Annotated in this window: 51 protein-coding genes and 1 tRNA gene (2 of these 52 running past the window's edge); 17 read left to right on the top strand and 35 right to left on the bottom strand. The window is 58.1% G+C overall.

Going from position 1 to position 57,671, the window contains the following annotated elements; all coding sequences use genetic code 11:
- From trkA to dusB, 6 genes are all read right to left on the bottom strand, one after another.
- On the bottom strand, positions 1-1,067 hold the 5' portion of the coding sequence (trkA, locus tag IG617_RS06580) for a Trk system potassium transporter TrkA (protein ID WP_153769147.1). 310 nt of this gene lie to the left of the window's left edge; 1,067 of the gene's 1,377 nt are visible here — the first part of the coding sequence; it begins with the start codon at positions 1,065-1,067; its stop codon lies off the left edge, out of view.
- A gap of 53 nt (positions 1,068-1,120) precedes the next feature.
- Positions 1,121-2,488 carry a nitrogen assimilation response regulator NtrX gene (gene ntrX / locus IG617_RS06575; protein WP_192108405.1) on the bottom strand — a complete coding sequence of 456 codons (1,368 nt, stop codon included), beginning with the start codon at positions 2,486-2,488 and terminating at the stop codon, positions 1,121-1,123.
- The gene (locus tag IG617_RS06570; RefSeq protein ID WP_209008294.1) at positions 2,478-4,727 is read right to left on the bottom strand and encodes a sensor histidine kinase NtrY-like; all 2,250 of its coding nucleotides are present in this window, start codon (positions 4,725-4,727) and stop codon (positions 2,478-2,480) included. The genes ntrX and IG617_RS06570 overlap by 11 nt, the downstream gene beginning before the upstream one ends.
- A gap of 185 nt (positions 4,728-4,912) precedes the next feature.
- Complete coding sequence (ntrC, locus tag IG617_RS06565) at positions 4,913-6,352, bottom strand: nitrogen regulation protein NR(I) (protein WP_153769145.1); 1,440 nt, start codon at positions 6,350-6,352, stop codon at positions 4,913-4,915.
- Between the two features lie 2 nt (positions 6,353-6,354).
- A complete protein-coding gene (locus IG617_RS06560) occupies positions 6,355-7,494 on the bottom strand; it encodes a two-component system sensor histidine kinase NtrB (protein ID WP_192108404.1) in 1,140 nt (379 codons plus the stop codon).
- The gene (gene dusB / locus IG617_RS06555) at positions 7,491-8,489 is read right to left on the bottom strand and encodes a tRNA dihydrouridine synthase DusB (RefSeq protein WP_254170452.1); all 999 of its coding nucleotides are present in this window, start codon (positions 8,487-8,489) and stop codon (positions 7,491-7,493) included. The genes IG617_RS06560 and dusB overlap by 4 nt, the downstream gene beginning before the upstream one ends.
- A 197-nt stretch (positions 8,490-8,686) precedes the next feature.
- On the opposite strand from dusB, the gene IG617_RS06550 reads away from it, so the two are divergent.
- The 5 genes from IG617_RS06550 (at position 8,687) to IG617_RS06530 (ending at position 12,236) form a co-directional block, all read left to right on the top strand.
- Positions 8,687-9,937 carry a bifunctional 2-C-methyl-D-erythritol 4-phosphate cytidylyltransferase/2-C-methyl-D-erythritol 2,4-cyclodiphosphate synthase gene (locus IG617_RS06550; protein ID WP_192108402.1) on the top strand — a complete coding sequence of 417 codons (1,251 nt, stop codon included), beginning with the start codon at positions 8,687-8,689 and terminating at the stop codon, positions 9,935-9,937.
- Positions 9,938-9,951: 14 nt separating this feature from the next.
- Positions 9,952-10,461 carry a CinA family protein gene (locus IG617_RS06545; RefSeq protein WP_192108401.1) on the top strand — a complete coding sequence of 170 codons (510 nt, stop codon included), beginning with the start codon at positions 9,952-9,954 and terminating at the stop codon, positions 10,459-10,461.
- A gap of 87 nt (positions 10,462-10,548) precedes the next feature.
- Positions 10,549-11,013 (top strand): hypothetical protein, encoded by a 465-nt coding sequence (locus tag IG617_RS06540; protein WP_192108400.1) that lies wholly within the window; start codon positions 10,549-10,551, stop codon positions 11,011-11,013.
- Positions 11,014-11,194: 181 nt separating this feature from the next.
- Positions 11,195-11,656 (top strand): hypothetical protein, encoded by a 462-nt coding sequence (locus IG617_RS06535; RefSeq protein ID WP_209008293.1) that lies wholly within the window; start codon positions 11,195-11,197, stop codon positions 11,654-11,656.
- A 142-nt stretch (positions 11,657-11,798) separates the two neighbouring features.
- A complete protein-coding gene (locus tag IG617_RS06530) occupies positions 11,799-12,236 on the top strand; it encodes a hypothetical protein (protein ID WP_192108399.1) in 438 nt (145 codons plus the stop codon).
- Between the two features lie 20 nt (positions 12,237-12,256).
- On the opposite strand, the gene IG617_RS06525 is transcribed toward IG617_RS06530, so the two are convergent.
- The 11 genes from IG617_RS06525 to IG617_RS06475 form a co-directional block, all read right to left on the bottom strand.
- Positions 12,257-12,709: a type II toxin-antitoxin system RatA family toxin gene (locus IG617_RS06525; protein ID WP_192108398.1), complete on the bottom strand. Its 453-nt coding sequence runs from the start codon at positions 12,707-12,709 to the stop codon at positions 12,257-12,259.
- 18 nt (positions 12,710-12,727) lie between these two features.
- Complete coding sequence (gene lipA, locus IG617_RS06520; protein WP_192108397.1) at positions 12,728-13,702, bottom strand: lipoyl synthase; 975 nt, start codon at positions 13,700-13,702, stop codon at positions 12,728-12,730.
- Between the two features lie 54 nt (positions 13,703-13,756).
- Positions 13,757-14,191 carry an acyl-CoA thioesterase gene (locus IG617_RS06515; RefSeq protein ID WP_192108396.1) on the bottom strand — a complete coding sequence of 145 codons (435 nt, stop codon included), beginning with the start codon at positions 14,189-14,191 and terminating at the stop codon, positions 13,757-13,759.
- Positions 14,192-14,230: 39 nt separating this feature from the next.
- Positions 14,231-14,470, bottom strand: coding sequence for a GlsB/YeaQ/YmgE family stress response membrane protein (locus IG617_RS06510; protein ID WP_153769136.1), 240 nt, complete (start codon positions 14,468-14,470; stop codon positions 14,231-14,233).
- Positions 14,471-14,519: 49 nt separating this feature from the next.
- Entirely contained in the window at positions 14,520-14,768 is a 249-nt protein-coding gene (locus IG617_RS06505) for a GlsB/YeaQ/YmgE family stress response membrane protein (protein ID WP_153769135.1), read from the bottom strand.
- 113 nt (positions 14,769-14,881) lie between these two features.
- Positions 14,882-16,330 (bottom strand): dihydrolipoyl dehydrogenase, encoded by a 1,449-nt coding sequence (gene lpdA, locus IG617_RS06500; protein ID WP_192108395.1) that lies wholly within the window; start codon positions 16,328-16,330, stop codon positions 14,882-14,884.
- Between the two features lie 69 nt (positions 16,331-16,399).
- Complete coding sequence (locus IG617_RS06495; protein ID WP_192108394.1) at positions 16,400-17,719, bottom strand: pyruvate dehydrogenase complex dihydrolipoamide acetyltransferase; 1,320 nt, start codon at positions 17,717-17,719, stop codon at positions 16,400-16,402.
- Positions 17,720-17,734: 15 nt separating this feature from the next.
- The gene (locus IG617_RS06490) at positions 17,735-19,114 is read right to left on the bottom strand and encodes a pyruvate dehydrogenase complex E1 component subunit beta (RefSeq protein ID WP_192108393.1); all 1,380 of its coding nucleotides are present in this window, start codon (positions 19,112-19,114) and stop codon (positions 17,735-17,737) included.
- 14 nt (positions 19,115-19,128) lie between these two features.
- Positions 19,129-20,181 (bottom strand): pyruvate dehydrogenase (acetyl-transferring) E1 component subunit alpha, encoded by a 1,053-nt coding sequence (gene pdhA, locus IG617_RS06485; protein WP_192108392.1) that lies wholly within the window; start codon positions 20,179-20,181, stop codon positions 19,129-19,131.
- Positions 20,182-20,354: 173 nt separating this feature from the next.
- Positions 20,355-20,696 (bottom strand): septum formation initiator family protein, encoded by a 342-nt coding sequence (locus IG617_RS06480; protein ID WP_192108391.1) that lies wholly within the window; start codon positions 20,694-20,696, stop codon positions 20,355-20,357.
- 136 nt (positions 20,697-20,832) lie between these two features.
- Positions 20,833-21,708: a LysR family transcriptional regulator gene (locus IG617_RS06475; RefSeq protein WP_192108390.1), complete on the bottom strand. Its 876-nt coding sequence runs from the start codon at positions 21,706-21,708 to the stop codon at positions 20,833-20,835.
- Between the two features lie 89 nt (positions 21,709-21,797).
- On the opposite strand from IG617_RS06475, the gene IG617_RS06470 reads away from it, so the two are divergent.
- Positions 21,798-21,950, top strand: a complete 153-nt coding sequence (locus tag IG617_RS06470; protein ID WP_192108389.1) for a hypothetical protein — start codon at positions 21,798-21,800, stop codon at positions 21,948-21,950.
- Positions 21,951-21,989: 39 nt separating this feature from the next.
- Here the strand turns inward: IG617_RS06470 and mfd are convergent, their stop codons facing one another.
- Both mfd and IG617_RS06460 read right to left on the bottom strand, forming a co-directional pair.
- Positions 21,990-25,481: a transcription-repair coupling factor gene (gene mfd, locus IG617_RS06465; RefSeq protein WP_209008292.1), complete on the bottom strand. Its 3,492-nt coding sequence runs from the start codon at positions 25,479-25,481 to the stop codon at positions 21,990-21,992.
- 45 nt (positions 25,482-25,526) lie between these two features.
- A complete protein-coding gene (locus IG617_RS06460; RefSeq protein ID WP_192108387.1) occupies positions 25,527-25,859 on the bottom strand; it encodes an FAD assembly factor SdhE in 333 nt (110 codons plus the stop codon).
- Positions 25,860-26,049: 190 nt separating this feature from the next.
- On the opposite strand from IG617_RS06460, the gene recG reads away from it, so the two are divergent.
- Positions 26,050-28,152: an ATP-dependent DNA helicase RecG gene (recG, locus tag IG617_RS06455; protein WP_192108385.1), complete on the top strand. Its 2,103-nt coding sequence runs from the start codon at positions 26,050-26,052 to the stop codon at positions 28,150-28,152.
- Between the two features lie 12 nt (positions 28,153-28,164).
- Here the strand turns inward: recG and IG617_RS06450 are convergent, their stop codons facing one another.
- Entirely contained in the window at positions 28,165-28,887 is a 723-nt protein-coding gene (locus tag IG617_RS06450) for a DUF502 domain-containing protein (RefSeq protein WP_192108383.1), read from the bottom strand.
- A 60-nt stretch (positions 28,888-28,947) separates the two neighbouring features.
- Between IG617_RS06450 and IG617_RS06445 the strand changes: the two genes are divergently transcribed.
- The gene (locus tag IG617_RS06445; RefSeq protein ID WP_192108381.1) at positions 28,948-29,409 is read left to right on the top strand and encodes a YbaN family protein; all 462 of its coding nucleotides are present in this window, start codon (positions 28,948-28,950) and stop codon (positions 29,407-29,409) included.
- An 84-nt stretch (positions 29,410-29,493) separates the two neighbouring features.
- Here IG617_RS06445 and glmS read toward each other — a convergent pair whose 3' ends face one another.
- Together glmS and glmU are read right to left on the bottom strand one after the other, a co-directional pair.
- Positions 29,494-31,320, bottom strand: coding sequence for a glutamine--fructose-6-phosphate transaminase (isomerizing) (gene glmS / locus IG617_RS06440; protein WP_192108379.1), 1,827 nt, complete (start codon positions 31,318-31,320; stop codon positions 29,494-29,496).
- A gap of 150 nt (positions 31,321-31,470) precedes the next feature.
- Entirely contained in the window at positions 31,471-32,826 is a 1,356-nt protein-coding gene (glmU, locus tag IG617_RS06435) for a bifunctional UDP-N-acetylglucosamine diphosphorylase/glucosamine-1-phosphate N-acetyltransferase GlmU (RefSeq protein WP_192108377.1), read from the bottom strand.
- Positions 32,827-33,034: 208 nt separating this feature from the next.
- Between glmU and IG617_RS06430 the strand changes: the two genes are divergently transcribed.
- Positions 33,035-34,174: a hypothetical protein gene (locus IG617_RS06430; RefSeq protein WP_192108375.1), complete on the top strand. Its 1,140-nt coding sequence runs from the start codon at positions 33,035-33,037 to the stop codon at positions 34,172-34,174.
- Positions 34,175-34,308: 134 nt separating this feature from the next.
- Here IG617_RS06430 and IG617_RS06425 read toward each other — a convergent pair whose 3' ends face one another.
- From IG617_RS06425 to IG617_RS06405, 5 genes are all read right to left on the bottom strand, one after another.
- Complete coding sequence (locus IG617_RS06425; protein WP_192108373.1) at positions 34,309-35,046, bottom strand: cytochrome c biogenesis CcdA family protein; 738 nt, start codon at positions 35,044-35,046, stop codon at positions 34,309-34,311.
- Positions 35,047-35,207: 161 nt separating this feature from the next.
- Positions 35,208-35,636, bottom strand: coding sequence for a universal stress protein (locus tag IG617_RS06420; RefSeq protein ID WP_192108371.1), 429 nt, complete (start codon positions 35,634-35,636; stop codon positions 35,208-35,210).
- Positions 35,637-35,648: 12 nt separating this feature from the next.
- Complete coding sequence (locus tag IG617_RS06415; RefSeq protein ID WP_192108369.1) at positions 35,649-38,279, bottom strand: TRAP transporter permease; 2,631 nt, start codon at positions 38,277-38,279, stop codon at positions 35,649-35,651.
- Positions 38,280-38,378: 99 nt separating this feature from the next.
- The gene (locus tag IG617_RS06410; RefSeq protein ID WP_192108367.1) at positions 38,379-39,341 is read right to left on the bottom strand and encodes a TAXI family TRAP transporter solute-binding subunit; all 963 of its coding nucleotides are present in this window, start codon (positions 39,339-39,341) and stop codon (positions 38,379-38,381) included.
- 174 nt (positions 39,342-39,515) lie between these two features.
- Positions 39,516-39,776 carry a hypothetical protein gene (locus tag IG617_RS06405; protein WP_209008291.1) on the bottom strand — a complete coding sequence of 87 codons (261 nt, stop codon included), beginning with the start codon at positions 39,774-39,776 and terminating at the stop codon, positions 39,516-39,518.
- Between the two features lie 435 nt (positions 39,777-40,211).
- Here IG617_RS06405 and IG617_RS06400 point away from each other — a divergent pair.
- The 3 genes from IG617_RS06400 to IG617_RS06390 all read left to right on the top strand — a co-directional run bounded on the left by IG617_RS06400 (position 40,212) and on the right by IG617_RS06390 (position 41,300).
- Positions 40,212-40,287, top strand: a tRNA-Lys gene (locus IG617_RS06400).
- Positions 40,288-40,545: 258 nt separating this feature from the next.
- A complete protein-coding gene (locus IG617_RS06395; RefSeq protein WP_192108363.1) occupies positions 40,546-40,977 on the top strand; it encodes a hypothetical protein in 432 nt (143 codons plus the stop codon).
- Positions 40,978-41,045: 68 nt separating this feature from the next.
- On the top strand, positions 41,046-41,300 hold the full coding sequence (locus tag IG617_RS06390; RefSeq protein ID WP_192108361.1) for a hypothetical protein: 255 nt from the start codon (positions 41,046-41,048) through the stop codon (positions 41,298-41,300).
- Between the two features lie 438 nt (positions 41,301-41,738).
- Here IG617_RS06390 and IG617_RS06385 read toward each other — a convergent pair whose 3' ends face one another.
- The 7 genes from IG617_RS06385 to tpiA form a co-directional block, all read right to left on the bottom strand.
- Complete coding sequence (locus IG617_RS06385; protein WP_192108359.1) at positions 41,739-42,467, bottom strand: hypothetical protein; 729 nt, start codon at positions 42,465-42,467, stop codon at positions 41,739-41,741.
- A gap of 175 nt (positions 42,468-42,642) precedes the next feature.
- Positions 42,643-45,816 carry an efflux RND transporter permease subunit gene (locus IG617_RS06380; RefSeq protein ID WP_192108357.1) on the bottom strand — a complete coding sequence of 1,058 codons (3,174 nt, stop codon included), beginning with the start codon at positions 45,814-45,816 and terminating at the stop codon, positions 42,643-42,645.
- Positions 45,817-45,821: 5 nt separating this feature from the next.
- Complete coding sequence (locus tag IG617_RS06375; protein WP_192108355.1) at positions 45,822-46,973, bottom strand: efflux RND transporter periplasmic adaptor subunit; 1,152 nt, start codon at positions 46,971-46,973, stop codon at positions 45,822-45,824.
- A gap of 171 nt (positions 46,974-47,144) precedes the next feature.
- Positions 47,145-47,969 carry a VOC family protein gene (locus IG617_RS06370; protein WP_192108353.1) on the bottom strand — a complete coding sequence of 275 codons (825 nt, stop codon included), beginning with the start codon at positions 47,967-47,969 and terminating at the stop codon, positions 47,145-47,147.
- A gap of 29 nt (positions 47,970-47,998) precedes the next feature.
- Positions 47,999-49,627, bottom strand: a complete 1,629-nt coding sequence (locus IG617_RS06365; protein WP_192108351.1) for a CTP synthase — start codon at positions 49,625-49,627, stop codon at positions 47,999-48,001.
- A gap of 135 nt (positions 49,628-49,762) precedes the next feature.
- A complete protein-coding gene (secG, locus tag IG617_RS06360) occupies positions 49,763-50,140 on the bottom strand; it encodes a preprotein translocase subunit SecG (protein WP_153769110.1) in 378 nt (125 codons plus the stop codon).
- Positions 50,141-50,242: 102 nt separating this feature from the next.
- The gene (tpiA, locus tag IG617_RS06355) at positions 50,243-51,001 is read right to left on the bottom strand and encodes a triose-phosphate isomerase (RefSeq protein WP_192108349.1); all 759 of its coding nucleotides are present in this window, start codon (positions 50,999-51,001) and stop codon (positions 50,243-50,245) included.
- 229 nt (positions 51,002-51,230) lie between these two features.
- Between tpiA and IG617_RS06350 the strand changes: the two genes are divergently transcribed.
- The 5 genes from IG617_RS06350 to IG617_RS06330 all read left to right on the top strand — a co-directional run bounded on the left by IG617_RS06350 (position 51,231) and on the right by IG617_RS06330 (position 56,767).
- Positions 51,231-53,123: a SurA N-terminal domain-containing protein gene (locus IG617_RS06350; RefSeq protein ID WP_192108347.1), complete on the top strand. Its 1,893-nt coding sequence runs from the start codon at positions 51,231-51,233 to the stop codon at positions 53,121-53,123.
- A 59-nt stretch (positions 53,124-53,182) separates the two neighbouring features.
- Entirely contained in the window at positions 53,183-54,196 is a 1,014-nt protein-coding gene (gene trpD / locus IG617_RS06345) for an anthranilate phosphoribosyltransferase (protein ID WP_192108345.1), read from the top strand.
- Between the two features lie 5 nt (positions 54,197-54,201).
- Positions 54,202-55,020, top strand: a complete 819-nt coding sequence (gene trpC, locus IG617_RS06340; RefSeq protein ID WP_192108343.1) for an indole-3-glycerol phosphate synthase TrpC — start codon at positions 54,202-54,204, stop codon at positions 55,018-55,020.
- A 63-nt stretch (positions 55,021-55,083) separates the two neighbouring features.
- A complete protein-coding gene (gene moaC, locus IG617_RS06335; RefSeq protein WP_254170474.1) occupies positions 55,084-55,539 on the top strand; it encodes a cyclic pyranopterin monophosphate synthase MoaC in 456 nt (151 codons plus the stop codon).
- A gap of 31 nt (positions 55,540-55,570) precedes the next feature.
- Positions 55,571-56,767, top strand: coding sequence for a molybdopterin molybdotransferase MoeA (locus IG617_RS06330; RefSeq protein WP_192108525.1), 1,197 nt, complete (start codon positions 55,571-55,573; stop codon positions 56,765-56,767).
- Between the two features lie 12 nt (positions 56,768-56,779).
- On the opposite strand, the gene argE is transcribed toward IG617_RS06330, so the two are convergent.
- On the bottom strand, positions 56,780-57,671 hold the 3' portion of the coding sequence (gene argE / locus IG617_RS06325) for an acetylornithine deacetylase (protein ID WP_338109947.1). It continues 272 nt past the right edge of the window; 892 of the gene's 1,164 nt are visible here — the last part of the coding sequence; its start codon lies beyond the right edge, outside the window; its stop codon occupies positions 56,780-56,782.

The following is a 57,671-nucleotide window of genomic DNA, read 5'->3' as shown; positions in this document are numbered from 1 at the left end:
GCACGTGGATTGATGAAGGCGTCAATTCCGAGAGCTTGAGCAAAGGCCGGATAGCTTGGATTGTTCAGAAGCGACAGATTCCGCCGACAACCCAGCTTTTTGGCCATAACCGACGATAGGATGTTGACCTCATCCTCATTCGTCAGCGCCACCATCGTATCGGCTGCGCCCACATCTGCCTCATCAAGGATGCCCTGATCGAGCGCACTTCCGTGCAGGATGACCGACCGTTTCAGTTCATCGGCGATGCCCACTGCCCGCTCCCGCGACGCCTCGATCAGCTTGATCCGCGTGTTGCTCTGGCGTTTTTCAAGCGCCCGGGCCACGTAAAGTCCTATGTTGCCGCCGCCAGCAATGACGACGCGGCTCGCTTCTGGCTCTTCATGCCCGAAAATACCGAGCGTTCTGCGGACCTGGTCCCGTCGCGCCACGACATAGGCCAGGTCTCCGACGAGCAGGGAATCTGAACTCTTGGGAACGAAGAGCTTGTTGTTCCGATAAACGCCAACGACAACGGCACCGAGGTCCGGAAAGAGTTCGGTCAGCTGCCGCAGCGGTGTGTCGATAACCGGACAATCCTCTTCACACATGATGCCGACCGTTACGATCTGGTCATCCGCAAAACGCACGGTCTCCACCGCGCCGGGCAAGGCAAGCCGCCGCAGGACCATTTCACCGACTTCAATCTCAGGAGAGATGATCACGTCGATCGGCATGTTTTCACGGGAAAACAGGTTTTGCCAGCGACCCTGCAGATAGCTCTGCGCACGGATACGCGCAACTTTTGTCGGGACATTGAACAGGGAATGCGCTACCTGGCAGGCGACCATATTGACTTCGTCATAGAGCGTCACCGCAATGATCATGTCGGCTTCTTCGGCGCCAGCCTGGGCCAGCACATCGGGATGAGCGCCATGCCCCACAAACCCGCGGACATCCAGCTGATCGCCAATTGCATTGATCAGCTTGGGCGAAGAATCGATGACCGAGACGTCGTTCTGTTCGGCAGCGAGGCGCTCTGCAATGCCGTAACCGACCTGGCCAGCTCCACAAATGACGACTTTCATGATGGTCTTCCCATACGCGCGTGTTAAACGCCTCAAATACCAGAGACTGATGACTAGGACAGCCCCAGGGTTTTCAGTTTTCGGTGCAGCGCAGACCGTTCCATTCCGACAAACTCTGCCGTTCGCGAAATATTGCCGTCAAAACGCTTGATCTGGGCCTGCAAATAGTCCCGTTCGAAAATTTCGCGCGCTTCACGAAGTGGCACCGACATAAGATGCTCTCCCCCGCCTGTGGTCGGCAGGTTTGGCAGGGTCGCACCGACTTCTGCCGGCAGAAGATCTGCCGTGATCACACTGTCCGGCTCGCCCCTGGCGAGAATCAACAAGCGCTCAACGTTGTTCTTGAGCTGACGCACGTTTCCCGGCCAGTCGTGCGTTTGAAGCACGGCCATGGCGTCGTCACCGATCGGTCGCAGCGGAATGCCGGACGCGGTCGAGATCTGCTCCATGAAATGCGCCACGAGCACTGGAACATCTTCCCGCCGTTCAGCCAGTCCCGGCACGCGCAAGGGCACCACGCCGAGCCTGTGATAAAGATCCTGACGGAAGAGCCCTGCCGAAATGTGTTCCTCGAGGTTCTTGGCCGTCGAGGACAGGATCCGGATATCAACCTGGACCTTGGTCGCCCCGCCGACCCGTGTGAAACTCTGATCGACCAGCACCCTTAGAATTTTGCTCTGGGTCTCGGCCGGCATGTCACCAACCTCATCGAGGTAAAGCGTACCGCCATGCGCCTCCTCCATCGCACCGACCTTGCGAAGGCTGCCGCTTCCGTCCTCAATGCCGAAAAGCTCTTCTTCCATGCGCTCGGGAGTGATCGTTGCCGCGTTCAAGACGACAAACGGGCTCTTTGCGCGTGGTGAAAGATCATGGATCATCCGGGCGGTCAGCTCTTTGCCTGATCCGGACGGCCCAGTGATCATGATGCGGCTGTTGGTTCCAGCGACTTTCTGGATCGTCTGACGCAACTGGTTTGCTGCACTTGAATCGCCAATGATTCCAGTCGCTTCACCGCTGCGTTGGCGAAGTTCCCTGACCTCACGCTTCAGACTTGAGGCCTCAAGGGCACGGTCAACGATATGAATCAGCCGATCGGTCTTGAAGGGCTTTTCAATATAGTCATAGGCGCCGCGCTTGATCGCCGAAACCGCCGTCTCGATGTTGCCATGACCGGAAATGATGACGACAGGCAAGTCCGGGTCTGTCTGCTTGATCACATCCAGCACGCCCAATCCGTCAAGGCGGCTTCCCTGCAGCCAAATGTCCAGCACCACAAGTGAAGGACGGCGATCCTTGATCGCTGCGATCGCGCTATCACTGTCGCGCGCCGTTCGGGTGCCATAACCCTCATCATCGAGGATACCGGCAATCAACTCGCGAATGTCGGTTTCGTCATCAACTACAAGAATGTCATACGCCATTTTCGGTCACTGTCTTTTCGTTCTTGTCGTCTTCGGCATCCGTCGAACTGACCGCCAAGGTCAGACGAACAAGCGTGCCGCTCTCTCCCAGACCTGCATCCGGCGCATCCAGCAGTTCGATGCTCCCTCCGTGGTCTTCAAGTATCTTTCGCACGATGGCAAGACCAAGACCGGTCCCCTTTTCGCGCGTCGTCATATAAGGCTCCAGCAGTCTCTGCCGGTTTTCCTCGGGCAGCCCGACGCCGTTGTCAGCAACGTCGATCACGACCCGGTCGGAGACTTCCGACAGCGAGACACTGATACGGCCCGCGGCAAGGTCGTCGCCCTCGCGTCCTTCAATGGCCTCGGCCGCATTCTTGATCACATTGGTCAAGGCCTGACCAATGAGCCTTGCGTCGAACGTCGCAACGACAGGCGTTTCCGGCAAGTTGGTGCTGATCTCGATATCAGGGTTGCCAACCGTTTGCATGAATGCAGCTTCGCGAACGATGTTGCGGATGTCTGCTTCATTTTTGGTTGGCTTGCGCATGCGGGCAAATGACGAGAATTCGTCGACCATCTGCCCGATGTCACCCACCTGGCGAATGATTGTGTCGATACACTGATCGAAGACCGTGCGATCGTCCTCAATCTTTTTGCCATACCTGCGCCGGATGCGCTCCGCCGAAAGCTGAATCGGCGTGAGCGGGTTCTTGATCTCATGAGCGATACGCCTTGCCACGTCGGCCCATGCGGAGTTGCGCTGCGCGGAAACCAGATCCGTAATATCGTCGATGCTTACCACATAGCCGTGCTCGCGGCGCGTGGATTGCTCACTGGTCAGACGTACGTTCAAGGTCCTCTGACGGCCACCCAGAGCCACCTCGATCTGAGTCTCCTGGAAGCGTTCGCTGTCCTTTTCGAAGGCCTGTGAGAGGAAATCGCCCAACTCCGGAATGATCTCGCGGAGCGGCTTGCCGAGCAGATTGACCTCATCGACCTGAAGCAACGCCTGTGCCGACATGTTGACGAGCATCACGGCTCCATCCTCGTCAATGCCAAGAACGCCTGTCGAAACACCCGATAGCACCGCCTCATTGAAGCGCCTGCGCCGATCGATCTGCTCATTGGCTGCAAGCAGTGCGTCGCGCTGACCAAGAAGCTGGCCCGTCATCTTGTTGAAGGTGGATCCCAGATTGGCCAGATCACCCTCAGACTTGGAGGTTTCAACCTTAACCGCCAGATTGCCTTTTGAGACTTCGTCCGCGGCGGAGATCAGGGTTCTGATGGGAGACACCAACCTGTTGGCAAATCCGAACCCGATCCAGATTGCTGACAGCAAGAGGATGAGTGCAACGCCGAGATAGACCAGCGCAAATGCGACCTGGACGCCGAACCGGCTGTTTTCGAGCTCGCTGTATTCCAGAGCCCCCTCCTCGGCCAGTCGCTGGTATTCGACCACGCGCGGGTCCATGGCCCTGATGGCATAGAGGTAGAAGTCCTCATAAGCCGACAGGCGCATGACGCCGCCAACAAGGTTCGACTTTCCAGGAGCGATCAGAATCGGCTCTCCCTGCCGCGCTTTGGCAAAGCTGTCCTCCGGCGGCAGCAGCACATTTACCCGCGGATCCAGGACAATGCGGGTTACGACAGTTCCGTCCGACGTCATGATGAAGGCTGCCAACAGGCCCCGAACGGAGGCCTGTGCGCTGAAGAATCCGTCAAACCGGGTTGGCTCAAAGTCATAAACCGCCTTGGCCCGGTCCACATCATTGGCCATTGCTATCAGGTCGCCACGGAGCACCCGCGCGTGCTCCTGAAGATAAGCCTGAGCGACGGTCAACGCGTTGTCGATGATTTGCCGCGTGCGGTCCTCAAACCAGCGATCAAGCCCACGATCGAGCGTGAAGGTCGCCAGAATTGCCATCAAGATTGCCGGCACCGCAGCAACCACACTGAACAGCGTGACGATCCGAACATGCAGCCTTGCGGCCGCGCGCCCGCGACGGCGCGCATGCAGGAGCTTGGTGATTTCCCAAAGGATAGCCGCAATCAGACAGCTGGCCAGGACGCCGTTTACGGCCATCGCGATCAGCACCACCTGTTGCGTCGGGGCAACTGAGGTCAGCCCAGTCAGAATCACGAAGGTGACGGCGATGGACAACAGGGCGACCAACATGATCGCGAGACCGAGGCGCCTGCCCAGTTTTCTCTTGGAAGACTGCGGCTCCGCAGTGCCCTGAGCAAGTCCCAGTATCATGTCACCTCGACGTCTTTCGCGATGAGGGCCAGATGCTGGAAACGCATGACCCAGTTCAGAACTGCGGCACACTTACCACAGAATGTTGCGAAATTGCGACAATGACAAGGATGCGGAAAGCTGTCTACAGGCAACGCGATGGATCGCGCCGCCTGTAGGCTACGGAAACACTGAAACCACTGGCTCTAGCGGGCTGACCGCATCACTTGAATGTCCAGGTCACGTATCTTCTTGCGCAAGGTATTGCGGTTCACCCCAAGAAGCTCGGCCGCCTTGATCTGATTGCCTCGCGTCGCCGCCAAGGCTGCGCTGATCAATGGGTATTCCACCTCGCGCAGAATGCGGTGATAGAGCCCGGGAGGAGGAAGCGCATCCCCATAGTTGTCGAAGTAGCCGCCAAGGTATCGCTCGACCGATGCGCCAAGATTGATGCTTTCAGCGCTTTCTTCTTCAAGCGGGGAAACGGCCGGCTGGCTCAGCTCTTGCTCGAGCATTGCCTCGCCGATCACGTCTTGCGGATATAGAGCCGCGAGCCGCCGAACCAGGTTCTCGAGTTCACGGACGTTACCCGGCCAACGATAGCGACGCAGAAGGTTGAGCGCCGGCTGATCGATCTGCTTCGCCGGTAACCCTTCTTTTTCCGCGATGGAGAAAAAGTGTCGGACGAGATCTGGAATATCTTCGACGCGTTCACGCAGCGGCGGCAACCGGATCGGAACGACATTCAGGCGGAAATAGAGATCTTCTCGAAAGAGGCCTTGGTTGATCAGCTGTCGCAGATCCTTGTTTGTCGCGGCAACGATGCGCACGTCCGTCTTGATCGGCGTACGCCCTCCAACGGTCGTGTATTCGCCCTGCTGAAGAACGCGCAACAAACGCGTCTGCGCCTCCATGGGCATATCGCCGATTTCGTCCAGAAACAGCGTACCGCCGTCAGCCTGCTCGAAGCGGCCGGAGCTGCGATGCTGTGCGCCAGTGAAGGCGCCCTTCTCATGTCCGAACAGTTCCGCCTCGATCAGATCGCGCGGAATGGCGGCCATATTGATCGCAACGAAGGGACCGTTGCGCCGCTTGCCATAGTCGTGAAGCGCACGTGCAACGAGCTCTTTGCCGGTGCCCGACTCGCCGTTGATCATCACGGTCAGATCAGTCTGCATCAACCGCGCGAGCACACGATAGATTTCCTGCATCGCAGGAGACCGTCCGACCAGCGGCATGCCTTCGCCCATGTCGTCGATCTCGACCGGGCGACGGACCTTCGGTTCCTCGAGAGCACGGCTGACGATGCTTGTCAGCTCCTTGAGGTCGAACGGCTTGGGAAGATACTCATAAGCGCCCTTCTCCGACGCCCTGATGGCCGTCATGAAGGTGTTCTGCGCGCTCATGACCAGCACCGGGAGATCCGGACGAAGCTTCTTGATCCGTGGCAACACGTCGAAGATGTTTTCGTCGGGCATCACGACATCGGTAATCACGAGATCCCCGTCGCCGGAGCTGACCCACCGCCAGAGCGTGGTCGCATTCGATGTCAGACGAACGGTATAGCCCGCTCGGGAAAGGGCCTGGTTGAGGACGGTACGGATAGCCGCATCGTCATCGGCTACAAGGATGGTGCCTGTCGGCATGATCATTCGGTCCTGTCGCTGGAGGGAGCCTCAGGTTCAACAAAAGCCGGCATCAAGATCCGGAAGATGGTTTTGCGTGGCTGGCTGTCGCATTCAATAACCCCGCCGTGATCACCGATGATCTTGGCGACGAGCGCCAGACCGAGACCAGACCCGTTGGTCTTGGTGGTGATGAAGGGTTCGAACAGATGAGGCAGCAGGTCTTCTGGAACGCCCGGACCATTGTCCTGAACACAGAATTCCAAAGGCAGTGAAACGCGCTCGGCCGTTCCGGGCACCGACAGTCGGATGCCGGGACGAAACGCCGTTGTGATCCGAATTTCGCCATCTGGATCGTCACCGATCGCCTCACTCGCATTCTTGATCAGGTTGAGGAAGACCTGAATCAACTGATCGCGGTTGGCGAAAACCGGCGGAAGAGAGGGATCATAGGCTTCCAGGATGCGCTTGCTCCGCGCAAAACCGCTATCGGCCAGGCGTTTGACGTGATCAAGCACCACATGGATGTTCACCGGCTCGCGCTCTATCGGGCGCTCGTCAGAGAAGACTTCCATGCGATCGACCAGCTTTACGATCCGGTCGGTCTCATCGGTAATCAGCCGGGTCAACGCCCGGTCCTCATTCGGAACCGATTGTTCAAGCAGCTGCGCAGCACCCCGGATCCCCGACAGCGGATTCTTGATCTCATGTGCCAGCATGGACGCGAGGCCGGTCACCGTGCGGGCCGCACCGCGCGAGGTCAGCTGACGGTCGATCTTCTCCGCCATGGAGCGTTCCTGGAACATCAACACCACAGCGCCGGGACGCTCGGCCACGGGAGCTGCGTTGATGTCGACGATCTTCGGCGCGCCGATACGCGGTGAGCCGATATCAACCTTGTATTCGTTCACGGCAGCGCCGCGGTCGCGCACCTGGTCGATCAGGGTCAGCAGCGGACTTCCAAAGGGCACGAAGTAGTCGATGGGATGGCGCCGCAAGTAAGAGACGCTGGATCGCATGAAGATTTCCGCCGCCATGTTGGCGGACTCGATTACACCATCAGGCGCAACAAGCAGCACCGGGTGTGGAAGCGAATCCAGGATCGTCGGGCCATCGCTGGCCAGCGCGGCCATACGTCCTTTTGAAAGGGACTCAGGCGTCATGCAGCACTCCGTTCGGAAGAAGACAACCATCCATCAACGAGGCGGATTACCTCCGCAGGCTCGTTGGAGGTCATAAGGGTTTTACGCAAGGCGCCGGGCAGCTCGCAGCCGAGGCCGGAATTGTCGAGATACCAGCCAAGATGTTTTCGGGCAATTCGGACACCGGGCATGGTGCCGTAATGCATTATAATCGCGTCATAATGCTCAAGAACCAGATCACGAATCTCTGGGCCGCATGGAGCTGCACGTTTCTCGCCAGTGGCAAGATAGTGACCGATATGGCCAGGCAGCCAAGGCCTGCCATAAGACCCGCGCCCAACCATCACGCCATCGGCGCCCGACGCCTCAAGCATTCTCAGAGCATCATCGAAATCACAGCAATCGCCGTTCGCGATCACGGGGATCTCGACCGCATCAACCACGTCACGGATGGCATTCCAATTGGCACGCCCCTTGTAGAACTGGCTGCGCGTCCGCCCGTGAACCGTCAGCAACATGATGCCTGCGGCCTCGGCACGACGCGCCAGCGTCGGTGCGTTGATGGATGTCTCATCCCAACCAAGCCGCATCTTGAGCGTCACAGGAATATCAACGGCATCAACCGTGGCCTCGATCAGGGTCAAAGCGTGGTCAAGATCACGCATCAAGGCAGAGCCGGAATAGCCGGATGTCACCTTCTTGGCCGGGCAGCCCATGTTGATATCAATGACATCAGCACCGGCATCAGCAATGACCTTGGCGGCTTCGCCCATCCACTTTGCTTCGCGCCCAGCCAGCTGTACAACGTGGAGCCCGTCATCGTGAGCCTCGGCACGCATCTGGGTTTCAGCGTCGCCCTTGACGAAAGATTCGCTGGCTACCATTTCGCTGACGACCATTCCGGCGCCAAACCGGGCAGCGATCCGGCGAAACGGCAAATCGCTGACACCGGACATGGGTGCGAGCACGGCCCGGTTCTTCAGGCTGTGACGACCAATGCGAATCGGATCCGACATCAAAGGGGGCTGCAATCTGCTCATAACCTGTGCACACTCAACATTGCCTATATCGTAGCCATATTTTGCGGTGCGGCAAGAGGCAATTACGCATAATATGATGGTTTGGTTTGCAATTTCTTTTGCATGGTCACATCAAAGAGCCCCTGCACTAAGAGTTTGCAGGGAAAATGAGAACACACAGGATCGGGACCCTGATGACCAAACAAGTGGCAGCAATCATCGTGGCGGGTGGAAGAGGCTCTCGTTTGGCCAGCTCCGATGATGACCGCCCGAAGCAATACAGGACCCTCGCCGGCCGTCCAGTCCTCACATATACGCTTGAGCAATTTCTCGACCACCCTGCGATCAGCAAGGTGCTTGTGGTACGCCACGCGGACGACCTGCAACTCTATGACAACGCAATTGCGGATTTGAAAGTGCCGGCGACAGATAGGTTGCTGACCTCGGTAGAAGGTGGCGCGACAAGACAGGCCTCTGTCTACGCGGGGCTGAACGCCCTTCAGTATTCAGAATGCGGAGTCGTCCTGATTCACGACGCAGCACGCCCTTTCGTGACACATGACGCCATCACTGCAGTCATCGAACGCCTGCAGCAAGGCGCCAAGGCGGTTCTGTCGGCGATACCCGTCGTGGATACCCTGAAGCGCGCAAATGCAGACACCCATTCGCTCTCGACGGTCGATAGGAAAGGGTTGTGGGCCGCACAGACGCCACAGGGGTTCGACCTCAAGACGATTTGGGAGGCTCACCAGCAGGCCCTGCAAAGCGGCCGAACGGACTCTACGGACGACACCGCCGTAGCAGAGTGGGCCGGACATCAGATCGAGCTTGCCGATGGCAATGCCGACAATTTCAAGATAACCAGTCCGGCAGACTTGGAACGCGCGAGAAAGATCATGGAAATGACAAACCAGATAGAGCCCCCCCGTCCCCTCGCCGGCTCCCACGCTCTCGCGGGTCTGGGCGACGTCCGCATGGGCACTGGCTATGATGTCCATGCCTTCGACACCGGAGATGCGGTCATCTTGGGCGGAATTTCAATTCCGCACGACCGGAAGCTGAAGGGCCATTCGGATGCGGATGTGGTTTTGCACGCCATCACCGACGCAGTGCTCGGCGCCATCGGTGACGGTGATATCGGCACGCATTTTCCGCCGTCAGATCCAAAATGGAAGGGCGCTGCCTCCGATCAGTTTCTTCACGACGCCATTCGACGGGTTGAGGACAAGGGCGGGCGGATTGCCCACATTGATGCCACGATCATTTGTGAACTGCCGAAAATTGGTCCCCATCGCGAGCGCATGCGGCAAGCCATTGCCGACATCTGTGCGTTGCCGGTTTCGAGAGTCTCTGTCAAGGCGACGACCTCGGAGCGACTCGGCTTCACCGGTCGCAAGGAAGGCATCGCCTCTATCGCCGCCGTGACCGTTCGCCTGCCGTTCTAAGGAGATGATGTGCAATGACACCATGGATCGACCTGCTGCCGAAAGCGGAAAGCATCATCGCCGACGCACGGCGAAAGGGCCTCATCATCGCCACAGCAGAATCCTGCACCGGAGGTCTGATCGCGGGACTGCTCACAGAGGTGCCAGGCTCCTCAGCCGTCATTGATCGCGGCTTTGTAACCTACTCCAACGAGGCCAAACAGGAGATGCTTGGTGTGCCGTTTGAAACGTTGGAAGCCGTTGGCGCGGTTTCGCGTGAGACGGCGATCGCAATGGCAGACGGTGCGCTTAAAAACTCACGCGCAGACCTAGCTGTATCCGTAACTGGAATCGCAGGACCAGGCGGTGGCAGTGTACAAAAGCCGGTCGGAACGGTCCATTTCGCGCTTGCAGCCAAAAACCGAAAGACCGAACATCTGGCGACGCAGTTCGGCGACCTTGGCCGAGACGAAGTTCGGCTGCAGGCTGTTGTAAAAGCGCTCGAACTTATTTCAAATTCAATCAATTCCCCTAGCGAAATCTAATAGCTTGAACGCTAACACTGTCGGAAATGACGGTGGGAAAACAGTGGGCGAAGACCATCCACAGTCGCAAAATCTGGATGATCTTCAATGCTCAAGCAACTACTCGCCGTCCTTGCCTTTTTCATGGTCGCACAGACCTTTGGCACAAAACACGCGATTGCCAGTGGCATTCCTTCCTCAGGTGACTTTTACCTGATCGCACGGGACCGTGTCGGCGATTTTGCTGGCAGCCACAAGGTTTTCAAACGTACGGCAGCGGGTCTCCACAAGGTCTCTTATTGCAAGCGCGACTACTGGGTGCGCGCGCATACGGTCGCCTGGACACTGGTTGAAGTAGAAAACAACCGGGCGGTCCGGCTCGAGTTCAATTTCGGAAAGGGTTGGCGGCCGATCTGCGACCACCCCGAACAGCAGGTCACGCTGAGTGACATTGGCCTCGCCGGCGATCCGCGGGAAATCCTGGCAAAGCCCGAGCGCCCTTCCGGCTCTCTCAGCCTCTTCGGCGCCATCAGCAAATCACTGCGGGAAGAGACCGAAACCTACGCTCCTTAAGAGAGCTTTTGGCTGCAAAGACCCATCTGCTACCGCGATAGCCACCCGATTACATAAAATTCGATCAATTATCTGAGCGATATTTAGACGCCTGGCCCAATAAGGTTGACGCTAGGGCGTTTTGGCGAACGCGACGTTCCGCCAATTCTCGCCACTCGAAAAAAGAACAGGTAGACGCACAATGAAGAAAATGGGTCTGGCAGCACTCGGCTGGTGCTTTCTTGCTAGCGCAACAGCTTCTGCAGCAATCATGATCCCGGGTGACTTCTACCTGATCTCTCGTGGAGATGACGGCCTTTTTGCAGGAAGTCACAAGATCTTCCAGCGCGAGTCGAGCGGTCTCCGGCGTGTCTCCTATTGCGGCCGTGACTACTGGGTCCGTCCCGTCACAGTCGCCTGGACGCAGGTCGAAGTTGAAAATCGCAAGGAAGTGCGCGTCGAATTCAATATGGGCAAGGGCTGGCGGCCGATCTGCGAAAAGCCCGAACAGCAGGTCACGTTGAAAGATCTGGGCGTCACACAGGACGCAAGGGTTGTCCTGAGCACGAATGGTCAGGATCTGGACGGGGTCAATCGCTTCAGCGCGATCAGCGAGTCGTTCCAGAAAGGCAACAAAACCAAAAAGGCCTCATACCACGACTAGGTGGATGAGGGCGCTGCGCAAGTGAGGGGCATATAGCGGGTGACGTGGGTAGTCGAGACAAGGTTCACGCCACCCTGAGGGAGTTGAATGGTCGTCCGTTCCAAAGGCTATCCCGCCTGCGGTCTATACAGAGACGAGTGCCATGAAAAAAGAACTCGCACTATTATTTGCCGCAGTAAGCCTGTCCAGTCCTGTTCAGGCCCAGATGCCTGTCTCCGCGGGTGACTACTACATTCGCTCCCAGCAGCCTTCCGGAACCTTCTTCGGCTACCATCAGGTGATGACCGAGCCAAAGACCGGCTATGTCCGGGCAATTTACTGCAACACAATCTTCTGGGTGCGGAAATCGACCGTCCTCTGGACCGAGAACGAGGCGAAGGCCGGGCGACACCTTTTCATCGAGATGAACCTGAATGGCGACCGCAAGCTGATTTGCGCTGACCCGGATGAGCAGGTGCGTCTCGAAGATCTCGGAATGAAGGAAGCTGAAGTCCGACGCTTTCGCAACAGCAATGGCCAACTCGATCAGAAAAAGAGCCGCATGAACGTGCTCAGCGAAGCCTTCAAGCAACGTAAGTGAGGTCTATCCGCCGCTGACGATCAGACGCCGTAGACGGCATCCGCACGCTCTTCGAACGCAGTCGAGAACTTCCTGAACGCACGATCAAACATCGCGCCCATAAGCGACCCAAGCGTGCGGCTCTTGAATTCATAGTCGATAAAGAACCCGACATCGCACGAGCCGTCGCCCGCGTCGGTGAATGTCCAGCGGTTTTCCAGGTGCTGGAAGGGACCATCCAGATATTGAACCAGGATTGTGTTCTCTTCCGGAAGCATCTCGACGCGGCTGGTAAAGGTCTCCTTGAAGACCTTGTAGGCGACGGTCATGTCCGCCACGAGCACTTCCCTGCCCTCACCCAGATCCTTGCGCCCACGCACTTGGAGAGCTTGGCAGAGCGGAACGAATTGGGGGTACTTCTCGACATCAGCCACCAGTGCGAACATGTCCCGCGCTGAATGACTGACCCGATGGGTTGAAGAAAAACTAGGCATGTCTCGCGCTACCGGGCGTCAATGGCCAAGTTTTGCCACACGAGCGGCCTTGAGATCGGCAAAATCCTCGCCGGCATGGTGGGAGGACCGCGTCAGCGGGCTGGCTGAAACCTTCAGGAAACCCTTGGCATATGCAATTCTCTCATAGCCCTTGAATTCCTCTGGCGTCACGAAGGACAAGACCGGATGGTGTTTCTTCGACGGCTGGAGGTATTGGCCAACAGTCAGGAAATCCACATCAGCGACCCGCAGATCATCCATCAGCTGCAGCACTTCGTTCCGTTCTTCTCCGAGCCCAACCATGATCCCGGACTTGGTGAACATTGCAGGATCCAGTTCCTTGACCTTTTGTAAAAGGCGAATGGAATGGAAGTAGCGTGCGCCAGGACGGACCTTCAGATACTTCGACGGCACCGTCTCCATATTGTGGTTGAAGACATCCGGTCTTGCTTCAACGACGGTCTCGATCGCACCATCCTTGCGAAGAAAGTCTGGCGTCAGCACTTCAACCGTCGTCTTTGGCGACTGGACGCGAATGGCCTTGATGACATCGGCAAAATGCCCGGCACCACCATCGTCCAGGTCGTCACGGTCGACCGAGGTGATCACCACATGCTCAAGCCCCATGCGCGCAACCGCATCGCCGATTGACGCAGGCTCCTTGGGGTCGACGGCACCCGGCATGCCGGTCCGCACGTTGCAGAAGGCACAGGCGCGTGTGCAGGTATCACCCAGGATCATGAAACTGGCGTGTTTCTTCGACCAGCACTCGCCGATATTCGGACACCCGGCTTCTTCGCAGACCGTCACCAGACCATTCTTGCGAACCAGGTCCTGCGTTTCGCGGTAGACCGGCGAAGTCGGAGCCTTGACGCGAATCCACTTCGGTTTCCGCTGAACCGGATTGTCAGGCCGATGGGCCTTCTCCGGATGCCGGGGGCGGGCCTCACGCGTATCAGCGTCTTTCGACAGGGTGTCTACGATCGTAACCATGAGATCTAAGTGTCGCTCTTGTTGAAAAAGGTCAAGCCTTCTTTCGCATGACGGCTATGCACCGGCGGGCAGGCTCTGCAGGCGGCCGAGTCGCTCCCGCGCCATCTCGGACAATGGCTGCGGAGTTCTTTCCATCTGGTTCATCTGAACAACGACGGAAAGCGCCGAGGCCGCAAGCACGCCATTCTGGAAGACCGCCTGCTCCAGGGTAATCGAGGTTCGCCCGATCTTCTGGATACGGGTTCCGATCTCGACTGTGCCTGGCCATTTCAGTTCCGCACGAAAATCCATCTCCAGGCGCGCGATGACAAAGGCACAGCCGTCATCAACAATCCGTCCCTCGCCGCGGTAGAGAATATCGACACGGCCGGTTTCGAGAAACGTCGAGAAGACGGCGTTGTTGACATGGCCCTGAGGGTCGCTGTCGCAATAGCGGAGCTTGTCCGTGCTGTGCACGGCAAAAGCTTCGAGCTGAGCGTCCGATGACATCGCGTTCCGTTCTTCTTGTCCCGGCACATCGGCCAGGAGCTAGCTGAAGACCTTTTTCCAGAGGTAAAGGAACAAGATCGCGCCAAGGGTCGAGACCACCAACTGATCCAGCAGCCCGCCGGTCACATTCAGCCGAAAGATATGAGCCAGCTCGCCGCCAACCAAAGCGCCGAGCAGGCCGACCACCAGGCTGCCGAAGAACCCACCGCGGCTGTTCAGAACCCGGTGGGCAACGGCCCCGGCAATCAGGCCAATGATGATCCAGAAAATGAAGCTCATACGATCAACTCAGATTTCCGATGGCGCTGCAGCCACCTGCCAGTCCAGGTCAGGCAAGAATGCGCGCGACGACCACCACGACAATCGCGCCAATGGCGGCGACCACGATCTGGTTCACCCACGGATTGCCCAGATTGATGTTGATGCCCGTCACATTGACCAGGAAGCCGCCGACGAATGCGCCGATCAAACCGGTCAGAAGGTAGCGCACCAAACCGCCGCCACCGACGAAGACGCTTGCAAGCCAACCCGCCACGAGGCCGATCACACACCAGACCAGAATATTCTTGATGTCCATTACAGCATTCCCTCCGCAATCAACTGAAATCGGTAGTCCTGAATTCCGGCAATCTGCGCGGCCTCCGCATAGGTGAAACGGTGGCCGAGACCGGCCACCGAGTTCTGCCTGCGTCAGGCGTTCAAAACCTTGCCATAGGCATCGAGCACGCTTTCCTTCATCATTTCCGACAGGGTCGGATGCGGGAAGATCGTGTGCATCAGTTCTTCTTCGGTCGTCTCCAGGTTCATGGCGACAACAAAGCCCTGGATCAACTCGGTGACCTCTGCGCCCACCATGTGCGCGCCGATCAGCTCACCCGTCTTCTTGTCGAAGATGGTCTTGATCATGCCGTTGTCTTCACCGAGCGCAATGGCCTTGCCGTTGGCATTGAACGAATAGCGACCAACGCGAATGTCGCGGCCTTCGGCCTTTGCCTTGGCTTCCGTAAGCCCGACGGACGCGACCTGGGGATTACAGTAGGTGCAGCCCGGGATCTTGCTCTTGTCCATGGCATGGACATTCGGCAATCCCGCAATCTTTTCGATGCAGACCACACCTTCGTGCTCTGCCTTGTGCGCCAGCATCGGCGGACCGGCAACGTCGCCAATGGCGTAGAGGCCCGGCACGTTGGTCTTTCCGTAGCCGTCGATAACCACACAGCCGCGATCGGTTTTGACACCAAGAGCTTCGAGACCAAGGTTCTCGATATTGCCCTGTACGCCAACAGCCGAAATCAGGCGATCCGCGGTGATCTGCTGAACCTTGCCATCCTTGGTCTCAACATGCGCCGTGATCGAGTTCGCAGCCTTGTCGACCTTGGAAACCTTGGCTTCCGTGATGATCTTCATGCCGCGCTTTTCAAGCGCCTTGCGGGCTATCTTGGAGATTTCCTCGTCTTCGACCGGCATGACCTGTGACATAAGCTCAACCACTGTCACATCGACGCCCATGGAGACGTAGAACGACGCGAACTCAATGCCGATCGCACCCGATCCCATCACGACCATGGACTTCGGCATCACATCAGGCTTCATCGCCTCGAAATAGGTCCAGATCAGCTTGCCATCCGGCTCTATGCCCGGCAGCGCACGCGGACGCGCACCTGTTGCAACGATGATGTGCTTGGCGGAGTAAGTCCCCTCGCCCAGCACGCCCTTGGGCACCGGGTGCTGCGGCTGCACGGCCGGTTTGGAAGACTTGCCGACGACGATCTCGCCCGGCTTGGTGAGCTTCGCCTCACCCCAGATCACATCGACCTTGTTCTTCTTCATCAAGAAGCCGACGCCGCCATTGAGACGACCGGATACACCCCGGGACCGCGCCACGACGTCTTTGACATCGGCGGTCATCTTGCCTTCTAGCGTCAGGCCATAGCTCTTGGCATGATTGGCGTGATCGAGAATTTCGGCAGACCGCAAAAGCGCCTTGGTCGGGATGCAGCCCCAGTTCAGACAGATGCCACCCAGATGTTCGCGCTCGACGATTGCGGTCTTGAGACCCAACTGAGCTGCGCGGATCGCGGTCACATAGCCGCCCGGTCCGGACCCGACAATGATGACGTCATAGGAAGTGCCAGCCATCGTAAATTCCTTGAATTTCAGGAGAACCGCGGCGCGGGCAGCCAAGGCCCGCGCCAGCTCATTCCACTCTTAGACGAGCATGCTCATCGGGTTCTGGATGTAGCCCTTGAAGGCCGCCAGAAGTTCCGCACCAAGCGCGCCGTCGACGCAGCGGTGATCCGTCGACAATGTCACGGTCATCACCGTTGCAATGGCCAGGGCATCATCCTTGACCACTGGCCGCTTTTCACCGGCCCCGACCGCAAGAATTGTTGCGTGCGGAGGATTGACGACAGCTGAGAAGTCCTTCACGCCCATCATGCCCATGTTGGACACGGCGGTGGTCCCGCCCTGGTACTCTTCCGGCCTCAGCTTCTTGGCCTTTGCACGTGCGCCCATGTCCTTCATCTCATTCGAGATGACCGAGAGAGGCTTCAATTCCGCGCTGCGGATGATCGGAGTGATCAGACCGCCTGGAATTGATACGGCAACGCCGACGTCAGCGTGCTTGTGCTTGACCATGTTTTCGTCTGTCCAGGACACATTCGCATCCGGAACATCGCGCAGCGCCAGAGCCAGCGCCTTGATGGTCATGTCGTTGACGGAGAGCTTGTAGACCGGCTTTCCATCGCCGTCTTTCGGCGCTGCGCCGTTGAGCTGGGCACGAAGAGCCAGCAGCGCATCCAGTTCGCAGTCTACCGAGACGTAGAAATGCGGAATGGTCTGCTTGGACTCCTGCAGGCGCTTGGCAATCGTCTTGCGCATGCCATCGTGCGGAACCAGCTCGTAGGAGCCGTCTTCGAACAGCTTCAAAACCTGATCGCTGGACGGTCCGCTCGGCAGTGCCGGTGCTGCTGCAGCTTTCGGTGCATCTGCAGCTGGTGCCGCAGCAGACTTGCCAGTGCCCGAGGCGATTACAGCTTCAACGTCGCGCTTGACGATCCGGCCGTGAGGGCCGGAACCGGAAATCGCAGTGAGCTCAAGACCACCCTGCTGGGCAAGTCGGCGTGCAAGCGGCGAGGAAAAGATCCGGTTGCCGTCTGCAGCCTTTGGTGCAGGACCAGCCGGTGCAGCAGGCGCCGGCGCGGCTGCAGCAGGAGCTTCAGTTGCCGGTGCGGGCGCAGCCTCCGGTGCAGCAGGTGCCGATCCGATCGCACTTGCATCTTCACCATCTTCAAGAAGCACGGCGATGAGCTCGTTGACCTTCACGCCGTTGGTGCCTTCCGGCACCACGATCTTGCCGACCTTGCCCTCGTCAACAGCTTCCACTTCCATGGTCGCCTTGTCGGTCTCGATTTCGGCAATCACATCGCCAGCAGAAACCGTGTCGCCTTCCTTCACCAGCCATTTGGCCAGGTTGCCCTCTTCCATGGTCGGGGAAAGAGCCGGCATCGTTATATTGATAGGCATGTCCGTTCCCTCGCCTTAAGCCGTGTAGGTGACGGCCTTGACCGCATCGATGACTTCGCCAACATTTGGCAGCGCCAACTTCTCAAGGTTCGCTGCGTAAGGCATGGGTACATCCTTGCCCGTGACGCGCAGGATCGGGGCATCGAGGTAATCGAAAGCCTTTTCCTGAACCTGGAATGCGATTTCGGAAGACACCGAACACATCGGATAGGCTTCTTCGACCGTTACGATGCGGCCCGTCTTGCGGACAGAAGCCAGGATCGTGTCGATATCGAGCGGACGGATGGTCCGAAGGTTGATCACCTCGGCAGAGATACCCATGCCGGCCAGCTCGTCAGCCGCCTTGAGCGCATAGGTCATACCAATGCTCCAGGACACGATCGTGACATCTGTGCCTTCGCGTTCGATCTTCGCCTTGCCGATCGGCGTGACGAAATCGTCCATGTCCGGGATCTCGAAAGACTGTCCGTAGAGAATCTCGTTCTCTAGGAAGATCACCGGGTTCGGATCGCGGATGGCGGCCTTGAGCAGACCTTTTGCGTCAGCTGCCGAATAAGGCTGAACGACCTTGAGACCCGGCACATGAGCGTACCAAGCCGCATAGTCCTGGCTGTGCTGCGCGCCAACGCGTGCAGCTGCGCCGTTGGGACCGCGGAACACTATCGGCGCTCCCATCTGGCCACCAGACATGTAAAGCGTCTTTGCCGCGGAGTTGATGATCTGGTCGATCGCCTGCATGGCGAAGTTGAACGTCATGAACTCGACAATCGGCTTCAGACCGGCCATGGCAGCACCGACACCGAGACCGGCAAAACCGTGCTCCGTGATTGGTGTGTCGATCACGCGCTTCTCGCCGAACTCGGCAAGCAGGCCCTGCGTGATCTTGTAGGCGCCCTGGTATTCAGCAACTTCCTCGCCCATGACGAAGACATCGCCGTCATTGCGCATTTCCTCGGCCATGGCATCGCGGAGCGCTTCGCGCACAGTTGACGACTTCATGGCTGTACCGGCCGGAATTTCCGGATCATCGGCAGGCTTGCTTTCGACCGGAGCTGCAGGAACCGGCGCGGCAGCAGCAGGTGCTTCGGCTGCAGGCGCCGGTGCGGCAGCGGCTGGTGCACTAGCGGCTGCGTCGAGCGCGCTGGCATCTTCGCCTTCCCCCAGAAGAATGGCGATCTTCTCGTTGACCTTGACAGCGTCCGTGCCTTCGGCGACCAGGATCTTCCCGATCGTGCCTTCGTCCACAGCTTCCACCTCCATGGTCGCTTTGTCGGTCTCGATTTCGGCAATCACATCGCCTGCGGAGACGGTATCGCCCTCGGCCTTGAGCCACTTGGCGAGCTTACCTTCTTCCATCGTCGGCGACAGCGCCGGCATCAGGATATCAATCGGCATGGTTTCCCCCCGCCTTAAAGCAGAATGTCGGTGTAGAGCTCGGAGGCATCCGGCTCTGGATCGGTCTGTGCAAATTCGGCCGCTTCGGCAACCCTTGCACGAATCTCTTTGTCGATGGACTTGAGGTCATCTTCCGACGCCCAGCCTGCATCGATGAGCCGCTTACGGACCTGTTCGATCGGATCATGCTCGGTCCGCATCTTCTGGACTTCGTCCTTGGAGCGGTACTTGGCAGGATCAGACATGGAATGGCCGCGATAGCGATAGGTCACCATCTCGAGAATGTACGGACCCTTGCCACTGCGGCAATGCTCAAGCGCCTTTTCAGAGGCAGCCATGACCGCCCGCACGTCCATGCCGTCGACTTGTTCGCCCGGGATGCCGAACGAGGCGCCACGCTGGGAAAGGTCAGTCGTCGCGGAGGAGCGCTCGACGCTCGTGCCCATGCCGTACTTGTTGTTTTCGATCACATAGACTACCGGGAGCTTCCACAGCTGCGCCATGTTGAAGCTCTCGTAGACCTGGCCCTGGTTGGAGGCGCCGTCGCCGAAGAACGCCATGGCGACATTGCCGTTTTCGCGATACTGGTTCGCAAAACCCAGCCCAGTTCCAAGAGAGACCTGCGCCCCGACGATACCGTGACCGCCGTAGAAGTGCTTCTCCTTGGAGAACATATGCATGGAGCCGCCCTTGCCCTTCGACAAGCCGCCCCGGCGACCGGTCAATTCGGCCATGACGCCCTTGGGGTCAAGATCCATCGCAAGCATATGACCATGATCGCGGTAGCCGGTGATCATCTGATCGCCATCAACCTTGGCCATCTGCATCCCCACCACGACGGCCTCCTGACCGATGTAGAGGTGGCAGAACCCGCCGATGAGGCCCATTCCATAGAGCTGACCGGCTTTCTCCTCAAAGCGGCGAATCAAAAGCATCTCGCGATAGGCGTGTAGCTCCTGATCCTTGTCGAACTCGATGATCGCTGGAGCGGCCGACTTGGCGGCTCCACGAGACCGGCTGGCGCTTCGTGCGCCTGTACCGGAATTTGTCTTTTTCGCTGCGGCCATATCCCTCATCTCAGGCTGACGTTTCCCTTATGGAAACCAAGCGGAAATTAACCTGCGACACTTGTCAATCCAAGCTCGCGCAGATTGGATGGTTGTAAGCTATAATCGGCTGTTTTCAGTAAGAAAATAAGGATAAACCTATTTCTGGTTAAAATGCTGAAATAAACTATCTTCTAGTTAACTTGAGCTCGAGCCGCCGATGGCCTCAGAATTGTCAGGTCGTTTTCATGAACGAGGTTGAGATTGAGCCTTGCACGCTCATCGACCATATCCGGGTCCAGGCTTTCTGGCCGAAGCAGGCTGACGCGAGCAACCAAATGTTGCCGTTCTGAAACAAGCGTATCGAGCTCTGCCTGCAGGTCTCGCACCTGATGCTCGATACGGGCGCGCCCGACCAGTCCCAACTCCCCGTTCAGCGCGTGAAAGCCAAAGTAGGCAAGCACCGACAAAGCGGCAACTGGAATGATCAAACGACGAAGTGCAGATTGTTTACGCTGGCGTGTGGTCGCGGACACGGATTGACCTTACTAGATACACAAATTGGCCTTGCGATGAGGATGGACCCCGTTGGTTAAAAGAGCGTTGAAGCAAATCAAAGCCAGTCGGATTGACCGCTAGAAATCAACAGGTTCCAACGCACATCACCTGATCTCAGACAGAACGGCTCGGCCTTGCCCCAGCCAGAAGATCCGCATGCTGCTTAATCAGACGGGCCAGACGGCTGACCACCGTCCGGATTTCCGACCGATGCCGGTCGTCATTGTTCATCACGATCCATTGCTGGTGACGTAGCTCCGTGATTTCCGGGCCCGCCCGTTCCAGGCCCGGCTCCAGATCGCCGGCCAGACACGGGAGAACTGCAATCCCCGCGCCTGCCAATGCGAGGTCCTTGAGATTGCGCGGCTGATTGACGGTCACGGTCACCTTGTCAGGCTGATTTTCATGAGGCCACTTTAGATAGGCCGAAACAGCGTCGTCCTTGCCGATGGCAAGCCAGGTGTCCCGGGTAGTGTCTGCGCTGTTTCTTGCACGATAGGCGGCATAGGCAACAGATCCTGCCCGTCGCGACGCGAGATTGGTCTCGTCGGGAGCAAACGCCCTGATGCCGATATCATTCTCTCGAAAGGCCAGACCCGCTCGTTGTTCGCCGATGCGAAGGTCGACCCGAAAATCATCTCTCAGGGTTCTCAGTGCCTGAAAGTTCTCTGAAAGCAGATGGGCCATCCAGGTACCGGCGGCTATACGGACGACGGCGTTCCCAGTTGAGATCCCCTGCCATGCATCGACTTTTCGAGCGCCAGCTTCGAGATCCTTGAGGTGATCAAGCAGCGCATTGCCATCTCCTGTCAGCTCATAGCCACCGGGGCTGCGGCGAAACAGGGCTCTGCCCAAACCCTGTTCGAGTTCAAGCATTCGTCGGCCAAGCGTCGCGGCACTCATGCCGGTGGCAGCAGCAGCTGCGCTCAGACCACCCTTCCGGGCGACTGCGATGAAGTCCTGATAAAGATCCCAGCTCACGTTTTTCATAACTGAAATACATGACCCAGTAATTGCGATATGTCACTTCAAATATGGAGACTAATAGATGTGATGGATTTCACCTGAAAGGTTCCATCATGATCCCCTATTTCGCGATCCACATGCACCGCTCCCGCCAGGCACGAGAGGACATGTCCGCACAAAAGCGGGCAGACGAAGAGGATGCCTTCTATCACGCTTACACGCCTCCGATCTGGCTGCGGATCTGGAACTGGTGGCGCGCAAGATGAGACCCACGTCCCAAGCTGCTTATGCCGGCTTAGAGCCCCCTAACCCGCTTCAGCCAGCCGCGCTAGTTTGGTCAGGACCGTGGCGGCGCCCTTCAAGCGGTCCTCGGTCTTCTCCCAATCGCGGGAGAGAACCACCTTCTGGTCCGGCCGGATTTTCGCCAAGACGCCTTGCTCGGCAATATAAGCGACGAGTGCTCCCGGATTGGCAAATTCGCTGTTGCGGAAGGTGATGACCACACCCTTTGGCCCGGCGTCCACCTTCTCGATGTTCGCCTTGCGGCAAAGCCCCTTGATGAAGACGATCTTCAGGAGATGCTGAACCTCCTCCGGCAGCGGTCCGAAGCGGTCGATCATCTCAGCGCCGAAGCTGTCGATTTCATCGGCTTCGGTCAGATCACCGAGGCGCCTGTAGAGCGTCAGCCTCAACTGGAGATCCGGGACATAGTTTTCCGGTATCAACACGGGTGTCCCGATGTTGATTTGCGGTGACCATTGCTCTTCACCTTCAACGCCACCATCCTTGAGCTGCGCAACCGCCTCTTCCAGCATTTGCTGATAGAGCTCGAAGCCGACCTCCTTGACCTGGCCGGATTGCTCTTCTCCCAGAAGATTGCCGGCGCCGCGAATATCCAGATCGTGGCTCGCCAGCTGGAAACCCGCTCCAAGTGTCTCGAGCGATTGCAGCACCTTGAGGCGCCGCTCGGCCGTCGTCGTCAATGTCTTATTCGCCGGCACGGTGAAGAGTGCATAGGCCCGCGTTTTTGACCGCCCGACCCGCCCACGAAGCTGGTAGAGCTGCGCCAGGCCGAACATGTCGGCCCGGTGAACGATCAATGTATTGGCAGTCGGAATGTCGAGGCCCGATTCAACAATCGTCGTCGACAGGAGCACATTGAACTTGCCTTCATAGAAAGCGTTCATCACGTCTTCCAGCTCGCCAGGTGGCATCTGCCCGTGGGCGACCGCCACCTTCAGCTCCGGCACGCTGTCTTCCAGGAACGCACGAATATCCGCGATATCGGCAAGGCGCGGACAGACATAAAAGCTCTGGCCGCCGCGATAATGCTCGCGCAGGAGGGCTTCGCGCACGACAAGAGGATCGAAAGGTGACACGAAAGTCCGCACCGCGAGCCGGTCAACCGGCGGTGTGGCGATCAGAGACAGTTCCCGAACGCCGGTCAGAGCCATCTGCAGCGTGCGCGGGATCGGTGTCGCAGAAAGGGTCAGCACATGAACATCCGACTTGAGCTCTTTCAGGCGTTCCTTGTGCTTGACGCCGAAGTGCTGTTCTTCGTCGATGATCAAAAGCCCAAGGTCTCGAAAGCTGACGGCTTTGCCAAGCAGGGCATGAGTACCAATCACAATGTCGATCGAGCCGTCTGCGATTCCCTTCTTGGTTTGGGTCAGCTCCCGGGTGGGCACCAGTCGTGAGGCATGCGCCACATTGATCGGCAGCCCGTGAAACCGCTCTGAAAAGGTGCGATAGTGCTGGCGAGACAAAAGGGTCGTCGGCACCACGACAGCCACCTGACGGCCTGACATAGCCGCGATGAAAGCTGCGCGCAAAGCCACCTCGGTCTTTCCGAAACCCACGTCACCGCAGACAAGCCTGTCCATGGGGCGGCCCGAGGCAAGGTCGTCAAAGACGGCATCAATCGCCGAAAGCTGATCTTCCGTCTCCTCATAGGGAAAACGGGTGGCGAACTCGTCATAGACGCCCTCGGGGGTCTCGACGACCGGCGCGGTTTTCAAGGCGCGCGCTGCGGCCGTCTTGATCAGCCCATCCGCAATTTCGAGAATGCGCTTCTTGAGCTTGGCCTTGCGCGCTTGCCAGGCGCCACCGCCGAGTTTGTCCAGCTGCGCCTCGGAATCCTCAGAGCCATAGCGTGACAGAAGTTCGATATTTTCAACCGGCAGATAAAGCCGGTCGCCGCCAGCATATTGCAGCTCGAGGCAGTCATGGGGCGCGCCGACCGCCTCGATGGTCTTCAGCCCGATGAAGCGGCCGATACCGTGATCGACATGAACGACGAGATCGCCTTCCGAAAGCCCGGTCGCTTCCGTGATGACATTGGCACCCTTGGCTTTCTTGCGGCTCTTGCGAACCAGTCTGTCGCCGAGAATATCCTGTTCACCGATGAAAGCCGTATCGGCCAGTTCGAAGCCGTGTTCGATCCCAAGGACGCAGAGCGCCGTTGTAGCCTTGGGCAGTTGCCGCGCTGCGTCGAGCGCATCAATTTCGGTTGTCGCGCCAAGCCCATGGTCCTTGAGGATTTGCCCTAGCCTGTCGCGGGAGCCATCGGACCAGCAGGCGATCACGGTCCGCTTGCCGTCTTTTTGCAGCGATTTCACATGATTGGTCAGCGCATCAAAAATATTGACGTCGCCGGCTGCCCGCTCGGCGGCAAATGTCCGACCTTGCCGACCGGAAAGATCAACGACCTGCTTGCCGGAGCCTGGAGGCGGCGTGAAGGGATCCAGAAGCGCGCTCGCTGCATCCGCAAGATTGCCGGTCCACTCGCTGTCTGAAAGGTAGAGCGCAGCCGGTTCAATCGGCATGTAAGGGACGGTGCCGGCAGATTTTCCAGCTTCCCGCGCCTCCTCGCGCGCCGAGTAATGTTCCTGAACCTGATCGGTCCGCTCGCGCACCACGTCGTTGGCTTTCGCGTCTAGCACCACCGGAGCGTCGCCAACGTAGTCAAACAGGGTCTCCAGCCGTTCATGGAACAGCGGAAGCCAGTGCTCCATACCGGCGTAGCGCCGCCCGTCGCTGACGGACTGGTACAGCACATCATCCCGGCTCGCAGCACCAAAGCTTGCCAGATAGCTCCGCCGGAAGCGTGAAATCGCATCCTCGGAAAGAACGACTTCGCTCATCGGCACCAGATCGAGCCGCTTGAGCTGCTTGGAAGTCCGCTGGGTTTCCGGATCGAAGGAACGGATCGATTCCAGAGTGTCGCCGAAGAAGTCTAGCCGTACCGGCTCTTCCGAACCAGGCGTGAAGAGGTCAACGATGCCCCCGCGAACCGCATATTCGCCCGTCTCGCGAACGGTCGGGGTTCTGGAAAAGCCGTTCATTTCAAGCCAGCTGGCGATCTCTGCCATGTCGATCCGGTTTCCCGGTGCCATGGAAAGCGCCTGTTTACGCATCCATTCGCGGTCGGGAACACGTTGAACAGCAGCGTTCACCGTCGTCATCAAGACGGTCTTCTTGTCGCCCGGCAATCCCTTGGCAAGCGCGCCCAGGGCCAGCAGACGGCGCGCGCTGATCCCCGGGTTGGGAGACACCCGGTCATAGGGCAAACAGTCCCAGGCGGGCAGCTGAAGCACTTCAATGTCGGGGTCGAAGAAGGGAAGCGCTTCGGTAATCATCTGCATGCGCGTGGCGTCGCGGGCGATGAAGACCATCGCGAGACCGCCCTGGTCGCTCTCTGCAAGGATCCGGGCCAGGGCATAGGCCTCGGCGCCGTCGGGCACACTGGCAAGCGTGATGTTGGCCCGGTCTTTCAACAGGCTTTCGAACACGGGCATCTTCCTTGTCGACGATGGGGCTGTCGCAACAGCCTATCTTGAGTGTTAGTCGGTGTTTTTGACGGAGCGGGCCGTGGCAATGGCCTCTTCGTGATAGGCGATGATAGATCTGTAGAGCGGACCGTCCCACTCGGCCGGCAGAGGCTTGCGGCCTGTCATCCAGGCGTAGAGATCCTGATCATGCGCCGTGAGCAGGTGCTCCAGCTCATCAAGCTCTTCCTCACGAAGTGTATCGATCTTGGCTTCGACAAAACCGCCGAGCAGCAGATCCATTTCCTTCATGCCCCTGTGCCAGCAACGGAACATGATCCTCTTTCGCCGATCGTCGCGAACGGCAGGGGCAGATTCGTCCGGCGTCTGGGGAGGCGTACCGCTCATGGCAAAGGTCCATTGAAGTTGAAGAGTTTGAACTGTTGGCCGCTATATAGCGCTCCTTCCCGGATCTGTCAGCGCCTCATCTGGAAAATGAGAACATATTGCGTACATCGCCGACTTCATGGCACAAAGGCCATCAGTCGTTATCGCCAATCCATGCCCTAGTGGCACGAGCGAAAGTCCTGCCGCCCTCATGCGCCCTTCGGTTCTCGATCCGCTGTTCGCTTCCGTGTCGACCCTGCCCGGTATCGGCCCGAAGATTGCCAAGTTGCTCACGACGTTTCTCTCCAGCCAGCCGGACCGCGAGGCCAGTGTCGCGGACCTGCTTTTCCATATCCCGCACAGCGTTATCGACCGCCGTCATCGTCCCGGCATTGCCTATTCGGAGAACGGCGACATCGTCACGCTCGACGTGACCGTTGACCGGCATCAGCCAGGTCCGCGTGGCGGCAAGGCCCCCTACCGCATCACTGCATTTGATGACACGGGATCGATCACCTTTGTCTTTTTCCATCCGCGCCGGGACTGGCTGGAAAAGATGTTCCCCGTTGGAGAGCGAAGAATCGTCTCCGGCAAGGTCGAGTGGTTCAACGAACGCCCGCAGATGGTTCACCCGGACTATGTCCTGGCTCCGGAAGAAGCGGATGCTATGCCGCCCCTGGAGCCGATCTATCCACTGACGGCCGGCCTGTCCCCCAAAACGCTGCAGAAGGCGATGGTCACGGCTTTAAGCCGGCTTCCTCAATTGCCGGAGTGGCTCAACGAAGCCCATCAGACCCAGAATCACTGGCCGGATTTTGCAGAAGCAGTCACGGTCCTGCATCAGCCAAACGAACAGCAGGATATTTCCGCCGAGTCGGTTTACCTGCAGCGTCTCGCGTATGATGAGCTGCTCGCCAGCCAACTCGCCCTCGCATTGGTGCGCACAAACATGCGCCAGCTGGGTGGACTTGTCCGCGCGCCCTCGGGAACCTTGCAGAACAAGGTCATTTCGGCCCTGCCCTTCACCCTGACCAGCAGCCAGTCAGCTGCAATCGACGACATCAATAAAGATCTGGCGGAGCCCACCCGAATGCTGCGGCTGCTTCAGGGCGACGTGGGCTCCGGCAAGACGGTCGTTGCGCTCGCAGCCCTGGCTCAGGTAATCGAAACAGGTGCGCAGGGAGCGCTAATGGCGCCGACCGAAATTCTCGCGCGCCAGCACTTCGCCTCCATGTCCCCGATTTGTGAAAAGATCGGTATCCGCCTCGCGCTGCTCACGGGCAAGGACACCGCGAAGGAGCGCCGGCTGACCCAGGAAAAGCTCGATGCTGGCGAGATAGATCTTGTCGTCGGCACCCATGCGCTTTTTCAGGGCAAGGTCACCTTCAAGGATCTCGCGCTTGTGGTCGTCGACGAGCAACATCGCTTTGGGGTCCATCAGCGCCTGGCTTTGTCATCAAAGGGCAAAGGCGTCGACGTGCTCGTCATGACCGCAACCCCGATCCCGCGCACCCTTGTCCTTACCTGCTTTGGAGATATGGATGTCTCGCGCCTGACCGACAAGCCCGCCGGCAGAAAGCCCATAACGACTGTTTCCGTTTCGCTGGATCGCCTGGAGGAAACCATCGGCCGCATTGGGTCTGCAGTCGCCGAAGGACAGAAAGTCTATTGGGTTTGTCCCTTGGTGGAGGAGTCTGAGAAAATCGACCTTGCAGCCGTCGAGGACAGACACCGCGTCTTGGAACAGGCGCTTCGTCAGCGTATTTCACTCGTCCATGGCCGCATGAGTGCGGATGAAAAAGACGCCGCCATGCAGGCTTTCAAATCGGGTGAGACGCGCGTCCTTGTCGCAACCACGGTGATTGAGGTCGGCGTTGATGTGCCGGATGCCACCATCATGGTGATCGAACACGCAGAACGTTTCGGCCTCGCGCAGCTTCATCAGCTGCGAGGGCGGGTTGGCCGCGGCGACAAGCCCTCCTCCTGCGTCTTGCTCTACAAGGGGCCTCTTGGTGAGACAGCCGGTGCACGTTTGAACATCATGCGTCAGACCAACGACGGCTTCTTGATCGCGGAGGAAGATCTGAAGTTGCGCGGCGGCGGAGAAATCCTTGGAACCCGCCAATCAGGGATGCCAGGGTTCCGTATTGCTCGGGCGGAGGATCACGCCGATCTCATGGAGGTCGCCAGAGACGACGCCCGGCTCATCCTTGAGACGGATCCGGAGCTCAAGTCAGAGCGCGGCAAGGCATTGCGTTGCCTGCTGTATCTCTTCGGCCGGGATGAAGCGATCCGATTGCTGCGCGCTGGTTGACCGGCCGCTGGCTCAGGTCGCCGATTTCTCTGGCATCGGGTCTTCGACGTAATCGGCCAGAACCTCCGGATAATTCGGGTTCACAAGACCAGCCGAGATAACGAGCTTGGCAGCGTCTTCGACCCCCATCGAAAGCTCAATCACGTCCTCGCGCGGCACAAACAATAGAAAGCCCGAGGTCGGATTAGGCGTGGTGGGCAGAAAGACAGAAACCGTCTCGGCCTTATCCTTGAGCCGGCGTGCAACCTCACCCTTGGTCTCAGTCGAGATAAAGACAATCGCCCAAAGTCCCTTGCGGGGATATTCCACCAGTGCCGCCTTGGAAAAGGAATTGCTGCGCTCGTCCAAAACTGTCTCGAAGATCTGTTTCAAGCCGCTGTAGAGATTGCGCACCAGCGGCATTCGATTGACGAGAGACTCGCCAACGGACAAGAGGCTGCGCCCGAGGAAGTTCGCCGCAAGAAAGCCGACAATCGTCAGGATCAGTATCGCGAGAATGAGGCCGAGGCCCGGAACCGGAAACGGAAGATAGGTCTCCGGATTGTACGCACGCGGGACAATGGGCTTCACCCAGCCATCAACCCACTGAATGAATGTCCACGTCAGCCAAAGCGTGATCCCGATCGGCCCCGTGATGACCAATCCAGTCAGAAAATAATTGCGCAAGCGTGTCGCGAACCGGCTCTTGGGCACGCTATGCGCCCCCTGTTCATCGCCTGACTGGTCCCGCTTCATGCAAATATCCTCAAACTGCGTCGAAACGCCATCGCATTCACGCCCCTGGTAAACTACATAATGTTTTCAGATGTGCTGCGGTATCCCACCTCAGCACTAAATTTTACGCGTTTCACTGGCTATTTTGCACCAATTGGAGGCAGCCCTTTGCGGCGCACCACGTTCAAGGTCCTCGGTTTAGGGTTCGTCCTCATTGGATTGGTCGGTGTCGTCCTGCCGCTGCTGCCAACAACTATATTCTTTATTCTTGCGGCAGCCTGTTTTGCCCGTTCGTCGCCAGAACTCGAAGCAAGGATCCTTCGCCATCCTCACATCGGCCCGCCAGTGAAAGCGTGGCGCGACCATGGCGTCATCCCGCCGAAGGCAAAGATGTTTGCGCTCAGTGGCATGGTCATTGGCTATATTGTCTTTTTTCTGACCAGCCAGCCACCACTGTGGCTGGCGCTGGTCGTCGCTGTTGTCATCGGCGCCTGTGCCCTCTACGTGGCGACGAGGCCCTCCTACCCCAGCTCGGAAAACTAGCGCTCCGGAAACGTTTCCTGCGCGCGACGCTAACATAGCCGTTTAAGTATCAACGATAAAACGCTGATTACGAGGGATTATGACCTATTCCACAGTCACCGACTTCGCGAGGTTGCGTGGTTGGTCAACATCCGTGCCCATAAAGACTGCAGTATGATACGAGATCATCTGGACTGGCAGCGCGTAGATGATTGGCGCAACGATTTCATGCACATCCGGCATGATCACCACATCCTGCGCGACATCACCGCTTTCAGCCGCACCCCGTTCGTCCGTGATGAGGATAATGCGCCCGCCACGTGCGGCCACTTCCTGCATGTTGGAGACAGTCTTCTCATAGATCCCGTCATGAGGCGCGATGACGAAGACCGGCATGTTTTCGTCGATCAGCGCAATCGGCCCATGCTTGAGCTCACCCGCGGCGTAACCTTCCGCATGAATGTAAGACAGCTCCTTGAGCTTCAGCGCACCTTCCATCGCGAGCGGAAAATTAGTTCCGCGGCCCAGATATAGGGCATCGCTGACCCGTGAAAGAGGCTGAGACAGGGTCTCGATCTTGATCTCGCTCTTCAGCGCCTGAACCGCAAGACCTGGAATAGCTCCCAGTGCCTCCACCAGCTCGGTCTCCTGGTCCTCATTCACAAACCCGCGAGAGCGGCCCGCGTGGATGGCAAGGGCCGCCAGTACCGCAAGCTGGCAGGTGAACGCCTTGGTTGAGGCGACCCCGATTTCAGGCCCGGCAATTGTCTGAAAGACAACATCGGACTCACGCGCGATCGTGCTTTCCGGCACGTTCACGACGGCCCCGATCTTGGCACCATTTTCCTTGCAGTAGCGAAGCGACGCCAATGTGTCCGCCGTCTCACCAGACTGGGAAATGAACAGCGCGAATTCGTTCTTGCCGATTGGCGTCTCGCGATAGCGAAATTCAGAGGCGACATCAATTTCGACTGGAAGTCGAGCGTATTTCTCAAACCAGTATTTTGCGACCAGGCCTGCATAATACGCCGTGCCGCACGCGGAAATCAGAATTCGGTTGAGGTTCGTAAAATCGATGGCAGCAGCGCCTGGAACGTCCACCTTGCGCGCACCAAGATCGATATAACGAGACAGGGTATGTCCGATTACTTCCGGTTGCTCGTGGATCTCCTTGGCCATAAAATGGCGGTAGTTCCCCTTGTCCATCAGCGCTGCCGTCACTGAAGAACGGGACTCTTGCCGGCTCACCTCATTGTTGTTTGCGTCGAACACGCGCGCGCCGTTGCGGTCGAGAACAGCCCAATCCCCCTCTTCCAGATAGGTGATGCGGTCAGTGAACGGAGACAGTGCGATCGCATCTGATCCCAGATACATCTCGCCGTCACCATGACCAATCGCCAGGGGTGAGCCTTTGCGCGCACCAATCAGGAGATCGTTGTCGCCATCGAACAAAAATGCCAGCGCAAATGCCCCTTTTAGCCTTGGGAGCACCCTGGCTGCGGCGTCTTGTGGTGAAAGGCCTTTGGCGAGCTCAGCGTTCACAAGATGGGCGACGACCTCAGTATCGGTCTCGGTCAGAATGTCGGCGCCGCCATCTTTGATCTCCTCGCGAAGCTCCAGATAGTTTTCGATGATGCCGTTGTGAACGACAGCGACCTTACCCGCCATGTGCGGATGCGCGTTGGCAACGCTCGGGCTGCCATGTGTCGCCCAACGGGTATGACCGATGCCGGACGTCCCACCAACAGGCGTTTTCTCGAGTGCGGCCTCAAGGTTGCGCAATTTGCCCTCGGCGCGGCGCCGGACCAAGCGGCCGCCTTCAAGCGTGGCAACCCCGGCGGAATCATAACCCCGGTACTCAAGACGCTTCAGCGCATCAACAAGCCGAGGCGCAACATCAGTAGATCCGAGAATGCCGACAATCCCGCACATAGAAAAATTCCTTGATCGTGAAAACGCCGATCACCCATAGCGGACGGGGCGCAATGAACTGAAATCAAACCCTGTTTCAGATCGTGACATGCAAGAGTAAGGATTTGGTTTGCCAAACCGGCAACTTCGACAAGGAGCGAAGTGAAGCGATCAGGATTTCTCTGCCTTGGCGGCCTTGAAACGCGCCCGGAGTTCCTCGGCACGTCCGCTCTTTTCAACCTGACGCCCACGCCCGATGACAAGGGAATTGTCTGAGACGGCTTCGGTCACCACACTGCCCGCGGCCACATAGACCCCCTCGCCCAGGGTCAACGGCGCCACAAGCGTTGAATTCGAGCCAACAAAACTGCCCGCGCCGATCTCGGTCTTGTGCTTGCCGAAACCATCGTAGTTGCACGTGATGGTGCCCGCGCCGATGTTGCTTTTCTCACCGACGGTGGCATCGCCGATGTAGCTCAAATGATTGACTTTTGCGCCAGCGCCAACAGATGCATTCTTGATCTCGACGAAGTTGCCGATGTGGCTGCCTTCGGCAAGATTTGCGCCCGGTCGAAGCCGCGCGTATGGACCCACGGTAGAGCCCTTGCCAACCGACGCGCCCTCAAGGTGGCTGAAAGCTCGGATGGTCACGCCGCTCTCGATGGAAACACCCGGCCCGAAGACAACGTTCGGCTCAACGGTGACATCGGGCTCGATTTCTGTGTCGTGAGAAAAATAGACCGTATCAGGGGCCTGGAGGCTGACACCATTGTCGAGAGCCATCTGCCGCATCCGTTTTTGAAACACAGCCTCGCAAGTGGCCAACTGTGCCCGCGTGTTGATGCCCTGGACCTCTTCTTCGTCGCCAGCAACCGCGACAACTTTGAGCCCCCGCCTTGACGCGATCTCCGGAGCATCCGTCAGGTAGAATTCACCCTTGGCGTTGTCGCTGCCAATTGCGTCCAGAAGATCCAACGCGACCTTGCCGTTAAAGCCCATGATGCCGGAATTGCAGAATGTGACCTTCCGCTCCTCCTCGCTGGCATCCTTTTCTTCGCGGATCGCCAAAAGCTTGCCGTTTTCAATCAGAAGGCGGCCGTAGCCGAAAGGGTTTGCGGCTTCAAAGCCAAGAACCGCGACATCCGCACCCGCTGCCAATTGATCCCGGACCTTGGAAATTGCGGCCGGTGTCACAAGCGGTGTATCACCGAAGAGGATCAGGACATCATCAGCCGGCACTTCCAACGCGCTGCGCGCAGCAAGCGCTGCATGGGCCGTGCCGAGCCGGTCGGTCTGCTGATGACAGCTCGCACCAGGTGCCAACCTTCCAACCAGCTCTTCCAAAGCTTGCATGTCGGGCCCGACGACCACCGCGATACGATCGGCGTCGGCGGCGTTCAAAGTCTTCAGCACATGCCCGACGATTGGCAGGTTGCCAATTGCATGCATCACCTTCGGCATTTCAGATCGCATTCGCGTTCCAAGGCCGGCGGCAAGAACAATTGGCAAGAAGCTGCGTTGAGACATTTCTAACGTTTCCCGATCATCAATTGACGGCCCGCAAGAAAGAGCCTGACAGCCCTTTGACGGTTTTCAGCGGCATGTATGCCCCGATCCACAGGACAATGAAAGAACTGCGGCGAGAACCGGCACTCTTTCTTGTTCGTTAACTATAATTGAAGTCTCATGACGAGGATCGTGATCAAGATTCGCAAGGAAGCAGGACCGCTACCGCGTGCCCGAAACTATGGCCAAGACATCCGCACGGGACCTCGTAACGGACACGCTGACGCCTCAGCGTGTCTTCGTCCTGTCTTGGGCATTTGCCGCCATTGTTTTCGGCAGTCTCGGCCTTGCAGCTTTCAACTTTGCCAGAAGCCCTTCCAATCCGGCTGAACACTTCGCTGGAGTCACATTGCCTCCAAGCGGACCGATCAGCTCAACGGGATCCATCGGCGTCAACGGTCAGGATGTTTCGATGGGCGTGCTTCCAAGCCGGAATGGCCGGATGGTCACGTCCAAGGGACAGATGGAAGCGGCCCAGATCGAGACGCTCCAAAGAGAACTCGTTGGTCTACGCCGTCGCCTCAGCATGCTCAGCGAGCAAAATGTAGCCTATTCCAGGCGGATAGCCGCTCTCGAAAAACGAATTGAAGCCCCGGACAGCGCCGAACTGGCGACGTCCAAAGTTGGTCCGGAGCCTATCCCCGCGGTCCCCAAAGATGCTGCGGCAAAACCTGAAACCAAGGCCCCTGTTCCTGAAAAACGACCTGTCGTGGTGCGCTCTGCAACAACGCCTCCCGTTGCTGTTGATGTGGTCCCGGCGCCAGAAACAGGTCTTGGCCCGTTTACCTCACTTCCAAGGCTTTCCAGACCGAGCGTGCCGGCCAAGAACCATGAGCCGGTCCGAATCGTCGCGCTTTCAGAAATTGATGACGCAGCCTTGTCGACGGGCTCGATCGATCCCGTCCAGAGCGTGTCCACCGCGCCAGACGAGACGCAGAGCGAAGCGGCACCATTCCTCATCAGGCCCTCCGAGGCCGCCGGCAAGGCAATAGGAAGCGGTAAGGCTGCAATTGGCAGGACAGATTTCGGAGCCGTTGTCGGTCGTTACGACACTTCACTTGAGGCTGCCGCGGCTTGGGAAGTCTTCAAGGAAGAGAACTCGGAGCGCATGCTGGACCTTAGACCGGTGCTGGCGGCATCCGATTTGGCCGCAGGCAAGTTCGACCTTCTCGTTGGGCCATTCGCAAACGCGGCGGACGCGGCCGTTGCCTGCCTCAGGCTACTGGAAATCACCGAAACTTGTCACCCTGCGCTCTTCATCGGTGACAACCTCCCAATTCTAGCAGCCAACTCAAGCGAGTCGAACTAGAGCGCTCTGAGCATGGATCGGCCTATCGTCGCGAAGGGGACTTTGGTTTCCACGCGGCAGAGCGACGTCTTCAGGGTGAGCAAAGGCGCTCATCCGAGGACTGGCACCAGGAAATGCCCCCCAAACAGAGCCAGCTAACCGATGTAGGAAAATGCTGGGAAGGTCTCCAGCAACCAGTAGGACATGACTGCCATCTGTCCGGAAATGAACAAAATGCCTGTCAGAATGAGCACAACGCCCATTGCCTTTTCAACAACACCCATATGCTTGCGGAACTTCTTCATGAACCCGAGGAAGGGACCGGCGAAGGTCGCGGCCAGCAAGAACGGGATGCCGAGACCAATCGCATAGGCACCCAGCAGTATCGCGCCCTTGGACACTGTGTCCTCCGAGCCCGCGACAAAAAGAATAGCGGCAAGGATTGGCCCCACACATGGGGTCCAGCCAAAGGCAAAGGCAAGTCCGATCAGATAGGCACCTACAAGCCCAGCCGGCTTCTTCTCCACGTGAACCCGCGCTTCCCTGTAAAGCAGCCCCAGCCGGAACACGCCGAGAAAATGCAGGCCCATTACAATGATCAAGGCGCCTGCAACATAGCCGAGAAACTGAATGTGCTGTGTGATGAACTGGCCGAGAAAACTGGCGCTGGCACCGAGTATGACGAAAACTGTCGAGAAGCCGGCGACGAATGCCAGGCTTGCGAAAAACACTCTTCGAGACGCGGCCCTGTCGTCCCCCTCGCCTGTCAATTCCTCAAGCGAAACGCCTGCGAGAAACCCTAGATAGGGCGGCACGAGCGGCAAGACGCAAGGAGAAACGAAAGACAGGAGCCCGGCAAAAACCGCGCCCCATATGGTAACATCCTGCAACATCAAAAGAGTTCTCTATCATGTGGTGGCTTGGGGCGACGCCCCAATGACCAAAGCACCGTCTCAGTCCTACATAGACGATACCTAGCCACCCAAGAAAGACACAGACGCCTCACCTTTGCGAGAGGCGTCTGGTCGCAGGTATTTTGACGCGATCAGCCGGTTCAGTCCCGAACCACCAGCACGGACTGCGCCGCATGGCGGACAACGCGAGCCGCGTTGGGGCCAAGCAGGTAGTCCTTGAGCTCCGGACGGTGCGACGCCAGGACGATGAGATCACAGCCGAGCTTGTCTGCCGCTCTGTTGATCTCCTCGTAAATCGTGCCATGTGCAATATGGCCCTTCACCGGAATGTCCGTGCCGACATTCTCTGAAATGAAGGTTTTCAGCATTTCGCCAGCCGCCTTTAGCGCATCGCCTTCGAAATCCTTCGGAAAATAGCTTCCTACAATGGATTTTCCGAAGTCGGGTACGACCGCCACCAGGTGAAGCTCCGCCTGAAAGGTGCGAGCCATGGCCACGGCAACGGGCAAGGACTTTTTCCAGGAACTGTTCTCGGCCAGATCGATCGGCACCAGTATGGACTTGTACATCAGATCTCTCCCTTAAAACGCCGGAACATCAGTGCGCCGCCTCTGCAGGGCAATCACAAGCCCAAGCAGAAGGAGAGCAGGAATGTAGAAGATTTCCTTGGGTAGCCTTTCGGCTTCCTGGCGAACCTCAACGACCTCAACAGGCGTGTCTCCGTAGAAATCGAAGGACTGGAACGGCTCAAAGAACGGCGTCCCCGGGAAAGGCTCTTCAATGATCGCCTTGTCGCCTTCCAAGAGCACTGTGAGACCGGCATTGGTCACCCGACCCTCACCGTCTCCTGCCGCGCCGAGCTCGAGCTCGACCAGCGTTTCAATCATTTTGTCGGCGTCATCGAAATCGGGACCTTTGACCTTAACCTTCAAGGTTCCCCCATCAGGTGCAGCGCCCGCGGTTTCGAAGATGGCTGTCGGAGCGAGCTGATCATAAGGCGCTTGGACGTAATCCAACCAGAACCCTGGACGGAACAACGTGAAGGCAATCAGCAAGATGGCCACCGCCTCCCAGGCCTTGTTCTTGGCAAAGAAATAGCCTTGGGTGCCCGCCGCGAAGAGCATCATCGCGACGGTCGCTACCAGGAAGACAAATATCGCCTGCACCGGTCCGACATCAATCAAAAGAAGATCGGTGTTGAAGATGAACAGGAACGGCAAGGCAACAGTCCGCAAGCTGTAGAAGAATGCCGTAAACCCGGTCCGGATAGGGTCACCCTTCGAGATGGCCGCAGCCGCGAAGGACGCCATGCCGACCGGCGGCGTGACATCCGCCATCAGCCCGAAATAGAAGACGAACAGATGCACCGCGATCAACGGAATGATCAGACCATTCTGCGCGCCGATATCCACCACGACGCTCGCCATCAGAGATGACACCACGATGTAGTTCGCGGTTGTCGGCAGCCCCATGCCGAGGATGAGCGAAAAAATCGCGACCAGCACAAGCATTGCGATCAGATTGCCGCCTGACAGGAACTCGATAAATTCGCCGATGATCTGATGTGCGCCGGTCAGGGATATCGTTCCAACGATGATCCCGGCCGCACCCGTCGCAACGGCAATGCCGATCATGTTGCGCGCACCGGAAATCAGACCCTGGCCGAGGTCGATCACACCGTCTCGCCACTCACCGGCAATATCACCGCTCTTTCGCAGCATTGCCTTCAGCGGTTTCTGGGTGAGCAGGATGAAGATCATGCCAATGGTAGCCCAATAGGCGGAAAGCCCCGGCGAGAAACGCTCGATCATCAGGCACCAGACCAAGACAATGATCGGAAGGAGATAGTAGAGACCGGTCAGCAAAGTAGGAATGAACTCCGGCAGGGCCCCGATGGGGGCATCCGGGTCATCCAGCTCAAGATCCGGCCGCTTTGAGGCGACCACAATGAGAGCAAGGTAGGTGACGAGGAAAATGCCAACGACACCGTAGAACGTGGCATCGCCAAAGATCACTTTGGTCCAGCCGAGTCCGTAATAGAGAACAGCTGCGAGAATGGCGACACTGAGGAAGCCGGTCAGAACGCCGAGTAGGCTCTGGATGATGGTCTTCGCAGGCCCCGGCTTCGGCAAGCCCTGCATGCCCGCCTTCAACGCTTCGAGATGCACAATGTACAGAAGCGCAATGTAGGAGATCGAAGCAGGCACAATCGCATGGCGCACCACGTCGAGATAGGAAACCCCAACATACTCGACCATCAGGAAGGCAGCGGCACCCATGACTGGTGGCATCAGCTGTCCATTGACAGAGGATGACACTTCAACCGCGCCCGCAGTTTCCGACTTGAAGCCAACCCGTTTCATCAGGGGAATCGTGAAGGTTCCGGTCATCACGGTGTTTGCGATGGAGGACCCGGAAATCATGCCTGACATGGCCGAAGACACCACGGCGGCCTTCGCCGGTCCCCCGCGCAAGTGTCCAAGCAGGGAAAAGGCGACCTTGATGAAATAATTGCCAGCCCCCGCCTGATCCAGCATGGCACCGAACAGGACAAAGAGGAAAATCATGGAGGCGGAGACGCCGAGCGCGATACCGAACACACCCTCCGTCTGCATCCAGTAGTGCCACATGGCCTTGCCGTAGGACGCACCCTTCCACTGGATTACTTCCGGGATAAAGGGCTGATCACCAAAGAAGACATAGGTCAGGAACACACTGGAGACGATGACCAGCGGCAGCCCGAGCGCGCGATAGGTGGCAACGAGAACAATGATGATCCCGATCGTCGAGATCGCCAAATCTGCTGTCGTGGGAAGGCCCGCACGAACCGAGATCGCGTCCTTGAACACCACAAGATACATGCAGGCGACGACGCCAAGCAGGCCCAGTATCCAGTCGTACCAGGGGATGTAGTCTCGAGGGCTCGACTTGAACAGCGGATAGGCCATGCTCGCCAGGAACAGAGCAAAGGCCAGATGGATGGATCGGGCAGCGTCGGAGTTCAGCGTGACATTGATGCCAATCAGATCCGTCAGGATGAAGGGTACATTCGAGGCGTAATAGAGCTGAAAAAGGGACCATAGCAGCGCAAGCGCCGCCAGAAAGGTCTTCACCGGACCCGAGGGATTACGCGCACCCGTGTCACTTTGAGCGACCAGTTCGTGGAGATCAATCTCCACGTCGCCGCCCTTATCCTTGGAATTCACTGCCATGCTATGCCCCACCCCACGAGGAAAAACCGGTCCCGCAAACGGTTTTCTAGAAACAAAAAGGCCGGGCAGGCAAAAATGCCCACCCGGCCAAAAGCTGAATTACATCCAGCCTTTTTCTTTGTAGTACTTTTCTGCGCCCGGATGCAGCGGAGCCGAAAGGCTGTCGCTGATCATTTCTTCGGGCTTCAGATTGGCGAACGCCGGGTGCAGCTTGGTGAAGCTGTCGAAGTCTTCAAAGACCGACTTAACAAGCACATAGACGACTTCATCAGGTACATCGGCAGAGGACACGAAGGTTGCGCCAACGCCGAAGGTCACGATGTCTTCTTCATTGTTGTACATGCCAGCTGGAATGGTCGCGGTCCGGTAGTAAGGACGCTCGGCTACGAGTGCCTCGATTTCCGGACCAGTCGCATTGACCAGCACAGCTTCACAGGAAGAGATCGTTTCCTGGGTCAGGGCAGACGGATGGCCAACGAGCCAGAAATAGGCGTCGATCTTGTTGTCGCAGAGCGCCTGACCGGTTTCTGCAGACTTCAGCTCGGAAGCGAGCTTCAGGTCATCGCGGCTCCAGCCGAGAGCAGCTTCAATAACATCCCAAGTACCGCGCGTACCGGAACCGGCGTTGCCAATGTTCAGACGCTTGCCCTTGATGTCGGTGATGTTGGAAATGCCAGCATCAGCACGTGCGAGGATCGTGACAGGCTCCGGATGAACGGAGAAGACCGCACGAAGCTTTTCGAAGGGACCAGCCTCTTCGAACTTCGAGGTGCCGTTGTAGGCATGGTACTGCCAATCGGACTGCGCAACGCCGAATTCGAGCTCGCCGGCACGAATGGTGTTGATGTTGTAGATCGAGCCGCCGGTCGACTCGACCGAGCAGCGGATTCCATGTTCCTTGCGAGTCTTGTTGACAAGACGGCAGATCGCGCCACCGGTCGGGTAGTAAACGCCCGTGACACCGCCGGTGCCGATGGAAATGAACTGCTGCTCAGCAGCACTTGCGGCGCCCATGCTGCCTGCAAGCATCGCCACGCCGAGCGCTAGGTTCGTAATTTTCATAGGTAACCTCCACCTGTTTGGTATATCGGCTTCAGTTGAAACCGTTTCGAGCCAAAACTGTTCTCGAAGGCGGAAGCTAAGCAAAAATATTTACGCCGGGAAACCCTAGAAGATAGATTTCTTCAAAAAATCATCACACTCGTGCAAAATTTTTCAAATTCAACGACTTGAAGGTCAATCTGGCTGACGGCCGCCCTTGATGACCTCAAAGAGACGCTGGCGCAAAACACCATCATCTTCGCCGCTGCGAAGACCTTCCCGCCACTGATCTATGACGAGGCGTAGCCCGAGCGTGTCGCGGGTATGAGGCAGCTGGCAAACGAAGCCGGCGAAAAACGCATCAAGCTTGTCGCGATCGACGGTTCCCTGGTCGATCAGGCCTTGAATCAGCGTCATGGTCGCGGCGATGTGCCCCTTCATGAATTCAAGTTCCATTGTACCCGCGGAACGATCAACTGAACTGTCGTGCATAAAACCTCGCATTACATTTCGGGCCGCGCTCAAGACATGGTTTTGTCCGGGCTGCGGGAACGTATTAAAAGTTGGCATCGCGTCAGTTATTGACTTCAGATCATACAGCAAACAACCGCCACCGCGAAGCGTGATCTACGGCGTATCATCTATGTGATAATTAAAAACCCAGAAGATGAATAAATATTTATATTATTTATCTTACTATTAACGCTAAAAGTAAGTCATTTTTACAATGGTCCACTTTCCTTCTTCCATCCGTCAGATTAATCCATGGATTTTTCCGTTTTCGGGGTTGAAACTAGGAACGGCTCAGCATAAACACACGCCACATTCGGAACACGGCCTCGGTCGGCGGAAATCACCAGACCGCTTCCATGTTTTGAATACCCAAAATGGGAGCCGATAGCTCAGCTGGTAGAGCAACTGACTTTTAATCAGTAGGTCCAGGGTTCGAACCCCTGTCGGCTCACCATATACTTCCCCCGATCTCTCATCGTAGCCTGCCAAGACTTCGAGATCCGTCTCCTCCACTCGGCTCGCCGCATTTCGCCTTCGGCTGAAGCGCAGGTATTTCTACAACTTCGTCGCCGCAAAACAGAGCGAAGCGTGAGATAAGCAATCATTTTCGTGATCACGAATCCGCACACCTTCTACGTGCATAATGTTGCGCATCACATCCAAATATGCAAAGTTTTTGTGACACGTTCACTGTTGGATCGGATGCCGATTAATGCTGAAGCGCGCCCAGAGCCCCCACTTGGACGAGGTGATCCGTCGCGAGCAGTCTCCGCTGCAAAAGAGGATCTGCGGTCGGCTGGAGGAACTCGCGCTGACACCTGCCGAAGCCGCATTGGCGGTCGGCGCATCGATGCATCTCATCCGGGATGTCTTGAGGGCTGATCCGCGCACGCCCCCCTGCCCGGCGACGGTGGGATCGATTGCCCGCGCGCTCGCCACAACAAGCGAATGGCTGTTGAACGGTGAGAGCGCAGATCCATCAAAGGGCAAAGAGGACCAACAAATCGACTGCGCCCTCCACGCCAAGGCCACCCAGGCCGCGGTTCAATCACTTGAAACCGCCGGTCTCGTGCTTGATCCAGGTTCGCTGTCCGAATTGATACTGCACCTTTACAAAAGGCTTGAAGCAGCGCCGCAGGCATGACGTAGTGTAAGCAGGATCAGGAATGGACTGAGCCCAAGGCTGGCCGGACGAACTCGGGAGAAACGATCGTGAGCTTTATGGACGATCCGGAAGTCAGGCGGATCCTCGACAAGGCAACGATTCTGACGCGGCAGGAACGTCAGGCCGCGATCGAATATGAGATTGAAAAACACGGTGGCACCGATGTTCTGCAATACTCCCTGAAGTCCGCGCTCGGTGTCGAGCAGCTGGCTGACGTACCTGAGCCGGACTTTGATCTCGCGGCCCTGATCGCCTGGAAAATCATCTACAAGTTACGGGCCTCCAAAGGAGCCCTCCATTGAGCGCAATCGAGACACTCAGCCTGGACCATATTGCCCGTGGGCTGGTCCAGCCGGATATCGCCGCCTTCTGGCGCCAATGGTGCAAAGTCGACACCGATAGACCCGGTCTGTCTGCATTTGCCACGATCATCCAGGACAGAATGACATTGAGCGAAGGCAGGGCGCGAGCCGGTTTCGCACCGGAGCTGATCGCCGTTGGCGCCAGCTCCTTCATTGCCGCCTGCTATGGCGCAGATTGGGCCAGGGAGGTCGCCTTGCGGGCGAGGACCCCGGACACGGGCCTGGAGCAAATCAGTGCCCGGGGATATCACGCTGCGATTTCCGGCGAACCGAACCTGGACGTCGTTATGACGACCACGGCAGACGACACCGGCCGGAGAATGCAAATCCTCTATGAGCGCCTGATCGTTCCGATTCGGACCGCCGGAGGTCACCTGGTTATTGGCTGTATGACCGCGCCCTTGAAACCGATCTGTTGGTTGTCCGAGCCAGGTGATCAAGATCGCGTGGACGGTTCCAGCACAAATAATCATCGCCGTGAATATGTTCAGGCGCCTTTATCCAATCTGTCCCGGTCGGAGAAATATGGGCATAGCCCTGATGGGCCGCAAAGCCCTTGCTGACCAGGGCACTCTCGATAAAGCAGTAGATATAGTCGAGCGGCCACTTGGCGTAGGCCACAAGTTGCCCAAGGCGGCACAGGGGCTGGCCGAGCCGTTTTCCCTTCCACGCTGGCGTCAGCCACATGTTTCCGTGGTAGACGCACTTCCCTGTGATTTCGAAGGCCTCTGGACAGTGCGCCTGTCCGAGCTCCGGCACCTGGTCGGGATAGGGATCACAGTAGATGCGCCTCTGCTGCGTCTGCCAGAAGCCTGCGAGCGAAATGCCGGACAGATGGTCAAGACGCGCGCCCTGAACCGACGCAACCTCACCATCAGCATCGCGGACCAGAAGAAAAAAGGCATTGTCTGGCGAAAAATCGAAAAGTTTCGGTGAGAATTGTTCAGTCAGGGAATGGTTTACGCCTTCCCTTTCGTCTCTCCAGGCACAGATTTCCGCCAGAAGTTCAAAGTCATGCGCCTCCTCAACAAAGAGGCCATGCCTTTCCACTTCCTCCCTATAGTAAGAAATTGCGCGATTGATCTCGATTTCATTCTTGATAATCATAGGTAGAATCCTAGGTTGTTTTAACCTGGGAATATTTACGGGTAATTTGTCGATGAACTACTCCTGATATTACCCACGCTAAACTTGTCTGTAGTGATATGCACATGCAACTACCCAAATAAAAAGCCGGCGAATCCGCCGGCTCTTTTGTCTCGCTGAAAAACCCTTCGAAGGTCTAACCTTCCTGCGGCACAGCGCCCTGCCCGCTCTCTGGCAGCGTATCGTTTTCCGGTTTCCACCCGAACCAGCCTTTGACGGTTTCCCGAGTGGTCTGCATCACGACATAGAGAACCGGGATCAGGATCACGCCCAGGGTCGTTGCGAAGAACATGCCCCCAAAGACCGCGAAACCAATTGCCTTCTGGCTCGCCGCACCGGCGCTTGAAGCCGTCATCAAGGGCACCACGCCCAGCAGAAAGGACAGAGCAGTCATCATCACAGCGCGGAAGCGAAGGTGGGCCGCTTCCTCGGCGGCCTCCTTGATGGTCTTGCCCGAGGACCGTTGCTCGATGGCAAACTCGACAATCAGAATCGCGTTTTTCGCCCCCAGCCCCACAAGCATGATCATCCCGATCTGTGTGTAGAGATTGACATCGCCGCCAGATAGCCAGACGGCCACGAACGCGCCGAGAAGCGCAACCGTCACCGACATGAGGATCGCCACGGGCATGCTCCAGCTTTCGTATTGCGCCACGAGAAACAGATAGGCGAAGAGAATCGCCAACATCAAAATGAAGATGACGATGTTGCCGGATCCCTCCTGCTGGAGCGCAGTGCCCGTCCATTCAAACGTATATCCGGGCGGCAGGGCCTCCGCCGCCGCTGTTTCCATCCCGTTAATGACCACACCTGTCGAAGCGCCCGCCCCAGGCTCCGCATTGACGGAAGCCGCCCGGAACATGTTGTATCTCTTCAGGCTTTGCGGCCCGAGGACATTTTCGGTCGTCACGAGCGAGCGCATGGGAACCATCGTCCCATCCGTTGAGCGCACATATAGGCGACCAATGTCTTCAACTCTGTTGCGGTACTGCCCCTCGGCCTGGATCATGACCTTGTAGACACGCCCGAAAATGTTGAAGTCATTGACGTAGTAGGAGCCGAGATAGGCCTGAAGCGTTGTGAAAACATCCGCGACGTCGATCCCGAGTGTTTTCGCCTTATCACGATCAAGATCGACGAAAATCTGCGGAACATTGGAGCGGTAAGTCGAATAGGCTTGTGCGATATCAGGCAACTGGTTGGCCGAATAGACCAGTGAGCCGATGGCTGCCGCCAGGTCCTGAGGCGTGCCGCCGCCGGTTTGCTGTACCATCATCTCGACACCGCCCGTCGTGCCAAGGCCGGGAATCGGCGGCGGGTTGAAGGCGATGATGTTCGCACCGGAAATCTGGGAGAACCTCTGCCAGAATGTCGCTAGGATCGCATTGATCTTCAAATCCGGTTCCTGACGCTCTTCCCAGCCTGTCATCGTGGTGATGACCATTGCACTGTTGGAAGAAAGGCCGCCGTTCAGAATTGAATAGCCGTTGACGACCACCACACTTTGGAGACCTGGAATGTCCTTGACGGTAGAGACCACCTGTTCCGTGACACTTTCAGTCCGGGCAAGTGCAGCCCCATCCGGCAACTGGATGTCGACCATCAGGTAGCCCTGATCTTCCAGTGGCAAAAACCCCTGCGGCAGACGTCCGCCGAGAAACACGATCAGCGCGATCACGCCCGCGATGGCGACCACTCCGAGAAAGGCCACTCTCAGCAATCTGCGGACAAGGCGGGTGTATCCGTCACGAACCGACCCGATGCCCTTGTCGAAAAGCGCAAGAAGGCCCTTTGGCGGGCCCGTCCGCCGCTTGAGAACCAACCCGCACAGGGCCGGCGAAAGCGTCAGTGCGTTGATGGAAGAAATCACCACGGAAACCGAAATGGTCACGGCGAACTGGGAATAGAGCTCACCGGTGATGCCGGGCATGAAAATTGTCGGAACAAAGACCGCCAGCAGCACAAGCGTCGTCGCGATCACCGGCCCGGTGATCTGCCCCATGGCCTTGGCCGTCGCTTCCCGCGGATCAAGGCCCTCATCGGCAATGATGCGTTCCACGTTCTCGACGACAACAATGGCGTCATCCACCACGATGCCGATCGCAAGTACGAGAGCGAAGAGCGAGATCGTGTTCAGCGACATGCCTAGCAGGATCAAGACCGCGAACGTGCCGATCAGGGAAACCGGAATGGCGACGGTGGGAATGATCGTTGCGCGCCAGTTGGCGAGGAACATAAACACCACCGCAACCACAAGCACAAAGGTCAGCAGCAGCGTGGTGATCACGTCGTTCAAGGATTGCTCAACGAAGTCAGTCGTATTGAATGGGACATCATATTCCATGTCCTCGGGAAAGGCCTGAGACAGCTGATCAAGCCGCGCCTGCACGCCCTCCGCGACCTGAAGCGCGTTGGCACCAGGGGCCTGATAGATGGCCAGAACGGTCGATGGCTGCCCATTGAATTCGCCGCTCGCCGAATAGGTCTGCGCGCCAAGTTCCACCCGCGCCACATCACCGACCTTGACGATCGCGCCGTCGTCCCCCGTGCGAAGGACGATCTGCTCGAAGTCTTCCTTGGTTTCCAGGCGCCCCTTGGCCTTGATCGTATATTGGAACTGCTGCCCTTCAGGCACGGGCGGAGCGCCAATCTGGCCAGCCGCGACCTGAATGTTCTGGTCCTGGATGGCCGAAATGAAATCCGTCGGCGTCATGTTGAGACTTGCAAGCCGATCAGGATCCAGCCAGACGCGCATGCCATAAGCAAAGTCAGTCAAAACATCCGCCTTGCCGACACCGCCAACACGTGCAAGTGCGTCCTTCAGGTTGATCGAGGCATAGTTCGACAGAAAGACCTCGTCGTAGGTTCCTTTCGGCGAGAAAAGCGTCACCACCATCAGCATGTTGGTGGAGGCCTTCTGCACGGTCACGCCGTTGGCCGTGACTTCACTTGGCAGCTGGCTCGTCGCCTGACTGACCCGGTTTTGCACGTTCACCGTCGCAATATCCGGATCGGTTCCCACCGCGAAGGTCACGTTGAGCGAGTAGTTCCCGCTGTCAGAGCTCGTCGACGACATGTAAATCATGTCATCGACACCATTGACCTGCGCTTCGATCGGCGCCGCCACGGTCTGTTCGAGCACTTCAGCATTTGCCCCGGTATAGGTCGCTGAAACGCTGACCACCGGCGGTGTGATGTTGGGGAATTGTTCAACCGGAAGGGCGAGATACCCGAGAATTCCGGCAATTGTGATGACGAGCGAGATGACCAAGGCAAACTTGGGCCGGTAGATGAAGAAAGCAGAAAACATCGCGCTTACTCCACCGGTTTGGACGCAAGAACCGCATTCACCGGCACACCGGGACGCACCTTCTGCAGGCCTTCAACGATGACCCTTTCACCTTCCTGTAGGCCGCTTGTGACGATGAAATCGCCTTCGACCTGCGCACCGAGTTCGACGTAACGCTGCTCGACCTGTTCCTGGGCGCTGATGGCGAGAACAAAGCTGCCCCTTTGATCGCGCTGAACCGCGGCCTGCGGGATCGTCAGGGCCTTGGTTTCGACCGGAGCCTCGATGATCACCGTGACATAGGTTCCTGAAACAAGGCGGTTGGACGTGTTGGCAAACTGGCCGCGAAACGAAATGGTGCCCGTCTGGCTATCGACCTTGTTGTCGATGAAAACGATCTCACCAGTCTCGTCGAATTTCTCACCATTCGGCAGGACCAGGCTGAGATCGGGAGCCTTGTCCGGGTCGAGGTCGACAGGGTCGATCCCATGTTCCTTGACCGCATTGAGGAACTGCGCCTCGCTAACCGAGAAATTCACATAGACCGGGGCCAGGCGAATGAGCGTGGCGAGAGGCTCCGCGGTCGGACCAACCACCTCACCGACACTATAGGCGGCCTTGCCGATCTGGCCGTCGAAGGGAGCTTTCACGTCCGTGTAGCTCAGATCCAGCTTCGCCTGGGCAATCGCGGCCTCGGCTGAGAGAACCGACGCCTCTGCCTGCTCTTTCTGAGCAAGTGTCGACTCATAGGCAGCCTCGGAAACGTGCCCCTTGTCGAGAAGGTCCTTGTCGCGTTTTTCGTCCGCAGCCTTCAAGGCAGCATCAGCCTTGGCGCTGGCAAGATCCGCATTTGCGGACTGTAGAGCGGCCTCATACTGCTGCTTCTCGATCTTGAAAATCAGATCGCCTTTTTTGACGATTGCCCCGTCCTTGACGAGCTGTTCTTCCAGGAACCCACTGACCCGAGCCACCAGCCCGACCTGATCGACCGCAGCAATTTCTCCAACGAAGCTCTCGCTCTGACGGATGTCCTTCGATTGGACGCCGGCGACGGTCACGGAAGGAGGCGGCGGCGCGGCCGTTTCTTCGCTCTTGTCGTTACAGCTGGCGAGGGCGAACGCGACGCCGGAAAGAATCAACAATCGCGCAAGACGTCTGGGTTTCGTCTGAAAGGGCATACAGTCTGATCTCCCGTCACGAGTTCTGCCGCCTGTTCAGACTACGGCTCACTCTTTGACATGCAGATTACAGACAAATTCGGCGCAACGCCAAGCGCTTATCAGCCGGTCGCAAAACTTGTTCCGTAAAGGAAGAGAAAGCAGGGGACGCCCGGCCAGAACTCGCAGGCTCTAGACAGCTGGCGTCAGGATCACAGTAATCCCCAGGGCGTCGCCTGCGGGAATCACTTTTCGCTTCTCAAGGCCGTCGCAAACGACTTCCACTGCCACAATCTGCGGCAAGTTGGACGTCACTTCATTCGCAGCCGTATCGCCAACAAGGTGGCGATAGGCGTCGGGATTGAGAACCGAAATCAAACCCCGCGGGGTTTGAATCTCGAGCCCGAGGCTAGTCGCCCGCATCTCCCGCTGGCCAGTAAACCCGCCCAGAAACTCATGGTGATCGGAAGGGTCAGACGCCACCATGAAGATGGCTCCGATCGCAGCCGCACCATTGTCGTGGCGCTGAAAGTCAGCGTTCCAGAAAGTTTCCGGATACCGGTTTCGGCAGGTAAAAAAGGCAAGATCGGGAATCAGCGGATCAGTCAGGAAGGTCAGGTCAAAGCCGACCTTGCCAGTGGAACCGTCCTTGAAGTTTGCCACACGCTCAAAGGAAAAGGGCGCATAGGTGGTCAGCCCAAGCCTTTGAAAATCCGCTCTGTCCTGGGCAGGATCAACGCTCTCTGCGACCAGCATCGACGCGCCCTGGCGCGTTTTCAGAAAGTCCCGATTGAAGGCACCGAAGGAAAAGTCGCCTTCTGATGCCTCCACAATCAAACTTTCATCCGCCACCGTGAGGATCTCAATGAAAAACCCGTCGAGTTGAACCAGCCGATTGGCGGTTCCCCAAGCGTGACGGTTTTCCGGGGTGACCGTGAACCCGAGCTCTGCCCACGCCTGGGCAGCAGCGTCCAAATCGCTTACCGCCACCACGACATGGTCCAGGCCTCGAGCCATCACAATCTCCCCGTCTTGCAGATCAAAGGTCAGACCATCCGGCTTTGCGCCATTGCAGCCTTGATAAAGGAGGCAAACAGCGGATGCGGTTCAAAGGGACGTGACTTCAGTTCAGGATGATACTGAACACCGATGTACCAGGGGTGTTCCTCGATCTCGACGGTTTCCGGCAGCACACCATCGGGAGACGTTCCGGCAAAGACCAGCCCGCAAGCCTCAAGCTTGTCACGATAACCGATGTTCACCTCGTAACGATGGCGGTGACGTTCGGAAATCTCGGTCGAGCCATAAATTTCGGCAATCTTTGATCCAGGCTTAAGCGCCGCCGCATAGGCACCAAGGCGCATCGTGCCGCCCAGATCCCCGTCCTGATCCCGAATTTCCTTTTCGTTGCCGCGCGTCCACTCGGTCATGAGACCGACGACGGGTTCCTTGGCCGGGCCGAATTCTGTCGAATTCGCCTCCGTGATTCCCGCAAGATTGCGAGCAGCTTCCAGGACGGCCATCTGCATGCCGAAGCAAATACCGAAATAGGGAACCTTGCGGGTGCGTGCGAACTGGGCCGCGGCGATCTTGCCTTCTGCTCCGCGCTCACCAAATCCGCCGGGCACCAGAATGCCGTGAACGCCCTCAAGATAGGGCGACGGGTCTTCCTTCTCGAAGGTTTCCGATTCGATCCACTGCAGGTTGACCTTGACCTGGTTGGCAATGCCTCCATGGACAAGGGCCTCGATCAGTGACTTGTAGGCATCTTTCAACACCGTGTACTTGCCAACGATCGCGATATTGACTTCGCCTTCCGGATTGGCGACGCGGGCCGAAATACCTTCCCAGCGATCCAGAACAGGCGCAGGCGCACCCTTGATTCCGAAAGCTGACAGCACTTCGTCGTCGAGACCTTCCTGATGATAGGCAACCGGCACATCATAGATCGACTTGACGTCATAAGCCGGAATCACCGCGCTTTCGCGGACGTTACAGAACAGCGACAGCTTGCGTTTTTCCGATTCGGGGATCTGCCGATCGCAGCGGATCATCAAAATGTCCGGCTGAATACCGATGGACCGCAGCTCCTTGACCGAATGCTGTGTCGGCTTGGTCTTCATCTCGCCCGCAGCCGGAATATACGGCATCAAGGTCAGATGGACATAGACCACGTCACCGCGCGGCAGGTCGTTGCCGAGCTGGCGGATCGCCTCGAAGAACGGAAGACCTTCGATATCACCGACCGTACCGCCGATCTCGACGAGAACGAAATCATAGTCTTCGTTGCCATCAAGCACGAATGCCTTGATCGCATCGGTGACATGGGGAATCACCTGAACCGTGCCGCCGAGGTAATCGCCGCGGCGTTCCTTGGCGATGATGTCCTGGTAGATCCGTCCAGTTGTGATGTTGTCCTGCTTGTTTGCGGGACGACCGGTGAAGCGTTCGTAGTGACCAAGGTCCAGATCCGTCTCTGCACCATCATCCGTTACGAAGCATTCGCCGTGTTGATACGGGCTCATCGTGCCCGGATCGACGTTGAGATAAGGGTCGAGCTTACGAAGCCGGACCTTGTAGCCCCGCGCCTGAAGCAATGCTCCAAGGGCTGCGGAAGCCAAACCTTTGCCAAGCGAGGAAACCACGCCGCCAGTGATGAAAATGTATCGCGCCATGGAGCAATACCATATCTTTGCCGAGGGGCGTTTGGCCACACGGGAGTTTTGATTAGACACAACAAAAATGCCCTGCGGGGGACGCAGGGCATAATGTCGATACGAGCTTAGCAGTCGGACAGGGTGTCCATCTGCTTATTGCGCGGCCGGCACCTGTGGGCCCGAAGGCGCCTCTTCTTGCGGCTTCAGCGCATCAAGGATGCCGTTTCCGGTCGATCCTTCACCAGAACTCGGGAGATCCTGGCTGGTCGGAACCGCATCAAGAACGGACGCGGGACGATCACCCATCTTGGCGATCAGGCTCAAGCCGAGAGACGTGATAAAGAATGCAACGGCGAGGACCGCTGTCGCACGGGTCAAAACATTGGCTGTGCCGCGGCTGGACATTAGTCCGCCGCCGCCACCTCCGCCGCCGCCCATCCCGAGCCCGCCACCTTCGGAGCGCTGCAGGAGGACGACCAGCACAAGTGCCAGCACGACCATGAGATGAATTACGATGACTACGGTTTCCATCGTGGGCCATTCTTTTTGTTTAAGATTGGCGGCCTTCTACACCACTATTGGCGGCCGTACCAGTCTTGATGTGGGTGTTTCTGACGGCAGTTTCAGCCCCCATCATGCATAGGCGGCTAGAATTCCGAGAAAGTCGGTCGCCTTGAGGCTCGCCCCGCCCACCAGTGCGCCATCAACATTTTTGACGCCCATGAGTTCTTGCGCGTTACCAGGTTTCACCGAACCGCCGTAAAGAAGCCGCATGTCAGCTCCCTGAGCACCGAGGCGCGCTATCAGCGCCTCACGCATTTCCCAGTGAATTTCCTCGACATCACCGGACGTCGGCGTCAGGCCGGTGCCGATAGCCCAAACCGGCTCATAAGCCAAAATGGTGTTCTGCGCGGTTGCGCCGTCCGGAATCGATCCGGCCAGCTGCCCGGAGACAACCTCAACCGCCCTGCCCGCCTTGCGCTCGGATTCGGTCTCGCCGACGCAGATGATGGCAACGAGGCCGGCACGCCATGCAGCTTCCGCTTTCGCCTTGACGAGAGCATCCGTCTCGCCGTGGTCCGTGCGCCGCTCGGAATGCCCGACGATCACGGCAGTAGCGCCCGCATCAGCAAGCATTTCCGCAGAAATGTCGCCTGTATGCGCACCGCTCTCGGCGCTGTGACAGTCTTCACCGCCGATCCGCAGCGCGGTGGCGCTCGTCGATTGCGCCAGAAGCTGTATAAGCGTCGCTGGAGCACAGATCATGGCATCGACCTTACCGGCCAACTCGGATGAAATGCCGGCTGCGATCTCGGATGCAACATCGAGATGAGACCTGAGGCCGTTCATTTTCCAGTTACCAGCTACCAACGGCTTGATCGTCTGCGACATGCCTTTTGTCCTCCTGACGGCGTATTTTTCAATATTCGAAGCTCTATAGCGCAAAAATGCGCCGGGCTTGCAAATTTAAAGCCGTGAAAAAAGGTTCGCGGATGTTTAGCTGGCCGCCTTGCAGCGCCCGGCATGGCTCTCTATTATCCGCCCGCTCCGCAAGGGAGCCAAAAAGCAAATTGGGCCTTTAGTACCAAGGCCATCTGACCGGACAAGGACGGGAGAACACATGCTCGACGCGCTGCGCAAGGGCGCCGGCACCTGGATTGCCAAACTGTTTATCGCTCTGCTCGTCATGAGCTTTGCCGTATGGGGTGTCGCAGATATTTTCCAGGGCTTCGGCCAGAACGTCGCCGCAAAGGTCGGCGGGACTGAGATCTCTCTGTTTTCCTTTGACCGGGCCTATCGCCGAGATCTGAACAATCTGGGCCGTCAAATTGGACGCCCGCTCTCCACTGTCGAGGGCGCACAGTTCGGCATTCCGCAACAGACCCTTGGAAAGCTGGTCGCTGAAGCTGCCATGAATGAGACGGCAACGTCCATGAACCTCGGTGTTTCCGATCAGAAACTGGCAACGCTCATCCAGGCGGATCCCGCGTTTCAGCGCCCAGGTGGTGGCTATGACCGTTCACAGCTTGCCCAGGTGCTTCGCAACAACGGCATGACCGAAGACGAATATGTCGTCGAGCGCCGACAGCTCGCCGAGCGCCAGCAGCTCGCAGAAGGGTTGACCGGCGGCATGGCGACGCCGATCGCCTATCTTGAGGCACTCCATTCCTTCGAAGCAGAGACCCGCGACGTAAGCTATCTGCTGCTGGAGCCAGCGCTTCTTGGCGAAATCGAAGATCCGTCAGAGACCGATCTCACCGCCTATTTCGACGCCGAGAAAGACAATTTCAAGGCTCCGGAATATCGCGAGATCGCAATCCTTGAACTGTCGCCCACCAAGCTCATGCGCCCGGACGACATCGGTGAGGACGCAGTCGCCGCGGAATATGATCGCAACAAGGATGATTATTTCCAGGCCGAGCGCCGCGATGTCCGTCAGATGTCTTTCACAAATGAAGACGACGCGAAAGCCGCTGCAGAAAAACTCGCTGGCGGCATGACGTTCGATGACCTGATGGCCGAACAGGGGCTTGGCGCAAATGACGTTGACCTCGGCTTGATGGCAAAGGCGGACTTTCTTGATGAAGCCATCGGCGACGCCGCTTTCTCCCTGGCGCAGGGCGAGACAAGTGGAGTGGTTGAAGGCCGCTTTTCATCCGTTATCGTGAATGTCACTGATATCGAACCGGAATCCGTCAAGGCCCTTGAAGAGGTCGCCGACGAGATCCGTGAGGAACTTGCTCAGGACCAGGCCGAGCGTGAAGTTTTGGATCTTCTCGATGAGATCGAGGATGCCCGTGCAGGCGGTGCAAGCCTTGCGGAAATCGCATCCCGCTTCTCTCTCGAGACGATCACTCCTGCTGCCTTTGACGCTCAGGGGAACGATGAGAACGAAACAGCCGTTGTTCTGCCGGAAGCCGCTGGCCTCCTTGCAGGTGCTTTCGACAGCGATGTCGGCGTCGAGAACGATCCGTTGCAACTCGGTGACCGTGGCTTCCTTTGGTACGAGGTCACCAAGGTGGTGCCCTCTCGTGACCGCAATTTGTCTGAAGTTCGTGACCGGGTTGTTGCAGCCTGGAAGGCGGACGAAGAGGAAAAACGCCTGACCGAACTCGCCACAGACTTGGCCGAGCGCGCCAGAACGGGCGCGGACTTCGCAAGTCTGGCGGAAGAACTCGGCGCGGACGTTAAATTCGTCGCCGGTCTCGCGCGCACTGGCTCTGATGGTGATCTTGGACGTGAAGCCGTTGTCGCAGCTTTTGCCGGCCCCTCCGGCATCACGGCGGCTGCACCGGCATCGGATGGCGCAAATCGTCTCGTGCTCAAGGTGGATGCGGTAAATTCAGCCGCGTTCTTCGCCGAGGCTCAGGACGTACGCCAGCTTCGCACACAGCTGTCGCAGCAGTTGCAGGATTCCCTCCTGAACCAGTATGTGACCGACATCGAACAGAAGGCGGGTGTCGAGGTCAATCAGGCTTCGATCGCCCAGGTCATCGGCGTCGGAACCAACTGATGCGATCCATGTAAACGCGGTGGCCACCAGGCCACCGCCACGACACTTGCGGACCGAACATGAGTAACTTCAAGGACTTCATCGCCAAGGTTTCGACCGGAAGCGCTCTTTCGCGCGACGAGGCGCGTGCAGCCTTTGAGATTATCCTGTCAGGAGAAGCGACACCGTCACAGCTCGGCGGCTTCCTGATGGCACTCAGGGTCCGCGGCGAGACGATTGACGAAGTCACCGCAGCCGTTGAGACCATGCGCGCCAAGATGCTGCCGGTGAACGCTCCGTCAGATGCGATCGACATCGTCGGCACCGGGGGCGACAACTCCGGCAGCTACAACATTTCCACGTGCACTGCTCTTGTTGTTGCGGGGTGCGGCGTGCCCGTCGCCAAACACGGCAACCGCTCCCTGTCGTCCAAATCCGGCGCAGCAGAAGCCCTCGCCCAACTCGGCGTCAACATTGACATTGGCCCGGCGAAGATCGCCGAATGCATCAAGGAAGCCGGTATCGGCTTCATGTTTGCGCCGCTGCATCATTCAGCCATGAAGCACGTCGGCCCGACGAGAGTCGAACTCGGCACGCGGACGATCTTCAATCTCCTTGGACCGCTTTCCAGCCCGGCGGGCGTGAAGCGGCAGCTGCTGGGCGTCTATGCGCGCGAATGGGTTGAGCCCATCGCCGAGGTCCTTCAACGCCTTGGGTCGGATCACGTCTGGGTGGTTCATGGCTCAGACGGCATGGATGAAATCACCACGACCGGGCCAAGCTATGTAACCGAACTCAAAAGCGGAGAGATCCGTTCTTTCGAGATCAGCCCGTCTGACGTCGGCCTTCCGCTCGTCAAGTCGGACGACCTCAAGGGCGGTGAGCCGGCCGAAAATGCCCTCGCGCTTCGCGAAGTCTTGTCAGGCGCGAAGAATGCCTACCGGGATGTGGTATTGTTCAACGCGGCCGCATCGCTGTTGATTGCCGGAAAATGCGACAAGCTAACCGACGGCATGACCCTGGCCGCTCAGTCTCTCGACAGTGGCTCGGCCGCCGACTGTCTCGAGCGTCTTGTCGCAACCTCAAACGGATAAATCCGATGTCTGATATTCTGACGAAGATCGAAGAATACAAGCGCGCCGAGATTGCTGCCGCCAAAGCAAAGGTCTCTCTGCGTGATCTCACAGCGGTCATCGCGGACATCGCGCCGCCGCGTGGATTTCAAAAAGCAATCGAGCGCAAACTCGACGCCGGGGATTACGCGCTGATCGCAGAAATCAAGAAGGCGAGCCCGTCAAAGGGCCTCATTCGCGAGGACTTCGATCCCCCTCTCCTTGCACGGGCCTATGAGGCCGGTGGAGCGGCCTGCCTCTCCGTGCTGACCGATACGCCTTCCTTTCAGGGCAAGCCGGAATACCTGAACGCCGCCCGCGATGCGGTTTCGCTGCCCGCCCTGCGCAAAGACTTCCTCTATGACACCTATCAGGTGCATGAGGCCCGTGCCTGGGGAGCCGATTGCATCCTGATCATCCTGGCCGCCGTCGATGATGAGACTGCAAAGGCTCTCGAAGACAGTGCCTTGGAGCTGGGAATGGATGTTTTGCTTGAAGTTCATGACCGCGATGAGCTCGAGCGGGCACTCAAACTGAAATCGCGGCTCTTCGGCATCAACAATCGCAACCTCAAGACCTTCGAAACCCGTCTTGAAACCAGCGAAGAGCTTGCGCCGCTCGTGCCGAACGACCGTATTGTCGTCGGTGAGTCGGGACTGTTTACGCCGGCCGATCTTTCCAGAATGTCGAGATCCAGCATTTCGACTTTCCTGATCGGCGAGAGCCTGATGCGCCAAGCCGATGTCACCGCGGCGACGCGAGCGCTACTCGATCGGTCAGCGGCCAAAGCCGACGCAGCCGAATAGGAACACCGCTTGCCTGACACCGACCCCAAGCTGACCCATATTGACGCTGCCGGCGCAGCCCACATGGTTGACGTGTCCGAAAAGGATGTGACTTCTCGCATCGCGGTCGCAGAAGGGTCTGTGACAATGCGCCCTGAGACGCTCGAGCTTATTGTCTCGGGAAATGCCAAGAAGGGCGACGTGATTGCAACAGCGCGCATCGCTGGCATCATGGCTGCGAAAAAGACCCACGAGCTGATCCCGCTCTGTCACCCGCTCGCCCTGTCCAAGGTCACAATCGACATAGAGCCCGACGCCGATTTGCCTGGCCTGCGGGTCAAGGCGACGACCAAGGTGAGCGGGCAGACCGGCGTCGAGATGGAAGCCCTCACCGCCTGCTCCGTCTGCTGCCTGACCATCTATGATATGGCCAAGGCCGTGGACCGAGGTATGGTGATCGGCGATATCCGCTTGCTGGAAAAGGCAGGTGGAAAATCAGGCCACTGGACCTCCGCCGACGGCGGCACAGGCGGCACCTGAGCCCGTGAACACCCCCTCGCTCAAACCCCTCATGCCGGTCGCAGACGCTCTTACTGAGCTCTTGAAGGGGGTCACGTTGTGCGAAACCGAGACGGCCCAGCTTGCTGACGCCAACGGCCGCGTCTTGGCTCAAGATCTGGCATCGACGCGCACGCAGCCTCCGTTTGCCGCATCGGCCATGGATGGCTACGCGGTGCGTGCCGAAGATGTGGCAAATGTTCCGGCGACACTCACTGTCATTGGCGAAGCGCCGGCGGGACATGGTTTCGAGGGAACAGTCGGTCCCGGCCAGGCCGTCAGGATCTTCACCGGAGCGCCGGTTCCCAATGGCGCGGATACGATCCTCATTCAGGAAGATGCGATCCGTGACGGCGACAAGGTCACCGCCACCGAGAGCCCCGCGCGAGGCCTGTTTGTTCGCCCAGCCGGGCTGGATTTTTCCGAAGGGCAAATCCTGATTGCCGGCGGCGCGAAGCTCGGATATCGCGACCTAGCGCTGGCAGCGGCCATGAACCATGCAGAGCTGCCCGTCCGCCGCCGTCCGGTGGTTGCGATCCTGGCCACAGGGGATGAGCTGGTTCGCCCTGGTACAGAACCCGGTCCGGACCAGATCATCGCCTCCAATCATGCCGGTGTTGCAGCCCTCGTCGAAGACTGTGGCGGCACCGCGCTGGATCTTGGCATTTCGCCGGATGAACCGGTCGCCATGGCAGGGCACGTTCGTCGCGCGATTGAAGCGAAGGCGGATATCCTGGTTACCCTGGGCGGAGCCTCCGTCGGCGATCATGATCTCGTTCAGGACGTTCTCGGCGCACAAGGCATGAATCTGGCGTTCTGGCGCATTGCAATGAGACCAGGCAAGCCGCTCATGGCTGGCCATCTCGGCCCGATGAAGGTCCTGGGCCTCCCGGGCAATCCCGTCTCCAGCCTCGTTTGCGCCCTTTTGTTCCTCAAGCCGCTGATCGGCGCCATGCTGGGCCAAGAGATCGGGCCCGGAGTTGAAACCGAAGCCGTCCTCGCGAGCCCAATAGGTGAAAACGACCGGCGCCAGGATTACGTCCGCGCGGAACTCGGCAAAACCGACGACGGCCGGCTCATGGTAACCCCCTTTGCCAAACAAGACAGCTCGATGCTGGCGCTGCTGGCAAAGTCCGGTGCACTGATCATCCGTCCTCCCCACGCAAAGCCATTGCCGGCAGGCGCAACGGTTCCGATTCTCAAGCTTTAAAAGAGCCGACGATCAGGTCTCATCGCGAAGTTCGGCACTCAATCCATCCAGCATAGTGAGGCAGGCCGACAGCTGCTCAAGGCTGACGAATTCGTCCGGCTTGTGCGCCTGATCGATTGATCCCGGGCCACAGACCGCGACATGCATGCCGAGAGACTGAAACAATCCCGCTTCCGTGCCGAAAGCCACAACATCAGATGTCTCTTCGCCCGTGAGTTCGAACAAAAGCTTGCGCGCCGTGTTGTCCGGGATTGGCGTAAGGCCAGGAACCTCAGCCACGACCTCCAGATCAATGGCCGCGGCAGGCGAGATGATTCGCATTTCCGGAAGCAGCACTTCCTCGCAGTAGAAGCCAAGCTGATCCTTGACGTGTTCTTCGTCGCCGAGCTTGACCGGCCGAATTTCCCAATCGATCTCGCAAGAGCCGGCAACCACGTTGCGAGCGGTTCCCCCTTCTATTCGCCCGACCTGTAGCGTCGAATGAGGCGGGTCAAATACGCTGTCGGCATCTGCCTGGTTTTTTAGCTCTTCGCCGAGTGTGAGCAGGCGCGAGACATACCGGTTGGCGAAATGGATGGCGTTCACCCCGCCACCTGGATTAGACGCATGTCCTTCCAGTCCCTGGAAACGCGTGACATACTCGCAGCATCCCTTGTGGCCATCGATCACCCCCATCATCGTCGGCTCTCCGATGATCACAAGCGATGGCAGCGCTTCGCGGCCTTCGAGGGCAGAAACAAGCCGCTGGGCGCCGAGGCAGCCGACCTCCTCGTCGAACGTCAGAGCAATATGCAGAGGTCTGTTTACAGCAGATTCGGCAAGCTCCGGAGCCTTGGACAGAACAGCGGCAATGAAGCCCTTCATGTCACAGGCACCGCGCCCATAGAGCCGCCCGTCGGCCTCT

Source organism: Roseibium polysiphoniae (assembly GCF_014842925.1).
Taxonomy (GTDB): Bacteria; Pseudomonadota; Alphaproteobacteria; order Rhizobiales; family Stappiaceae; genus Roseibium; species Roseibium polysiphoniae.
Note: the sequence above shows the minus strand (reverse complement) of the source record. Positions and strands in the feature narration are given on the sequence as shown.

Bases quoted from the DNA above. Each gene is read 5' to 3' on its own strand.
- ntrX (WP_192108405.1), bottom strand. From the start codon at position 2,488: ATGGCGTATGACATTCTTGTAGTTGATGACGAAACCGACATTCGCGAG.
- IG617_RS06570 (WP_209008294.1), bottom strand. From the start codon at position 4,727: ATGATACTGGGACTTGCTCAGGGCACTGCGGAGCCGCAGTCTTCCAAG.
- ntrC (WP_153769145.1), bottom strand. From the start codon at position 6,352: ATGCCGACAGGCACCATCCTTGTAGCCGATGACGATGCGGCTATCCGT.
- IG617_RS06560 (WP_192108404.1), bottom strand. From the start codon at position 7,494: ATGACGCCTGAGTCCCTTTCAAAAGGACGTATGGCCGCGCTGGCCAGC.
- dusB (WP_254170452.1), bottom strand. From the start codon at position 8,489: ATGTCGGATCCGATTCGCATTGGTCGTCACAGCCTGAAGAACCGGGCC.
- IG617_RS06550 (WP_192108402.1), top strand. From the start codon at position 8,687: ATGACCAAACAAGTGGCAGCAATCATCGTGGCGGGTGGAAGAGGCTCT.
- IG617_RS06545 (WP_192108401.1), top strand. From the start codon at position 9,952: ATGACACCATGGATCGACCTGCTGCCGAAAGCGGAAAGCATCATCGCC.
- IG617_RS06540 (WP_192108400.1), top strand. From the start codon at position 10,549: ATGCTCAAGCAACTACTCGCCGTCCTTGCCTTTTTCATGGTCGCACAG.
- IG617_RS06535 (WP_209008293.1), top strand. From the start codon at position 11,195: ATGAAGAAAATGGGTCTGGCAGCACTCGGCTGGTGCTTTCTTGCTAGC.
- IG617_RS06530 (WP_192108399.1), top strand. From the start codon at position 11,799: ATGAAAAAAGAACTCGCACTATTATTTGCCGCAGTAAGCCTGTCCAGT.
- IG617_RS06525 (WP_192108398.1), bottom strand. From the start codon at position 12,709: ATGCCTAGTTTTTCTTCAACCCATCGGGTCAGTCATTCAGCGCGGGAC.
- lipA (WP_192108397.1), bottom strand. From the start codon at position 13,702: ATGGTTACGATCGTAGACACCCTGTCGAAAGACGCTGATACGCGTGAG.
- IG617_RS06515 (WP_192108396.1), bottom strand. From the start codon at position 14,191: ATGTCATCGGACGCTCAGCTCGAAGCTTTTGCCGTGCACAGCACGGAC.
- IG617_RS06510 (WP_153769136.1), bottom strand. From the start codon at position 14,470: ATGAGCTTCATTTTCTGGATCATCATTGGCCTGATTGCCGGGGCCGTT.
- IG617_RS06505 (WP_153769135.1), bottom strand. From the start codon at position 14,768: ATGGACATCAAGAATATTCTGGTCTGGTGTGTGATCGGCCTCGTGGCG.
- lpdA (WP_192108395.1), bottom strand. From the start codon at position 16,330: ATGGCTGGCACTTCCTATGACGTCATCATTGTCGGGTCCGGACCGGGC.
- IG617_RS06495 (WP_192108394.1), bottom strand. From the start codon at position 17,719: ATGCCTATCAATATAACGATGCCGGCTCTTTCCCCGACCATGGAAGAG.
- IG617_RS06490 (WP_192108393.1), bottom strand. From the start codon at position 19,114: ATGCCGATTGATATCCTGATGCCGGCGCTGTCGCCGACGATGGAAGAA.
- pdhA (WP_192108392.1), bottom strand. From the start codon at position 20,181: ATGGCCGCAGCGAAAAAGACAAATTCCGGTACAGGCGCACGAAGCGCC.
- IG617_RS06475 (WP_192108390.1), bottom strand. From the start codon at position 21,708: ATGAAAAACGTGAGCTGGGATCTTTATCAGGACTTCATCGCAGTCGCC.
- IG617_RS06470 (WP_192108389.1), top strand. From the start codon at position 21,798: ATGATCCCCTATTTCGCGATCCACATGCACCGCTCCCGCCAGGCACGA.
- mfd (WP_209008292.1), bottom strand. From the start codon at position 25,481: ATGCCCGTGTTCGAAAGCCTGTTGAAAGACCGGGCCAACATCACGCTT.
- IG617_RS06460 (WP_192108387.1), bottom strand. From the start codon at position 25,859: ATGAGCGGTACGCCTCCCCAGACGCCGGACGAATCTGCCCCTGCCGTT.
- recG (WP_192108385.1), top strand. From the start codon at position 26,050: ATGCGCCCTTCGGTTCTCGATCCGCTGTTCGCTTCCGTGTCGACCCTG.
- IG617_RS06450 (WP_192108383.1), bottom strand. From the start codon at position 28,887: ATGAAGCGGGACCAGTCAGGCGATGAACAGGGGGCGCATAGCGTGCCC.
- IG617_RS06445 (WP_192108381.1), top strand. From the start codon at position 28,948: ATGTTTTCAGATGTGCTGCGGTATCCCACCTCAGCACTAAATTTTACG.
- glmS (WP_192108379.1), bottom strand. From the start codon at position 31,320: ATGTGCGGGATTGTCGGCATTCTCGGATCTACTGATGTTGCGCCTCGG.
- glmU (WP_192108377.1), bottom strand. From the start codon at position 32,826: ATGTCTCAACGCAGCTTCTTGCCAATTGTTCTTGCCGCCGGCCTTGGA.
- IG617_RS06425 (WP_192108373.1), bottom strand. From the start codon at position 35,046: ATGTTGCAGGATGTTACCATATGGGGCGCGGTTTTTGCCGGGCTCCTG.
- IG617_RS06420 (WP_192108371.1), bottom strand. From the start codon at position 35,636: ATGTACAAGTCCATACTGGTGCCGATCGATCTGGCCGAGAACAGTTCC.
- IG617_RS06415 (WP_192108369.1), bottom strand. From the start codon at position 38,279: ATGGCAGTGAATTCCAAGGATAAGGGCGGCGACGTGGAGATTGATCTC.
- IG617_RS06410 (WP_192108367.1), bottom strand. From the start codon at position 39,341: ATGAAAATTACGAACCTAGCGCTCGGCGTGGCGATGCTTGCAGGCAGC.
- IG617_RS06405 (WP_209008291.1), bottom strand. From the start codon at position 39,776: ATGGAACTTGAATTCATGAAGGGGCACATCGCCGCGACCATGACGCTG.
- IG617_RS06395 (WP_192108363.1), top strand. From the start codon at position 40,546: ATGCTGAAGCGCGCCCAGAGCCCCCACTTGGACGAGGTGATCCGTCGC.
- IG617_RS06385 (WP_192108359.1), bottom strand. From the start codon at position 42,467: ATGATTATCAAGAATGAAATCGAGATCAATCGCGCAATTTCTTACTAT.
- IG617_RS06380 (WP_192108357.1), bottom strand. From the start codon at position 45,816: ATGTTTTCTGCTTTCTTCATCTACCGGCCCAAGTTTGCCTTGGTCATC.
- IG617_RS06375 (WP_192108355.1), bottom strand. From the start codon at position 46,973: ATGCCCTTTCAGACGAAACCCAGACGTCTTGCGCGATTGTTGATTCTT.
- IG617_RS06370 (WP_192108353.1), bottom strand. From the start codon at position 47,969: ATGGCTCGAGGCCTGGACCATGTCGTGGTGGCGGTAAGCGATTTGGAC.
- IG617_RS06365 (WP_192108351.1), bottom strand. From the start codon at position 49,627: ATGGCGCGATACATTTTCATCACTGGCGGCGTGGTTTCCTCGCTTGGC.
- secG (WP_153769110.1), bottom strand. From the start codon at position 50,140: ATGGAAACCGTAGTCATCGTAATTCATCTCATGGTCGTGCTGGCACTT.
- tpiA (WP_192108349.1), bottom strand. From the start codon at position 51,001: ATGTCGCAGACGATCAAGCCGTTGGTAGCTGGTAACTGGAAAATGAAC.
- IG617_RS06350 (WP_192108347.1), top strand. From the start codon at position 51,231: ATGCTCGACGCGCTGCGCAAGGGCGCCGGCACCTGGATTGCCAAACTG.
- trpD (WP_192108345.1), top strand. From the start codon at position 53,183: ATGAGTAACTTCAAGGACTTCATCGCCAAGGTTTCGACCGGAAGCGCT.
- trpC (WP_192108343.1), top strand. From the start codon at position 54,202: ATGTCTGATATTCTGACGAAGATCGAAGAATACAAGCGCGCCGAGATT.
- moaC (WP_254170474.1), top strand. From the start codon at position 55,084: ATGGTTGACGTGTCCGAAAAGGATGTGACTTCTCGCATCGCGGTCGCA.
- IG617_RS06330 (WP_192108525.1), top strand. From the start codon at position 55,571: ATGCCGGTCGCAGACGCTCTTACTGAGCTCTTGAAGGGGGTCACGTTG.